The sequence below is a fragment of the Bacillus sp. DU-106 genome (assembly GCF_004799705.1).
In the GTDB taxonomy this organism is placed as follows: domain Bacteria; phylum Bacillota; class Bacilli; order Bacillales; family Bacillaceae_G; genus Bacillus_A; species Bacillus_A cereus.
Genome location: NZ_CP026607.1, coordinates 204,323 through 245,000 on the forward strand (window position 1 = coordinate 204,323; position 40,678 = coordinate 245,000).

Genomic DNA, 40,678 nt, shown 5'->3' on the forward strand with positions numbered 1-40,678 from the left:
TCATATTAATCCGCTCCTTTTCGAATAGTTGTTACCTTGTTTCTGACTTAATTGTATGAAATGTTGCGGAAAGTCACTATCGAATTAGCTTACAGAAAAATTACACTTTTGTAAGAGAAACGAATGAAGGTGTAATGATAAGAAGATTTGACATATGTTCATGAGATTCATTAAGTTAAAGGTAGAGGTGAGTGTATGGCTAATATTAAAGATATTGCAAAGATGGCGGGAGTTTCAGTTACGACTGTTTCGAGAGTGTTGAATGATCACCCATATGTAAGTGAAGAAAAAAGAAAAGCGGTTATAGAGATAGTTGAGAAATTGAATTACTCGCAAAACGCAAATGCTGTTCATTTATCAAAAGGAAAAACGAATATTGTTGGTGTGATTTTACCGTATATTAATCATCCGTGTTTTGATGCGATGGTGAGCGGAATGATGGAGACTGCGTTAGCGCATAATTACAGGGTGCTACTTTGCCAAACGAATTATAATAAAAAAGAAGAAATGAAAAGTTTACATATGTTAAAAACAAAACAATTGGATGGTCTTATTATTTGTTCACGTGCAAATGATTGGGAAACGATAGAACCGTATGCTTCTTACGGCGCAATAATTGCTTGTGAAGACAATGATATTTCAAACATCTCAAGTGTATATACGAATCATTCAGCGGCCTTTCAATTAGGAATGGATTATTTGATTGAGAAAGGTTATAAAAAAATTGGTTATTGTACGGGAAGAAAATTAGGGCCGAGTAGTCAAAAGCGTTTTGATGTTTATAAACAGCAATTGCAATCTATAGACGAAGAGGTTAATGAAGAATGGATTTTTACAGAATGTTTTACACTAGAAGATGGTGTAAAAGTGGCTCATAAGTTAAAAGAGATGCAGGATCTTCCTGAAGCATTAATAGTAGCAGGTGATGAAGTTGCGATTGGGGTTATGACAGAGGTTGAAAAATTAGGGATTCAAGTTCCTGAGGATTTAGCGATTATTGGCTTTGATAATCAACCTATCTCGCAAGTGTTACAATTGACAACTATTGATCAAAATTTAAAGGAGATAGGGAAAACTGCTTTTGAAATGTTGCATAGAAAAGTGAATGACGAGAGTTCTGAACAAGAAAAGCTGGAAATTCCATACGAACTTGTGGAACGCTCTACAGTTTAATCGTAATCCGTTATGTGTATAATCGCATAACGGATTATTTTTTTGAAATATCTTTGACAGGAAACGCGTTTCATACTTTATAAAGGAGTTAAACCGGTCTGTAATAATCCATGGATTCTTTTCAAGTGTTAATGCAGTGAATAGAATTTGGAGGAATATGCATGAATGAACTTTTATCGAGTATGAAAAAGTATGTAGATGATGATGAAAAGATTCTGGCTTTTGTGGTAGGGATATTTGAGAAGGATAATTTTATATTATCGTATCAACATGGGGTTTTTGTTGCCACTACTAGACGTCTCCTTTTTTACGGGAAATTTCCGTACTATTCTTCAACATTTAAAGAGTATTCATATTTGTATATAGATAGCATAGATTTTCATCCGTATTTTGAATTTACTTGTAGTCATGAAACCATTCGCGCTAAGTATATTCAGAAAGGGAATGTGGAGCGATTTGTCCGTGCAGTTAGAGCAAATATGAATAATTAATCAACCCTCTGTTTAAACATAATATTTCAATTTTTAAGAGGGAAAATGCGGAATAAAAACCACTTCTAAACCTCTAGGAGATAGTGATACAATGTCAAATGGGGGGAGGGTATGAACTATGGTTAATCAACGTATAAAGGAAATAACACTAATTACAATTGGTTCATTATTATTCGCAATTGGTATTAATTACTTTGCAATTCCAAACCGTTTATCGGAAGGTGGAATTATTGGTTTAACGGTTGTTACGTACTACTTATTTGATTGGTCACCAGGAATTGTGAACTTTGCTATAAATGCAATTTTACTAGCTGTTGGTTATAAATTTTTTGATAAGAAAACAATGATTTATACAATTTTAGGGATTGTAGAAACATCTTTGTTTTTATACGTTACAGAACATATTGAGTATCATGTAAATAGTGATACATTATTAGCAGCTTTATTTGCTGGTTTATTTGTGGGAATTGGATTAGGTTGTATGTTCAAAGCCGGAGGTACATCGGGAGGATCAGCAATCTTAGCTCAGTTAGCAAATCAATATTTAGGTTGGAGTGTAGGTAAAGGCGTACTAATTATTGATATTGTTGTAATTGCTGGTTCTGTATTTATAATAGGGCAAGAAAAGGCGATGTATACACTTGTGGCTGTGTTCATTGGAGCGAAGGTGATTGATTTCATTGTAGAAGGAATGGACACAAAAACGGCTGTTACGATTATTTCGAATCAACCAGATTTAATTCGTGAAGCTATTACGAAAAATATGACACGCGGTGTTACTGTATTAGAAGGGCGCGGCGGATATACTGGTAAAAATAAAGAAGTTTTATATGTTGTTATTAATAAACAAGAGCTTGTTAAGTTAAAACAAGTTATTAGCCGGGTAGATGAAGATGCTTTCGTTGTTATACATGATGTACGTGATGTACTTGGCGGTGGCTTTAAAGCAAGCTAAAAGGTGAACGAGCAAATTCGTTCACCTTTTTTAATTCTTACAAAAATGTAAGTGTAATGTAATGAGATTCAATAGTAGATTTTATTCCCCCTTTTTAAAATGGATGTATATATATCCTGCAGAGGAGGAATGTTTATTATGAAGAAAAAAATGATCACTACTATAATAGCGATGATAGTGATAATAGTAATGTTACTGCCTACGAAACTTGGACCAGTTATCGATAAATATAATCCATTTTATAAGACGAAAGAATACTATACGGTTGTGAATACAATTGGTCAGCATATTGGTGATGAGTGGTATGAATATGAATTTATTGCATTCGATGAACGTGGTAGAGAGCAGAAAATAAAGAAAACGGTTAAGCATATGTTAAAGAGAGATGAAGCATTAAAGGTTTTTGCAAAAGGACGTTACGGTGAATCGATTGAAGAGATTGAGGTTGCAAATATTCCTATAAATGCGAAGAGCAAACTTTTAACGATGAGATAGTGAAATATACCCCCGGCTATTTTTTGTCGAAAATAAAAATACTGGGTAAGGGTATTTTTGAGATTAACAAAAAAGCCTTAGTCCATATAGACTAAGGCTTTTTTATTATATAAAGGGGAAGGGGGTACATTGTAGTAGCATGGGTGAAAGGTATAAGAAGAGTAGCTACTAGCAATGTAATTTGGTTATGTGAGTGTTCTTCTTATTTGGCTTACTTTCTAACTTTATTGTACGAAATATAAGTAAGGGGAACTATCGAATTACATTACACATAACTTACAAACATGTAAGCCTTCTGTAATGTAATTCGATAGTTAAAAGATAGTAATTTTCATATAGTGTAACTAGAAAGTCTCAATGTATTACTTTCTGTTTGTAATGAAGAATGAAAAACCAACTAATTTTTAATAATCCTCATCTGAATAAAGATGGGGATCCTTTTTTAAACCTTACAACATTGTAAGGTTTACGTAAGTTAATTCGATAGTAAATTTGTCATATTTTTTGCATAATAGATACAGATAGAAAAATAATTAGGGATCTAGTAAGAAGGGAGAAAAATGGGATGCGTAAAGAAGAAGTAGTGAAGTTACCAATTAAAGATTTCTGTAGCTACTTTACTGTTGCCGTAGTGTGTATTGGATTATTTGATATCATAACAAACTTAATTGTTAAATAATATAGATGCTAAAACAAGAAAGGAACTCCTTTCTTGTTTTTTTATGGGGGCATAAAGTTGAAATGGATTGATAGTCATATACATGTTGATCAATATAAGGATGAAGAGAAGAGCAGATTACTAAAAGAGGTGGAAAATAGTAAGGAAATAAAGGGGCTTATTGCGGTATCTATGAATTATCAATCTTGTAAGGAAACGTTATCTTTAGCGAAGAAGTATCCCTTTATATATCCAGCGATAGGGTTTCATCCAGAGCAACAGATTCATAAAGAAGAGTGTGAACAGATTTATCAACTTATTGAACAGAACGCAGAGGAAATTGTTGCGATTGGTGAAGTAGGTTTGCCCTATTATTTGAGAAAAGAAGATGAAAGAATTGCTGCAGATCCATACATAGCTGTATTGAAAAAATTTATAGAACTAGCTAGTAAGTATAATTTGCCGATTGTATTACACGCAGTTTATGAAGATGCTGACATTGTATGTGATTTGCTAGAGAAATATAAAGTTTCACGTGCACACTTCCATTGGTTTAAAGGAAGCGATGAAACAATGAAACGGATGATGAAAAATGGTTATTATATTTCGATTACACCGGATGTTTTACATAAGGAGAAGATTAGAAAAATCGTTTCGTATTATCCGCTTGAATATATGATGGTAGAAACAGATGGTCCGTGGGAATTTCAAGAAGATGTTATAACGCACCCAAGAATGATTCGAGAGGTATTAAAGGAAATTAGTTCTATAAAAAACATATCCATTGATAAGGTCGCAGAAACAATATATGAAAATACAAGTCGATTTTATTTGAAAGGATAGGAGAATTATAGTTTTAATCATGTAACGGAAAAAGTAAAAGTTGAATTTATTTAATAAAATGCCATGGTTTGATATAGGACAAAAAACCACCAAGCGTTCCGCTCGGTGGTTTTGTATTAGGATTCTAATTTTTTCGCACGTTTTAATAATAAAAGAAAGACAATGATAACGAATCCTAGCATAAGGAAGAAGCCATATTGCTTTATATAATCAATTATGTCATTCGCACTGGTTGGTTTTTCAACGTGAATGCCGTCTTTATTCGTCGTAATATGAATATCTTTCATTTTTACTTCATTCTTTTCCTTTTGTAAATCAATCCATTCTATATTTGGAATACTTTCTAGATCCTTTAACACTTCTTTTAATGGTTTCGCACCTAAGTAAGGATGATAGAATGCACCAATAACTCCATCGGATAATTTAGAAACAGATAGAGCACGCTCTTTCATTTTAGCAGTAGTTTGTGGCGTATCTTCTTCAATAAATCCGACTGTTTCAGGCAATAGTTTCATTCCATGTAAAAATGATGGAGTACTTGTATAATATGGTGAGTGCATGGATTTCCAAGTTGTATCATTTAACTGTAGTTGTCCTACATAAGTTGAAAAGTACCTTGATAATATTTCATATCCTTTTTGAGACATCGTGTAATGAGGTGCTTCAAAGGCAACAGGATATAGTTTAGCATCTACAAGTTCTTGAATTCCTTTTTCGATATGATCTTTCGTATATTTTTCCTCGAATTCTTCCCCTTTTTTTACATATTGGTTATATGCCTCTATATTTGGAAAGTCATCTTTTGTCTTCGGTTTTTCATGCTTCGGTTGGCGAATTGGTTGATCTGTTTTTATATCCCAAAATTCAAAGCCTTCACCTGTTTCACTGTCATAAAATTGGTGAGTATAACCATGCATAATAATTGCTGCACCATCATCTTGCATAGAGCGTAAAAGATCAACTAGTTCTGGTTTATCTTTTAAATGTATTATCTTTCCTGTATCTGGATCTTTATATACTGGAATAACAGTAATCATGTAAGGCATCTTTTTCTCTTTTAGTAATTCAGCAATTTCTTTCAATTGATTTATATCTGCTGCGGGGTGAACATCCTCAAGGCGTAAATAAGCTTCAACTTTATTTTTCGTTGGTTTTTGGCTGAAATAAGAAAATAACATTTCACCGACGTAATGAGACATCCAGTCAAAGAGGTTAGGTGTTGCAACATAATAAGATGTTTCATGCTGAACGATTAGTGGGTTAGTGTTATTTGAGCTTAAGGCGTTAGCAAGCACAGTTCCATTCGTATCAAATGATTGAATTAATCGTTCCTCCTCTAAGGTATTTTTTAGCTTCTTGTCTGGATATTCAATTTTATTAACTCGTATATCATCACTATTCAAAGTAATGAAAGAAAAACGCTTAGATAATTGTTCAACATTTTGTCCTAATACTAATACAGGGCCGGAGAAGTTTTCTAGAAATTGTTTCGTTTCATCAGAAAACGCTTCTTTTGTTTCACCGATATAAACAATATGTGTATAGGAGGATACGTTATTAATTGAAGTTGCTTCTTTTAAGTTTTTTACGGTTATATCATTTGTAAAATGTCCTAATTGAGTATTAAGGATTTGGACATTATTTGAAAATTTATCGTCTTGTGTACTATACAAAACAAGTACTTTTGGTTTTGGTGATGTTTGTGCAGAGGTGTAGGTAGGGATGAGTAGTAAAATGCTGAACAAGAGTGTTAGGCATTTTTTCATTTTGTATGCTCCTATTCTATATATAGAGTTCAGTTTACAATTATATACAATAAATGCGTTATAGTCTATGAAAGTTACATTTTTGTACGTATTTACCAGCTGTTTTTTCACAAAATCGGTCTAAAGCATGATGATAATATGTATAGTTATTTGCTATGATAAAAGAGTAATAGAATGTAGGTAATTGTAAAGGGAAGGCTGAAAGGGGACAAATTTCAGCGGAGAAAGAGGTAGAGGTAGTGAAGAAATTCTTTGTAGGATTTTTAGTTGTTCTTGGAGTATATTTATATTTCCAAGGAAAGTCTGAAGGAATGGATAAGCTAGTGAATGGAACAAGCTATGTTGATTCAGAAGAAGCAAAACAGATGAAACAAATCATTATAGAGGAAGCGAAGAAAGTAAATCTTCCAGAATGGATACCTCTTGCAATTGCCGAGCATGAAAGTCGATTAAATCCAAGAAGTGTTGGAGATAATGGAACTTCATTCGGATTGTTTCAACTACACCGCGGCGGCGGGCTTGCACCAGAGCATTTAACTGATGATGAGCTGAAAGATCCACGTACAAATGCGCAAATTGCAATGCCGCATTTAATGAAAGGATATAAGCGTGGGGTGCAAAAAGGTTTGACTGATTTTGCATTACTGAAATATATAGCGAATACATCTGGATGGCCAGGGAATTTAGGGCCAGAGTGGACGGATAATAACATGAAGTATAACATCGGATTAGAAGATGTGTACTATCGAAATAAAGGTGTAATTAAAGAGTAGGTTTTCTATACCTACTCTGTTTTTTTATGAATAATTTCATCCTTTTCTTTCGTGAAATACTGCGTGAGTTGTATTTTCACCTCTTCTAGTTTTGTAGAAACTTGCGGTATTTTATATCCTACATACAATGGTGAAACGACAAATCTAGGTACAACTTTACAAATGATTTTTCCATTTAAGTAATAGAAGAATAAGTTATAACTACTGCATCCTTTATGGAAATCTGTCAGTATGTAACGTACAGTTTGCTGAATGTAATTTGCCATTTCATCTATATATGAAATGTTATCAATGATTATATTGAATTCAGTGAAGCCAATAATGGGACGCTCTGAAATATTAAGCTCAATGCATTCATTTTTTTGAACAATTAACCCTTGGAAATTTTCTTCTTCAATATTTTCAAGATAATCTACATATTTCATTCCGATAATTTGCATGTGTGCATGATGCAAACTTCCACCTGAAAATGGACCGTGATTTTTATATAAAATCACAGATGCGAACTCCTTGTTCTTCTGTAAGTGTAACCAATGTTGAATAGAAAATTGCATTAATTTTCTCATATGTTCTTCTGTATATGTTGCGATATGATCTTCGCAATTATCGGTTTCGATTAACACTGTTTGAAATGTATCTTGTAATGTAGGAAATTTATTTTTTAACCAAATAATAGAACCATCAGTTGCTAAAATATCCGTTAATTGTTCTTTATCGCAAAATGGACATGCAGCGCTTCTATTCCGAATACTTTCTGGTTTTTGTTTACCGATATCGTTTAAAAAATATAGTTGTTGTGTATCCATTTGTATATATGCCCCTTTAAAATATGTGTAAAAATCCCGCTTAATACATTCGGGAAAAGGAGAAGGAAATCCTCTAAAGGAATAGGGGAAAAATAAAAGACAAGATATCCTCATTACGATAGGGTACCTTGTCTTTTATTTTTTCTCTAATAGTGTGTATGGATAATATAGAACATTTTCATTATTTTTCTTTTTTCTCTTTTTTATTGTGTATAAGGTAATTGCTGTGCTTGCAATTATAATAATGGCTTTCTTCATATTCATATACCCCTTTTTATTGTTGGTTTAATTCTTGGCTAACTGCTTTTGCATCGACTAAAGCGTGTAAAATCATTTTCACCATGTTCATCATATTTCTTCACTCCTTTTTATAGTTCATTTAGTTCTTTTACAACTGCTTGTCCGTTCACTAATACCTCAAAGATTGCTTTTACGATTTCTTTCATCATGTTTGTTGCCTCCTTTTGTTTGTCTCGCTTGTTTACATCTTTATTGTATAGGGAGGCATCTTTTCGTACTATCGCTTTCCATTACGTGAACATAACAGTTTTGTAAGATTTGATGTCACTTATTGAAATGTTTAGTCTATCTTCATTATTTTCAGAAAAATGACTATTCAAACATGAAATTGGAAAGTATAATAAAGAAGTAAGTATTAAATTCCGTACGAAAGGGGTGAATGAGATGAAACGTTCTTTAGCTGCGCGTGCCAAATTTTTAGATTTTATTTATTTTTGTCGTGCGATTTTTCATGATGTAGTTGTTAACGGGATACGTATGCCCTTTTTTAACAATTGCATAGTGACTATTGAACGATAGAAATCTCTTCACCCATTTTTAATAAACGTGTGAAAAGGGAGCTATTTGGCTTCCTTTTTCTATGCCGAAAACCATGGGGAATGTTTCTTTCTCATGGTTTTTTATATTGAAAGGAGTACGGAAAATGACTATTTGTAGTGTAAATAATGTAATGAAATCTTTTGGTGGAAACATCATATTTGAAAATATATCGCTTGAAATAAAGAATGGTGAACGTGTTGGGTTAGTTGGTCGTAACGGTAGTGGGAAGACAACAATCTTTGGACTTCTAACGGGAAAGGAGAGTTTGGATGCAGGAGCCATCCATATGAAGAAAGGTACACGTATTGGTCATGTCGCACAAATTCCGAAGTTTGATGAGGTTATGACTGTATATGATGTATTGAGTTCTGCTTTTAAAGTAGAAAAGGAATTAGAAAAAGAAATGCATGCTTTAGAAAAAAATATGGTGGTGGAACAGGAACAATCTGCTTTGGAAAAGCTAATGGAGAGGTACGGAGTCATTCAAGAAAAATTTGCATTTCTCGGTGGTTATGAAATCGAGGCAAATATAATGAAGGTAGCAAATGGCTTACAAGTGACAGACTTATTTTCAAGAGTATTTACGGAATTAAGTGGAGGAGAACAGACGAAAGTAAGCCTTGCATATATGCTATTGCAGAAACCAGATTTACTTCTATTAGATGAACCAACAAATCATTTAGATTTATTTGCAGTTGAATGGTTAGAGCAATTTTTAAAAGAATACACTGGAACAGTTATAGTTATTTCACATGATCGCTATTTCCTTGATGAAGTTGTAACGAAAATTTTTGATTTGGAAGATGGAGAGATTCACGTGTACCATACGAATTATTCTCAGTTCGTTGAGGAGAAGGAAGAAAGATTACTTCAAGAGTTTCAAGCTTATCAGGAGCAACAAAAGAAAATAAAGAAAATGAAAGAAGCAATTAAGCGTCTACGTGAATGGGCAAATCAAGCGAACCCTCCGAATGAAGGATTGCATAAAAGAGCGAGAAATATGGAACGTGCGTTAGAACGTATAGAGAAATTAAAGAGGCCAATTTTAGAACGAAAACAGATGGGTCTTCAGTTTGAAGGGCAAGAGAGAAGCGGGAAAGATGTTGTTGTAATGAAAGAAGTGAGTAAAGGTTTTGCTGGACGACCTTTATTTGAACAAGCGAATTTACATGTTCGTTTTCAAGAGCGTGCGGCTATCGTTGGTCGTAATGGTACAGGAAAGACTACATTATTAAAACTACTATTAGAAGAAATAAATCCAGACGTTGGTGAAATTCGAATTGGTAGTAGTGTCAAAATTGGTTATTTATCACAGCATACGTATGGAAATGTGAAGAGTAATGTATTGGAAGCGTTTAGAGAGTATGTAGCTGTAACAGAAGGAGAAGCAAGACATATATTGGCTAAGTTTTTATTTTATGGTCCAGCAGTATTTAAGAAAGTAACGCAACTGAGCGGTGGAGAAAAAATGAGGTTAAGACTTGCGCAACTTATGTATCAAGACATCAATTTTCTAATTTTAGATGAGCCGACAAACCATCTTGATATTGAATCAAGGGAAGTTTTAGAGGAAGCCCTTGAGCAATATAATGGAACAATCCTAGCTGTTTCACATGATCGTTATTTTTTAAATAAGTTATTTGAAAAGACGTACTGGATTTATGAATGTAAATTATTTGAGTTTGCAGGAAACTATGCATGGGCTCGTCAAAAATGGGAAGAAAAGCTTGAGAAGCAAGTAATAAAGCAAAAACGCCAAGGGAGAAAGAGTGTTGAAATGGTTCCAGTAAAAGAGAAAAAAGCTAGGAATCTTGAAGAGATTGAAAATGAGTTAATGCATGTAGAAGAAGATATATATGCAATAGAATGTGAAATGGAACATGTAGCTGATGTTGAAAGACTTGAGAAATTATATGAGGAAAAAACGATGAAAGAGTTGTTACGAGCGAAGTTATATAGTGAGTTAGAGAATATTGTGGAGTAAAGAGTAGAAAGCCACTTCCTTTCAGTTTTGTTGGAGGAAGTGGCTTTTTCATAATGATATTTTGCTTTAAAGATTAAATGAAACGATGTGTTTCACGTGAAACAGTAATTTAGATAAATCCGTGTTCCTCAATTTGCATAGCTTGTGAAGCGTATGAAATGATAAGGTGAAAAATAAATGTCATTAGTGGCTTTTCAATAGGAGTAATCACAAAAACAAAGGCTAATTATTTCCCGAGAGATAAAGTGAGGGCTTTTACGGGCAGCCCGACCCCGACCTAACTTCTTTTGCTTTCGCTGAATTTTGAGGTGGGGTTCTTACTGCCCGGCAAATAGCGGGATAAATATGTATAAAAGAGACTAGTGAATGAAAACGAAAAGAGAGCAAAGTTACAGCTTTACGCGCTGAACCCTGCTCTCTTTTTGCGTGGCATCTTCTCTCGTTGAAATTATAATAGCGATCCCGAGCATGATAAAAAAAGCTAAAAAGAGGACGAACTTTGGGAAGAACGGGAATAGTAATAGCGCTCCGACTATCATAATTGTTAATAATACGTAGTGCAGGACGTATTGGAATAGGTTGTCCATATTTTCGCCCCCTTTTTGGTAATTGGTTATTAGTATTCTATGTTTCATGTTGAAGGAATAGAAGTAGATTTTTAAGTTTTTTAATACGAATTATAGCTGAGTTTTCTTAAAGTATAAATGTAGAGTGATAATTTTGGAAAAATTCTCAAAATATTTATTTAGAAAGAATTGACAAAACATAATGAACGATATAAGCTAATAACCATAAAGTCTACCGGAAAGGTCGGAATAAGATTGTTACCCCTCAAAAACGTCTATTTTTTTACGATTAAAACCGACTTTTCCGATTGGCTATAAATGTTGCTGTGGGAGGCATACATAAGGTAATTCGTTCAGAGGGTATAATCATAAAAAGTTAGGGTGGGGACAATGAAGAAAAAGACAAAAAAATGGGCTGGTGTATTTTCGGTATTAATGAGTAGTTCGCTTGTGTTGTCTGCTTGTGGGGGACAGGAGGACGCGGCTTCTACAGAGCCGGTTAAACAGCAGGATTTAAAAAATGTGAAAATTGAAAAGATCGCTGCGACAGATAAAACGAAAGTGCCAGACAAAGCGAAGAATAGAAAAGATACGTTAGTAGTTGGTATTAGTAAGCCAGGCGGCGTATTTTTGCCATACTTCCAACAAAATGGTTGGGATGGAAACGTAACTTCAGTTATTTTTGCATCTCTCGTATCAACCGATAAACAAGGGAAACCAATTCCAGAATTAGCTGAGAAGTGGGACGTTTCTTCTGATCAGTTAACATATACATTCCATTTACGTAAAGATTTGAAATTTAGTGATGGATCGCCATTAACGGCGGATGATGTAGCTTTCACATTGACGCTTTTACATGATAAGGCATATGAAGGTGAAGTAGATATCTCTCAATATGCGGTTAAAGGTGGTAAAGAATATAAGGAAGGAAAAGCAACTTCAATTGAAGGTATTCAAGTTGTTGATCCACAAACAATTAAAATTACAACTGAAAAAGTGAATTCACAAGCTATATTTGTTTTAGGAGGTACAGTACTATCAAAAGCTTATTATGGAAAAGATTATAAGCAAAATACAAGCTTAGATTACTTAAAAGATTTATATGGAAAGCCATTAGCTGCGGGTCCATATAAATTTGAAAAGTATATTCCAGGTCAAGAAGTTCGTTTTGTAGCAAACGAAAATTATTATGCGGGTAAACCAAAAATTCAAAACTTCATTTATAAAATTACTTCTGGTGATACGAAGCTTCAGTTATTCCAAACAGGAGAAGTTGACCATACTGGCTTAGGTACTGGTGATGAGGTTCTTGAACAGGCTAAGGCTTTAGAATTCGCCAATATCCAAATCGAAACAGCACCGTCATTTAGTTATATTTATATGAATAATAATAAGCCTTACTTAAAGGATAAAAAGGTTCGCCAAGCACTTATTTACGGATTAGACCGCAAAAAATATGTTGATACAGCGTTAAAAGGATACGGTACAGTAGCCAATGTACCAATTCATCCAACTTCTTGGGCTTATACGGAAGAAGGAGTTAATAAATACGAATACGATAAAGAAAAAGCGAAAAAATTATTAGATGAAGCAGGGTGGAAAGTTGGTTCGGATGGAATTCGTGAAAAAGATGGTCAAAAATTAAAACTTTCTTATTTCGGTCCAAGTTCGGCTAAAGATAGTGATTTATTAATTCCGATTGCGAAAGAGAATTATAAAGAAATAGGTGTAGAGTTTAATCCTGAATTTATGGACTTTAATACGATGCTTTCTAAGGTAAACAAAGGGGATTATGATTTAGCTTCTGTTTCGACACCGATTACAAGTGATCCGAGTGAAACAGCTGGTGAATATTTGTCTACTGCAAATGAAACTAGTCTTGGTTATAAGAATGCAAAAGTAGATGAGCTAATTCAAAAAGGTATTGAAACTGTAGATATCGAAAAGCGTAAACCTATTTATAAAGAATTGTATAAAGAATTAAGTGATGATCCACCAGTAATTCTATTAAACTACCGTAGAACAATTACTGGTTATAACGGGAATATAAAAGGAATTGATCCTGAAAAGTACAACAGTATTAGTGCAAACTTACCAGTATTATCATTTGAAAAATAACGATAAGAATGTATAAGTAGAAGACATTTTTTCATTCGGTTAGTAATGTGCCGCTTTGAAAAAATGTTCTTCTATTTTAAGCATAAGATTGGAGAGAAAAAGGGTGAAAACATATATTGTTCGTAGGTTGTTACAAATGATTCCTACACTGCTTGGTACATCAATTATTATCTTCGTCCTGTTCGCACTTCTTCCTGGGGATTATATTGATTCAAACCCGAAAATTACACCGGAAAGAGCAGCTGAACTGAGGGAGTTATATGGGTTGAACAAACCAATTGTTGAGCGTTATTTTCATTGGTTAGGTAATGCATTGCAAGGGGACTTTGGCTTCTCACTTCAATATCAAGAGCCTGTAACGTCATTATTAAATAAATTTATTTGGAATTCCTTTAGTGTAGCAATTATTGCATTGTTTTTTATTTGGCTAATTGCACTTATTATCGGTGTATTCTCGGCGACGAAGCAACATTCTTTATTCGATAAACTTGTAACAATCGGTGTTTTTGCAGCAATGTCATTCCCTTCATTCTTTATCGGTTTGTTTTTAATTAAGGTGTTTGCGGTTGACTTTAAGTTATTACCGATAGGTGGAATGATTGATGTTGGCAGTAATTCAACAGGATTTGCTTACGTGATAGAAGTTGCAAAACATATGATTTTACCAGTATTTATTTTGACACTTCTTGGGGTCGGCTCGCTAACTCGTTATTTTAGAACAAGTATGTTAGAGGTTGTAAGACAAGATTACATACGAACAGCAAGAGCGAAAGGTTTGAAGGAGAAGACGGTTATTTATAAGCATGCATTAAAAAATGCAATTTTACCGGCAATTACGTTATTAGCATTTGAATTACCTGGATTGTTTTCTGGGGCAATTATTATTGAACAAATTTTTAACTGGCCAGGGATTGGTAATATTCAATTAGAAGCATTAAATTTCCGTGACTATACAGTATTGATGGCATTTACGATGTTTCTTTCTTGTTTAACAATCGTTTCAAACTTTTTAGCAGATATCGTATATGCAGTTGTTGATCCAAGAATTCGGTTGAAGTAAGGGGGGAAAGAAATGGAGACTGTTACAGTAATTACAGAAAAAAAAGAAAAAAAGAGAAGAAATGAATCATCACCATGGCGACAAGCTTTTAAAAAGATAAAGAAAAATAAGATGGCACTTGTAGGGTTTTATGCATTAATTTTTATGTTTTTATTTTGTTTTATCGGTCCGTTCTTTTCTCCATATGCATCAGGAAAAATACAAGTTGCGCTCATTAACAAACCACCTAGTTTTTCTCATTGGCTTGGTACAGATCAATTAGGAAGAGATATTTTAACAAGGCTTATGCAAGCGGGACGTATTTCATTAACCATTGGTTTAGCTTCAATGGTTTTATCGGTTATACTTGGAGCTTTATTAGGAGCGATTGCAGGTTTTTATCGTGGTATTGTGGACAATATTATTATGCGACTTGCAGATATTTTAATGTCGATGCCAGGATTACCGTTACTTATTATAATGGGTGCGATTTTATCAGAGTGGAAAGTACCGTCTGATTATCGTTTGTATGTCATTATGATTATTTTAAGTTTAGTAGGTTGGCCAGGGCTTGCACGCCTTGTAAGAGGGCAAATTTTATCACTTAGGGAGCAAGCATTTATGCAAGCTGCGGATGTGTTAGGAATAAAAGATTACCGGAAAATTATATATCACTTAATACCTAATGTTTTACCCATTTTAATTGTCGTATCTACATTAGGTGTTGCAGGTTCTATTTTGGGAGAATCCGCACTAAGTTACTTAGGTCTCGGAGTCGTTCCACCTACACCATCATGGGGGAACATGATTAGCGCAGCTAACTCATTAATCGATTTCCAAAAGCGTCCATGGTTATGGATTCCGCCTGGTTTTGCAATCTTTATAACAGTTGTATCAATTAATTTACTTGGTGATGCACTTCGTGATGCATTAGATCCAAAGATGAGACGGTAGGTGAGGAGATATGAGTAAAGCGGTAATAGAGCTGAAAGATTTACAAACACACTTTCAGACAGAAGAAGGGACAGTAAAAGCTGTGAATCATGTTAGTTTTTCTGTTCGAGAAGGTGAAACTGTTTGTGTTGTAGGTGAATCTGGTTGCGGAAAAAGTGTAACGGCGTTATCTGTTATGGGACTTATTGCTGAATCAGGCAGTGTAGTAGGTGGAGATATTTTATATGAAGGAAAAAGTCTTTTAAGAATGAAAGAGAAAGAGCTTCGTAGTTTACGAGGGAATGATATTGCGATGATTTTCCAAGAACCGATGACATCGCTAAACCCCGTCTTCACTGTAGGAGAGCAAATTGTAGAAACGTTAAGGGAGCATGAATTACTTAGTAAAAATGAAGCATATAAGAAGGCAATTGAGTTAATTCGTAAAGTTGGCATAGCCCGCGCTGATGAAATCGTCCATTCTTATCCGCATGAACTGAGTGGCGGGATGTTACAACGTATTATGATTGCTGTTGCACTTAGTTGTAATCCTAAGTTATTAATTGCGGATGAACCAACAACAGCTCTTGATGTTACTATTCAGGCTCAAATATTGGATCTACTAAGACAAGTGAAAGAAGAATTTAAAACGTCGATTTTATTAATTACACATGACTTAGGTGTCGTAGCGGAAATGGCTGATTATGTTGTCGTTATGTATGGCGGGAAAGTTATTGAAGAAGCCCCAGTACTAGAGATATTCCAAAATCCAAAACATCCTTATACGAAAGGATTATTGAAATCAAAACCAGTAATGGGAAAACGAATAGATAAACTATATTCTATTCCAGGGCAAGTTCCGAATTTAGTTGGTTTAGGTGAGTTTTGCTACTTTAGTGGGCGTTGTGAGCATTGTATGGAAATATGTGGAAAAGAAGCCCCAAATCTAAATGTAAATGATGAAAATCATAAAGTAGCTTGCTGGCTATATGAGGAGCGTGCGGAACAATGATTGAACCATTATTAGAGGTGAAAAATCTAAAGACATATTTTCCAATTAAGGGTGGCGTATTTAGTAGAACAATTGGGCATGTAAAAGCGGTTGATGGAGTAAGTTTTACTATTAATAAAGGTGAAGTGTTTGGTCTCGTTGGCGAATCAGGGAGCGGAAAAACAACAATAGGAAAAACAATTTTACGCCTCGTTCAAAAAACGGAGGGAGAAGTGAAGTTTAAAGGGAAAGATGTTCATTCTTTATCCAAGGATGAATTAAGAAAACATCGCCCTAATATGCAGCTCGTTTTCCAAGATCCATTTAGCTCATTAAATCCGAGAATGAGAATTGGAGAAGCGCTTGGAGAGCCAATGTTGGCCCACGGATTAGCGACGAAAGAAAATGTTCGTGAAAAGGTAATTGAAGTATTGGAGTTATGTGGGTTAGCTCCTTATCATATTGACCGGTATCCCCATGAGTTTTCTGGTGGACAACGTCAGCGTATCGTAATCGCAAGAGCTATGGTATTAAATCCGGAATTTATTGTAGCTGATGAACCTGTGGCGGCACTAGATGTATCTATCCAAGCACAAATTATTAATTTATTTAGTGAGTTACAAGAGAAAAAGGGATTATCTTATTTATTCATTTCGCATGATTTAAGTGTAGTAGAACATTTATGTACGAAAATCGGAATTATGTATTTAGGTACGATTGTGGAGACAGCACCGCGTGATGAGTTATTTACCAATCCGCTACATCCTTATACGAAAGCATTGTTATCAGCTGTTCCAATACCAGATCCAACAGTGAAGCGAGAGCGAATTATACTAGAAGGGGATATTCCAAGTCCAGCAAATCCACCTTCGGGCTGTCGTTTTCATACACGTTGCCCATTTGCGACGGATGTTTGTAAAAAAATAGTACCAGAATTCCATAATGTTGGTGCAGAGCATTTTGTTGCTTGTCATCACGTATAAAAAAGGACTCTTTCAAATTGAAAGAGTCCTTTTTTTATTTAATAGATGAAGTTTGTTTCAATACAAATTGCTCGATTGCGTGAGCAACACCATGTTCATTGTTTGTTAGTGTTACAACATCACATAGCTTTTTTACATCTTCTTCAGCGTTGCCCATTGCAACAGATAAGCCTGCTACTTCTAACATCGGTACATCATTAAAATTATCACCAATAGCAACTGTATCTTCAATAGGGATATTAAAATGAGCTGCCATCTGCTGTATCCCGTTTCCTTTATGTCCATTCTTATCCATAATTTCTAAGTTAGTAGGAGCCGATGCTGTAACCATAATATCAGCATCTTCTTGTAATATACTTAATAGTTGTGCGCGATGCGCTGCATTAAACGTTAAAATGAAGAATTTAGATATTTCTAGTTCTTGGTTATTTACAACATCTTCTATTTTTTTGAAATCAGTAATTAGGTTCGATTTCTTTTGCTTTTCTGTAATTCGTTCAAGTTCCTCTAATGTAACATCAAGCGCATGCTTATTTTCTTCGAATGCTTGCATCACTTGATCTTGCCATGTATATGGAGAATAAACTCCTTTATTCGTATATAGCTTATATGGGAAACCTTCAGATTCTAGTAATTTTGCAAGTTTGTACACTTTGTCGTTTTGTATACAACGCGAGTTAATTACTTTTCCATCCACATAAACAATAGCCCCATTGCTTGCTCCGACTGGAAGAGATAATTTATATTCTTCCAATAGCTTTAAAGCATCCTCTTTCGCACGACCAGAACAGATCATTACAATATGACCAGCTTCTTGTGCAGTTTGGATTGCTTGTAGGTTTTCTTTGGAGATTTCAAGATTAGATGATAGTAGTGTACCATCCATATCTAATGCGATTAATTTCAAAATGACCACCTCTTTGTTTTTATTATACATAGTTATATAGAGGAAACATATAAACTTATCTTGGAAAGACGGTATTTTATCTCATATTAAAAGTAAGTAAAGATTAGATAGGTTTAGTGTCACTAAATAAACGATTTGTAACAAAAATAGAGAGGAATATGACTACATTTCACTTTATGACTGTAATGTTACACGAATGTTACAAACGTGAACTTAGTGAAAAACGCATTAAATAAAGGCTTTTGAGGATTATTATAAAAAAACGTAAAAAAAGTGTAATAAATTTTACGTAATTATATTGCAACGTAATAATAGTTATGTTACATTAATGTTACAAAAGTTACGTTATCAAATTTAATGTAACGTTAACATAAAAACTATGAAATAAACATTTCTTAGAAATTACATATAGATAACTTATAAAAAGGGAGGATAAATGATATGAAAGAGCAAGTATTACAAGTAACAAAAGGTGATTTCGTAGGATCAGCAAGTGGAGCGGTAGTATTAACAGCATTAATCGTATTTCTATCAAGCGTATTAGTATAATAGAAGCTTTGTAACAAAAGAAAAGGAAGGGAGAATGAAAGGTATGAAAGAGCAAGTATTACAAGTAACAAAAGGTGATTTCGTAGGATCAGCAAGTGGAGCGGTAGTATTAACAGCATTAATCGTATTTCTATCAAGCGTATTAGTATAATAGAAGCTTTGTAACAAAAGAAAAGGAAGGGAGAATGAAAGATATGAAAGAGCAAGTATTACAAGTAACAAAAGGTGACTTCGTAGGATCAGCAAGTGGAGCAGTAGTATTAACAGCGTTAATCGTATTTCTATCAAGTGTATTAGTATAATAGAAGCTTTGTAACAAAAGAAAAGGAAGGGAGAATGAAAGATATGAAAGAGCAAGTATTACAAGTAACAAAAGGTGACTTCGTAGGATCAGCAAGTGGAGCGGTAGTATTAACAGCATTAATCGTATTTTTATCAAGTGTATTAGTATAATAGAAGTTTTAAATCAAACAAAAAAGGAAGGAGAATGAGGGATATGAACAGTGAACAAGTGTTTCAAGTAACAAAAACAGATTTATTAGGATCCTTAGGTGGAGCGGTAATATTAACATCATTTATTCTATTCCTTGCAAATGTATTAGTATGAGATATATAAATACAATCATTCAAAAAAAATAAAGACTCTAACGTATTAGTAAGTAGTTAATATGTTGGAGTCTTTTTTATATTCTTCTTATATCCCCTCAAGTATTAAAGTTACCTCATTATCCAGCATGCATGGCTAATTAAATGTTGCGGTTGAAACTTGATTCAACGAATAATCAAAAATCCACTGAATAAAATCCCGCTTTATTTCAAAGAGAAAAAAGTCGAATTTTATATGTAAGAAAAAAAGAGGAATTTGACAGAAAAGATAGAAAATTTTAAAGGTCAGAATTTGTTAGCTTGCTAACTAATTTCTATTAATTAACGTTGGAAGCGTTTTCGGTTGGTTTTAAGTATGGACCATTTAATCTATTTACAGGGGGATGAAGATATTATGAAACAAAAATCTATGGATACGCTAGCTGCACAAATGGAGGACTTTTTTCCAGTACGTGATGTAGATCATTTGGAATTTTACGTAGGGAATGCAAAGCAATCGAGTTATTATCTTGCGAGAGCGTTCGGATTCAAAATTGTGGCTTACTCTGGATTAGAAACTGGAAACCGTGAAAAGGTATCTTATGTTCTTGTGCAAAAAAATATGCGTTTCGTTGTGTCTGGAGCTTTAAGTAGTGAAAATCGTATTGCAGAGTTTGTAAAGACTCATGGTGATGGCGTGAAGGATGTGGCACTACTTGTTGATGATGTTGATAAAGCATACTCAGAAGCAGTGAAACGTGGTGCCGTCGCAATTGCTCCACCGCAGGAATTAACAGATGAGGACGGTACATTGAAAAAAGCAGTTATTGGTACGTATGGTGATACAATTCATACGCTTGTAGAGCGTAAAAATTATAAAGGGGCATTTATGCCAGGATTCCAAAAGGTAGAATTTAATATTCCATTTGAAGAGTCTGGTTTAATTGCTGTTGATCATGTAGTTGGTAATGTTGAAAAAATGGAAGAGTGGGTTAGTTATTACGAGAATGTTATGGGCTTTAAACAAATGATTCATTTTGATGATGACGATATTAGTACAGAGTATTCGGCGTTAATGTCGAAAGTTATGACGAATGGAAGTCGTATTAAGTTTCCTATTAACGAACCAGCAGATGGAAAGAGAAAGTCACAAATTCAAGAGTATCTAGAATTCTATAATGGAGCTGGTGTACAACATCTTGCTTTATTAACAAGTGATATTGTTAAAACAGTTGAAGCGCTTCGTGCAAATGGGGTGGAGTTTTTAGATACACCTGATACTTATTATGATGAGTTAACTGCACGAGTTGGAAAAATCGATGAAGAAATTGATAAGTTAAAAGAATTAAAGATTTTAGTAGATCGTGATGATGAAGGTTACTTACTACAAATCTTTACGAAACCAATTGTAGATCGCCCGACTTTATTTATTGAAATCATTCAACGTAAAGGTTCTCGTGGATTTGGTGAAGGAAACTTTAAAGCGTTATTCGAATCAATTGAAAGAGAACAAGAGCGTCGCGGAAACTTATAAGATTTGTATCCACCAGCAAAAGTCCCTTTGCTGGTGGAAATTTCATTTTTATAAGGAGGAATCAGGATGAAATTTGTTACATTTCGTCTTCCTTCAAAAGAACTACGGGCTGGATGGCTTGAAGGTGACAAAGTAATAGATATGAATCTTGCTAGTGAAGGGAAAATCCCTTCTTCTATGATTGCTTTTTTAGAGAAAGCGGATGAGTATGTAGAAGTAGTGCGGAATATTAAGAATCCAAATAAGGGTATATATGCTTTAGAAGAAGTACAATTGACAGCTGCTCTTCCTAATCCGAGTAGTATTCGAGATTTTTACGCATTTGAACAACATGTAAAAACAGCTCGCGGACGAAGAGGATTAGATGTTGTGCCTGAATGGTATGATATTCCGGTTTTTTATTTTACTAATCATCGTGCTGTAATTGGTTCCAGTGATTTTGTAATTGGTCCGAAAAAGTCTAAAAAGCTTGATTATGAGTTGGAGATTGCTTGCGTAATAGGAAGAGAAGGGCGAAATATTTCTCGTGAGCAAGCAGAGGAATATATTTTTGGTTATTGTATTATGAACGACTGGAGTGCGAGAGACTTACAAGCAACAGAAATGAAAGTAGGTCTCGGTCCAGCGAAAGGAAAAGACTTTGCAACTTCTTTAGGAGCACATCTTGTTACGAAAGAGGAATTAGACGTTTATCGTAATGGTGATCGATATAATTTAGAAATGACTGCTCATGTAAATGGAAAACTATTATCAAAAGGAAACTTCCAAGATATTTACTATACATTTGCTGAAATGATTGAACGTGCTTCAGAGGACGTTACGTTATATCCAGGAGATGTGATTGGTTCTGGGACAGTAGGAACAGGATGTATTTTAGAACTGGGTACAGAAGAGTGGCTACAAGATGGAGATGTTGTAGAACTGTCGATTACTGGTTTAGGTACACTACGTAATACGATCAAAAAAGAAAAGGAAGCGGGTGATGGGCATGTTTTATCGTCACATGGGAGAACTACCTCATAAACGACATGTACAATTTCGTAAAAAAGATGGATCGCTTTATCGTGAACAGGTAATGGGAACAAAAGGTTTTTCTGGTACGCAGTCTATTTTGTATCATCATTATATGCCGACAGAAGTAGGTCATTCTGCATTATCGCATTCTTGTCAGTTGCAGTATGAAGAGGATGTTGCTCTTTCTCATCGCCACTTTCGAACGAAAGAAAGTAAAAAAAGTGGTGATGCAATAAGTGGACGGAATTTCATACTTGGAAATGAAGATTTATTAATTGGAGTAGTGAGTCCAACAGAAAAAATGGATTATTTCTATCGTAATGGTGATGGCGACGAAATGTTATTTGTTCATTATGGAACAGGGAAAATTGAAACGATGTTTGGAACGATTCACTATAGAAAAGGCGACTATGTAACGATTCCAATTGGAACGATTTATCGTGTTATTCCAGATGAAGGAGAGACTAAGTTTCTTGTTGTAGAGGCGAATAGCCAAATTACAACGCCGCGTCGTTATCGAAATGAATACGGACAATTGTTAGAGCATAGTCCGTTTTGTGAAAGAGATCTTCGTGGTCCAGAAAAATTAGAGACATATGATGAAAAAGGCGAGTTTGTCGTAATGACAAAATCAAGAGGCTATATGCATAAACATGTTTTAGGACACCACCCGTTAGATGTTGTGGGATGGGATGGCTATTTATATCCGTGGGTATTTAATGTAGAGGATTTTGAACCAATTACAGGGCGCATTCATCAGCCACCGCCAGTACATCAAACATTTGAAGGACATAATTTTGTTATTTGCTCTTTCGTACCACGTTTATACGATTATCATCCAGAGTCAATTCCGGCACCATATTATCATAGTAATGTTAATAGTGATGAAGTTCTTTACTATGTAGAAGGAAACTTTATGAGTCGCAAAGGTGTGGAAGAAGGTTCTATTACACTTCATCCGAGCGGGATCCCCCATGGACCGCATCCGGGGAAAACAGAGGCAAGTATAGGGAAGAAAGAGACGCTTGAATTAGCTGTTATGATAGACACATTCCGTCCGCTTCGTATTGTAAAACAAGCACATGAAACAGAAGATGAAAAGTATATGTATAGCTGGATTGAACAAGGTTCATATACTGTGAAATAAGTAAAAAAGGCATGCTCTCAATAAGGGGGCATGCCTTTTTCACGGAATCGACATGTATAATAATACCAAAAAAATAATGGGAAGATATATAGAAAGAATAATAAGGATTGTGCATATTCAGAAGAATTTCTACTTGTTTCGACAAAAGTATTGACTAGGAAAAGCGTAATGAGTAAAATAAAAAAGCGAATTAAAAATTTTCAGAAAATTTAAAACTTGGAGGAGTGAAAAATGAAGCAAATTTTTCAAAAGAAGCCAATTGCAAAGTTAATGCAAGAAAGTAAGCAAAAAACGTTAGCAAGAACATTGGGCGCGCTAGATTTAACTATGCTTGGAATCGGAGCAATTGTTGGAACTGGTATTTTTGTTCTAACGGGTGTTGTGGCAGCGAAACATTCTGGGCCAGCTATTATATTATCATTTGCGATTGCCGCTCTAGCTTGTGCCTTTGCTGCATTTTGTTATGCTGAATTTGCTTCTTCAGTTCCTGTCTCGGGCAGTGTGTATACGTATACATACGCGACGATGGGGGAAGTATTCGCATTTTTAATTGGCTGGGACTTAATGCTGGAATATTTACTTGCTACATCTGCTGTAGCGAACGGTTGGTCTGCATATTTTCAATCTTTATTAAAGGGGTTTGGAATTCATATTCCGACTATTCTCTCCTCGGCTCCTGGTACAGGTAAGGGTGGAATAATTGATCTACCTGCAGTTCTAATTATTTTAGTGATGACAGTTCTTTTATCTAGGGGTGTTCGTGAAAGTGCACGAGTAAATAACATTATGGTATTTATTAAAATAGCAGTTGTTCTTATTTTTATCTTTGCTGGTTTTAATTATGTGAAACCTGAAAACTGGACGCCTTTTATGCCATTTGGTTTAGATGGTGTAATGGCTGGAGCGGCTACAGTATTCTTCGCATTTATAGGATTTGATGCAGTTTCAACAGCGGCAGAAGAAGTGAAACGTCCGCAACGTGATTTACCAATTGGTATTATTGCATCGTTATTAATTTGTACAGTTCTTTATATCGTTGTTTCGCTTATTTTGACAGGAATTGTTCCATACGGACAGCTAAATATATCAGATCCAGTTGCTTTTGCACTTCAATTTATTGGACAAGATGGTTTAGCGGGGGTAATTTCAGTAGGAGCAATTACAGGAATTACAACAGTAATGCTAGTTATGATGTATGGGCAAGTTCGTGTTTCTTATGCGATGAGCCGAGATGGTTTACTGCCGAAGCGTCTTGCTAAAGTTCATCCGAAATTTAAAACGCCATTTTTAAATACATGGACAACGGGAATTATTGCGGCACTGATTTCAGGATTAATAGATTTAAATGTTTTAGCACATCTTGTAAATATGGGGACATTGTCAGCATTTGCACTCGTAGCTGTTGCGGTAATCGTAATGAGAAGAACACATCCAGACTTACCAAGGGCATTTAAGGCTCCGCTTGTACCATTTTTACCAGCATTAACAGTGATCTTCTGTTTATACTTAATGCTTCAATTATCGGGGACAGCATGGATTAGTTTTGGGATATGGATGGTTATTGGTATAGCGGTTTACTTCTTATATAGCCGAAAACATAGTGCTTTAAATAATAGTAAAAAAGAAGAAGATGTTGCAAATTTATAAGCGAAAAAATCCATTCTAATTCTGTTAGAATGGATTTTTTTATTTGAAAATTTACATTTTTCTGAACTTATTATAAGATAATTGTTGGCTAACTAAAGGGGTGAAATGATGAAAAATACGTGGCGTGAGTTAAGGGAGATGGACCGTAACGTATGGATTCGATTTATTGGAGAGACGTTAAATGGAATTGCAATGATGATGTTAATGCCTTTTTTTGCATTATATTTAAAAGATAAGGTAGATTCGTTGTTGGAAGTTGGGGTTATTATGGCGCTTTCTCCAATTGCTGCAAGTTTTGGATCACTTATAGGAGGGAGAATTGCTGACATATATGGAAGAAAGCCTATTATGATATTTTCTATGGCAAGTAATGCATTATTAATGCTCGGTTTTCTATTTATAGAAGGGTTTATTCCATATGCAATTTTATCTATTTTTTTAGGGTTGAGTAATTCTTTATTTCACCCAGCTGCATCAGCTATGGTCGCGGATGTAACGGCACCAGAAAAAAGAACAGAGGCATATGGTTTATTACGAATGGGACACAATATAGGTGCTGCGATTGGTCCGATAATGGGAGCATCAGTAGTTGTGTTGTCAAAGAACCTTGTGTTTATTATTGCCTCTTCTACAATGCTATTTTATGCGTTACTTGTATTACTTCTTATTCAAGAGACGATGCCAAAGAGGACAGATAAGGAAGAACATAAAGAAAAGGAATCTGGGGCAGTTTGGAAAATTGTAATGCGAGATAAGGCATTAATGATTTACTTATTAGCAGGTATTATCATTTCGATGGGGTTTTCTCAAACGGAAGGCATGTTGCCACTACATTTTGATAATGAAATGAAGCGTATTTTTGGAACGAACAATCCATATCCATATTTAATGGCGTTAAACGGACTATTAGTTGTTTTATTCCAGTTTCAAATTTCAAAATGGGCTACGGATAAACCGGTCGGGAAGACGATGTTATATGGTGCATGTTTATTCGGGATTGGATTATTTTTTATAGGGTGGTTACCGAAGTGGTTTGGAGAATTTAATACAAATGCTACAATTATTTTAATAACACTACTGTTCGTTTATGCTTTATATACGTTAGGTGAAATGATTATGTCGCCTGTACAGATGACATTTGTAGCAAATTTGGCCCCTGAGCATTTGAGAGGGACTTATATGGGAGCTGCAAGTTTGCAGTGGATTACAGGAAGCGCATTTGGTCCACTTTTGGGCGGTTTTTTATTAGATCGATTACTTGGTCACTTTCTATTTACAATTTTAGCTGTAGGATGTGTAGTTGCAGGTATTGTATATGTTTCTTTAGATCGCCTTGTTGAGCAAAGGCAAAAAGACACACTAACCAAACAATCTTCTTAGTGAATAGATGACATACACAAAAAAGGGGATTTCTACATATTTTAGGTACATAACTAGATTAGATTGCCATTTTATTTTGTGTAGCTATATAGAAAATGAAATGAAAAACCAATAAGTGATGTTATTTAATTATTTATGGAAGTTACATTTTATTTCAAATAGGAACTACCTATTTTTATAAAAAGTGCTAAAATAGAAAAATGAAAACAATTGGTTAGGGTGATTTCATTGACGAAAATTAAATTAGGTTTATTATATGGTGGAAAATCAGCTGAGCATCAAGTTTCGCTACAGACGGCTCTTGCTGCTATTAAAGCGTTAAATCAAGATAAATTCGAGATTCATCCAATTTATATTACAGAACAAGGTCAATGGGTACGTGGTGAGCGTATTGAAGGCGAAGTAACAGATGTTGAAGCTTTAAAAATGAGCGGTGCAGAAAATGCGATTTCTCCGTTATCATTAAGTACAGAAATTATCCCATCTGCAGCTTCTGAGGAGAACGCTATTGACGTTATTTTCCCATTACTACATGGACCAAACGGTGAAGATGGAACGGTTCAAGGACTATTAGAATTAATGAATATCCCTTATGTAGGAAATGGTGTTCTAGCATCATCTGCTGGTATGGATAAAGTTGTTATGAAAAACATCTTTGCAGAGGCTGGTTTAAAACAAGCAAAATATGCATCCTTCATTCGTAGTGCATGGGAAAAAAATCGTGAGGAAGCTTATTCTAAAGTAGAAGATAAGTTAGGATATCCTTGCTTCGTAAAACCAGCGAACCTTGGTTCAAGTGTTGGTATTAATAAGTGTAAAAATCGTGAAGAACTTGAGGATGCATTTGTAGAGGCATTCCAATTTGATCGCAAAATTATTGTAGAAGAAAATATTGTAGGTCGTGAAGTAGAAGTTGGGGTACTAGGTAATGATGAGCCGAAATGTTCAGTTGTAGGTGAAATCGTTCCGAAAAAGGACTTCTATGATTATAAGTCGAAATATATCGATGGTGATACGGCGCTAATTATTCCAGCTGAAATGACAGAAGAAGAATCTAATGTAATTAAGCGTGATGCGATTATTGCATTCCAATCATTAGACGGTGCAGGTTTAACGCGAGCTGATTTCTTCTTAACGAAAGATGGAGAAGTGTATATTAACGAAGTAAACACAATGCCAGGATTTACACCGTTCAGTATGTTCCCTCTATTATGGCAACATACTGGGTTACCGTATCCAGAATTAATCGAAGAGCTAATTCGTTTAGCGATTGAACGTCACGAAGAAAAACAAAAAATTAAATATACAATCTAACAAAAAAGGAGGAAGCACTATTCATAGGAATAGTGCTTCCTCTATGTAAGGAGCGTTTATATATGATAAAGCGAATGTTAAAGCAAGTGGAACAGATGGTAAATGGTACTGAATTAGCAGAGCAATATGAGGGAATTACTATTCAAGGCGTGTCTATTGATACGAGAAAAATTGAAAAAGGAAACTTGTATGTTCCGATTCAAGGGGAGCGCTTCGATGGACATGCTTTTGTAGATAAAGCTGTTGAAAATGGAGCTGTGGCTACATTATGGATGAAAGATGTAGCGAATCCACCTGAGAATCTTCCGGTTATTTTTGTAGAAGACACGCTATCGGCATTGCAAATGTTAGCGAAAAACTATCGCGATCAATTGGATGTTAAAGTTGTAGGTGTAACGGGTAGTAACGGTAAAACATCTACGAAAGATATTGTAACAAGTCTTCTTGCGACTAAATTCAAAGTGCAAAAAACAGAAGGGAACTTCAATAACCATATCGGATTACCTCTTACCATTTTAAACTTAGAAGAAAATACAGAAGTAGCAGTATTAGAGATGGGTATGTCAAGCCGAGGCGAAATTGAATTCTTATCTAAGTTAGCTCGTCCTAATGCAGCTATCATTACAAATATTGGTGAGGCACATTTAATGGATTTAGGATCTCGTGAGGCAATTGCTGAAGCGAAATTAGAAATTGTTACAGGATTACAAGAAGGTGGCGTGTTCGTATATAACGGAGATGAGCCTTTATTAACGAATCGTGTTCCTGGAATGAATTTAGCAGCAGAAACGGTTACGTTTGGTGATGCAAGAGCAAACGATTATTATCCAACGACTGTAACATTACAAGCAACTGGGACACATTTCAAAATGAATAGAGATGAAAATATTTCATTCTACTTACCGGTGTTAGGAAAACATAATGTGTATAATACACTTGCTTCAATGGCAATTGCGAAACATTTTGGTGTAACGTGGGAAGAGATGAAAGAAGGTTTAGTAACACTTCAAATGACGGGCATGCGTATGGAAATTGTGAAAACAAATAGTGGTTTAACAATTATCAACGATGCTTATAATGCAAGCCCGACGGCTATGGAAGCAGCATTCCATTTAATGAATGGTTTAGATGGTTTTGCTAAAAAAATCGTTGTGCTCGGTGATATGTTAGAACTTGGAGATCAAGAAGTACAGTTCCATTATGAGGTAGGAAAATTAATCGATCCAGCAAAAATCTCACATGTATTCACATACGGTAGATTAGGGGCTCAAATTGCTGAAGGAGCAAAAATTAATTTCCCTAATGAACGTGTAAAGGCGTATGATAATAAAGAAGAGTTAGTAAAAGATTTACAAGCAGTATTCGATGTGAAAGATGTTGTATTAATAAAAGCATCTCGCGGTATGAAATTAGAAGAAGTAATTACGATGTTGAAATAATTGGTGTATATAAATAGGGATGATAGTTACGAAAATAGAAGAAACTTATAATAAGCGCTTACAGTAAATATAAAAAAATAAAAGTGAAGAAAAAAACTCTGAATATGAAAATAAGGTAACAGTTGGGTTTGCTTTTTACACATACAAAACTTATAATTGATAAAGTGTAATAACGTTTAGAAGTATTTTCGTGAAGAATATACGCCCGTTTATATACGTGAGCATTCAGGAAAAGGGCTTTTCCGCAAATTCGGAAAACGCCTTTTTTTAAATGATAAGTATAGGATAGAAAAGGAGAAGTAACATTGACAACATTTCGAGAATTAGGATTAAGTGATTCTTTACTGCAATCTGTTGAAAGTATGGGCTTTGAAGAGGCTACACCAATTCAAGCTGAAACAATTCCACATGCATTGCAAGGTAAAGATATTATTGGGCAAGCGCAAACAGGTACAGGGAAAACAGCAGCATTCGGATTACCACTATTAGATAAAGTGGATACACATAAAGAATCGGTTCAAGGTATTGTTATCGCGCCAACGCGTGAATTAGCAATTCAAGTTGGAGAAGAATTATACAAAATTGGTAAGCATAAACGCGTTCGTATTTTACCGATTTATGGTGGTCAAGATATTAACCGCCAAATTCGTGCTCTAAAAAAACACCCACACATTATTGTTGGTACGCCGGGTCGTATTTTAGATCATATTAACCGTAAAACACTTCGTCTGCAAAACGTAGAGACAGTTGTTCTTGACGAAGCGGATGAAATGTTAAACATGGGCTTCATTGAAGACATTGAAGCAATTTTAACAGATGTGCCAGAAACACATCAAACATTACTATTCTCAGCGACAATGCCGGATCCAATCCGCCGTATTGCTGAGCGTTTCATGACTGAGCCTCAACACATTAAAGTAAAAGCAAAAGAAGTAACAATGCCAAACATTCAGCAGTTCTATTTAGAAGTGCAAGAAAAGAAAAAGTTTGACGTGTTAACACGCTTATTAGATATTCAATCTCCAGAGCTTGCAATCGTATTTGGTCGTACAAAGCGTCGTGTTGATGAATTATCAGAAGCATTAAACTTACGTGGTTATGCTGCAGAAGGTATTCACGGTGATTTAACTCAGGCGAAACGTATGTCTGTATTACGTAAATTTAAAGAAGGTTCTATTGAAGTTCTTGTTGCAACAGACGTTGCTGCGCGTGGTCTTGATATTTCAGGCGTAACGCACGTATATAACTTCGATATTCCACAAGATCCAGAATCATACGTTCACCGTATCGGTCGTACTGGTCGTGCAGGTAAAAAAGGTATTGCAATGCTATTTGTAACACCACGTGAATCAGGACAATTAAAAAATATCGAGCGTACAACAAAACGTAAAATGGACCGTATGGATGCACCGACACTTGACGAGGCATTAGAAGGTCAACAACGTTTAATCGCTGAAAAGCTTCAAAGCACAATTGAAAATGAAAACTTAGCATACTACAAGCGTATTGCAGAAGAAATGTTAGAAGAAAATGACTCTGTAACAGTAGTAGCTGCTGCTTTAAAAATGATGACTAAAGAGCCGGATACAACTCCGATCGCTTTAACATCAGAACCACCTGTTGTTTCAAGAGGCGGCGGTTCTAAAAAACGCGGCGGTAACGGAGGCGGATACCGTGATGGTAACCGTAATCGTAGTCGTGATGGACGCGGCGGTGGCGATGGACGTAATCGTGACCGTAACCGTGATGGACGTAATCGTGACGGAAACCGTGATCGCAATCGTGATGGTAACCGCGATCGTAATCGTGATGGTGGTAGTCGTGGTCGTAGAGGTGAAGGCCAAGGTCGCCCTGGTTCTTCAAATGGACGCGGCGAAAGAAAACATCATAGCCGTCCACAAGCTTAATAAAAAAAAGAGAATGCCCTTTGTGGGCATTCTCTTTTTTTTATTTCTATAATTGTGCATACTACATAATAGTTATGATAGAAAAGGGGCTGTTATATGCTTGTAAGGCTTGGTTACGTTGCGATGAGTGTGCATTTGAAGAATGCATCTCCATCTCAAACGATGACGTATGCACAGTTTCAGAAATTAGATGATCGTGATGCTGCAATTCGTAAGCTTGAAAGAATTGCTAATTCCAATTTAGAAAATTGTTTACGTTTATTAAAGCATAATAAAGGGCATGACATATCTTTCTTTCGGCTCAGTTCAAAGCTCATTCCTTTAGCGAATCATGAGGAATTGCTAGAGTGGAACTATATTCGTCCGTTAAAAGAAAATTTAAAAAAACTAGGTGAATATGCAGTTCATATGAATATGAGAATTGATTTCCATCCAGATCATTTTGTTGTACTAAATTCACCTGAAGAGAGTGTTTTTAAACAATCTGTAAAAACATTGCAGATGCACAAAAAATTATTAAAAGGCATGGGGATTGAACATAAGCAACGATGTGTACTGCATGTTGGAGGAGGATATAAAGATAAAGAACTTGCATTAGAGCGCTTTATAGAGAATTGGTCGAATGTCCCAAGGGGTATTCAAGAAATGATTATATTAGAAAATGATGATACAACCTTTACGTTAGAGGAAACATTATATTTAGGAGAAAAATTAGATATTCCCGTCGTATTTGACTTGCATCACCATATGATGAATAATGAGCAAGAAGATTGGTATGAAGATTGGGCACGTGTTGTTCATACGTGGGAAACGTCTTTGTTGCCGATTAAAATGCATATCTCTAGCCCTAGAGAGGGAAAAGATCCAAGAGCTCATGCAGATTATATTAATGTAGACGCATTTTTATCTTTTTTAAGAAGGATAAAGGGAAGTGTTCCGCAAATTGATTGTATGATTGAGGCGAAGATGAAGGATGAGTCTTTATTTCAATTAATGAGAGATTTAAGTGAACAAGTAGATGTAGAAATTATCGATGGTGCAAGCTTTTATATTAAATAAGCTTTGCACCATCGTTTTTTTTTGTTAAAAAAGGGGTTAAAATGCCACCGGTTATTAAACCTGTTAAATGACTGATCGGATTGGCAGAAGGGTTAAAGAAAGTAAATAGCAGTAATAGAAGTATCATAATTGAGAAAATGGCAATTTCTTTTGGTTTTGAAGAGCGGTATCGATTGTACAATAAAAATAACTGTGCACCTAATAGTCCGAAAATACCACCTGATGCACCTGCGTGAATATATTCAAGCGGCATAATAATATAAGAAGAAATATTTCCAGAAATTCCAGAGAGAAAAAATAGAATAAAAAAAGAAAAGTGTCCGAGTTGCTTTTCGATAGAAGAACCAAGAGCAAACAAAAAAATACTATTAGAAAGAAAATGTTGTAAGTCTACGTGTACGAGAAGAGAAGTTATGACACGCCACCATTCTCCTTTCGCGATATATTCATTAGAGGCTGCCAGTGGTAAGAGAAAAAAGTCGCCTAATATCATCATGACTAAATGAATAAGCAGTAAGGTAAGAATAGTCGGTTGTAAAGAAATATGAGTGGATCTTATTAGCATACGGTTACTATCACCCCTTTTGCATCAGAAAGATTCTCTGTTATTCTTATCAATATGAAAGAAGAAAGTTAAATAGAAGAAGGGGATTTTGAAATGATTATAGGGATTGGTATCGATATTATTGAATTAAATCGTATTGAAAAAATGCTAGATGGAAAGCTTAAATTTATGGAACGTATTTTAACGGAAAATGAACGTAATGTTGCTATGGAGCTGAAAGGAAGTCGCCTTACAGAGTTTGTAGCTGGAAGGTTTGCAGCGAAAGAGGCGTATTCAAAAGCTGTAGGTACTGGTATCGGAAAAGAAGTGAGTTTTTTAGATATTGAAGTGAAAAATGATGAAAGAGGTAAGCCAATTCTGATTACAAGTACAGAGTATATTGTTCATTTATCAATTAGTCATAGTAAGGAATTTGCTGTTGCTCAAGTTGTTTTAGAAAGCTTGTCACGCTAGTCTGCATATTTTATATCTTTGTCTCATATATTTGAGGTAGCGATAAGGAAGGTACATCTTCCATTCATTTATAGGGGCAAAGGGGCTGAATTGATGAAAAGGCGTCTGTTTTTAGTTCTTGTCGGTTTGTTGACCGTTTTTGTGTTGGCGGGTTGTATGGAAAAGAAGCAAGATGATGTCGTGAGAGATTTAGAATCAAAAGTAAAAGGGATGAAAAGTTATCAAGCTGAGGCAAAATTATCTATTAAAACAGGCAATGAGCCTCAAGAGTATAACGTAGAGATTTGGCATAAGGAACCGTCTTTTTATCGTGTGAATTTAAAAAATGCAAAAAAAGATCAGAGCCAAATTATTTTGAGAAATGAAGAAGGTGTATTTGTATTAACGCCAGCACTTAATAAGAGCTTCCGTTTTCAAAGTGATTGGCCGCAAAATAGTAGCCAGGCTTATTTATATGAATCACTTGTAAGAGATATTTTGCAGGACAAGAAAAACCTTACTTTTGAGAAAACAGATAAGTATTATATTTTTAAAACAAAAACAAACTATCAACATCAAAATATGTTGCCGAGACAAGAGATTACATTGAATAAGAGCGACTTGACTCCAGTTTCAGTGAAGTTAATGGATAATGATCAAAATGTTCTTGTGAAAGTAGATTTCTCTAAAGTGAAATTCGATGCGAAATTTGATAAAGGTGCATTTGATACGAAACAAAATATGTCTAGAGCGCAGGTAGATGTTCAAACAACAGCAAAAGAAGACAAACCGTTTGCTATTTTGTATCCACTTGATACACCACAAGGTATGACTCTGCAAGATGAAAAAGAGTTGAAGACAGACAGTGGCAAGCGTGCGATACTCACATACACTGGAAATAAGAAATCCTTTACTTTAATACAAGAAAAGGCAAAAGTTGCAGAGGCATCATCAGCGGTAAGTGTAAGTGGAGAACCAGTTGATCTTGGATTTACGATTGGTGCATTAACGAAAGACTCTGTAACGTGGTCGCATAACGGAGTAGAATATATGCTCGTGTCTAAAGGTTTAGAGCCGAAGGAGCTGTTAATGGTTGCTCGTTCAGTTACAGCGAAGCAGGTGAAGTAAACTTCTTAGACGTGGTGATATATGTGCACCACGTCTTTTCTTAGTTTGAAGGTGGATTTCATAAAAGAAGCATATAAAAGAATAAGCTTCGCATATCGTGTATAAGGAAGTGTATTTATGGAAGAAGCACCATTTTACCGTGACACTTGGGTGGAAGTGGATTTAGATGCCATTTATAACAACGTTACACATATTAAAGAGTTCATCCCAAGTAATGTAGAGATTTTTGCTGTAGTTAAAGCAAACGCATATGGGCACGATTATGTACCGGTGGCTAAAACGGCATTAGAAGCAGGTGCAACAAGGTTAGCTGTTGCTTTTTTAGATGAAGCTTTAGTGCTTCGGAGGGCTGGTATTACTGAGCCGATTTTAGTGTTAGGTCCCTCGCCGCCGCGTGATGTAAATGTAGCTGCTGAAAATGATGTAGCGCTAACTGTTTTTCAAAAAGAATGGGTGGACGAAGCAATTAAACTTTGGGATGGTTCATCTGTAATGAAATTCCATATTAACTTTGATAGTGGTATGGGGAGAATTGGAATACGTGAAAGAAAAGAGCTAAAAGAATTTTTAAAGAGTTTAGAGGGTGCACCGTTTTTAGAGTTAGAAGGAGTATACACGCATTTTGCAACGGCAGATGAGGTTGAGACTTCGTATTTTGATAAGCAATATAACACGTTCTTAGAGCAGTTAAGTTGGTTGAAAGAATTCGGAGTGGATCCTAAGTTTGTTCATACAGCTAATAGTGCTGCGACGTTACGTTTTCAAGGGATTACATTTAATGCAGTGCGAATTGGGATTGCAATGTATGGATTATCTCCTTCTGTAGAAATACGTCCTTTTTTACCATTTGAATTAGAACCGGCGCTATCACTTCATACGAAAGTCGCTCATATTAAACAGGTAATTAAAGGTGATGGAATTAGTTATAACGTCACCTACCGAACGAAAACTGAAGAATGGATTGCGACTGTAGCGATTGGCTATGCAGATGGGTGGCTTAGGAGGTTACAAGGATTTGAAGTGCTTATAAATGGTAAAAGGGTACCGATTGTAGGGCGAGTAACAATGGATCAGTTCATGATTCATCTTCCTTGTGAAGTGCCACTTGGTACGAAAGTTACGCTTATTGGAAGGCAAGGAGATGAGTATATTAGCGCTACAGAGGTTGCGGAATACTCAGGGACTATTAATTATGAAATTATTGCAACGATCAGTTTCCGTGTGCCAAGAATATTTATACGGAATGGTAAGGTTGTAGAGATAATTAATTACTTGAACAATATATAGAAGGTAGTATGATTGCTTCTTGTCATTGGAGTGACTGTTCATTGCTGGATAATAAGCTCTTTTTGATGAGAAGCTTTTTACTTATAATCATTTTTTATATAAGTTGCACGTAAGTTTTGAAGAGGAGTTCTATTGTTTTTAGTTAGTTATGAGATAAAAAATTTAAGAAGATGAATGTTTTGTTTGTGAATTGGAAAACATAAGCAAGGAATAAGGAAGTCTTTGCAACAGGCTCCATACAATGGTATTATTACAATAGGTGTCATATATATATTTGGGTGTGTAGTTGACGGTGGAGGTGTATTTTTGTGTCCGAATCAAGTGTAACTACTGAAATCGTGGTTCGGTTGCCAAAGCAAATGGTAACGGAATTGGACGGAATTGGAAAACAAGAGAATAAGAATCGCCATGAACTAATTTGCCAGGCAACACAATTGTTATTGCGTCAACATAAGACGAAGAAACGCTACCAACATGAATCAATGCGACGTGGGTACATTGAAATGGGAAAAATTAATCTTGGTATTGCATCTGAAGCTTTCTTAGCAGAGTATGAAGCAGCTCATACAGTAGAACGCTTAGTTAGCGGGGGGTAATATTTTGATTGTAAAACGCGGCGACGTGTATTTTGCAGACCTTTCCCCAGTTGTTGGTTCTGAGCAAGGAGGCGTTCGTCCGGTTCTTGTCATTCAAAATGACATCGGAAATCGTTTTAGTCCAACGGTGATTGTAGCGGCTATTACTGCACAGATTCAAAAAGCGAAATTACCCACTCATGTGGAAATTGATGCGAAAAAGTACGGTTTTGAGAGAGATTCTGTTATTTTACTTGAGCAGATTCGAACAATCGATAAGCAGCGCTTAACGGACAAAATCACTCACTTAGATGAAGTGATGATGATTCGTGTAGATGAAGCGCTACAAATTAGTTTAGGACTAATAGATTTTTAAATCGGCAGTTTAAGTTGCTCTCTTTGAAGGGCAACTTTTTTTATTATAGAGGAGGTTACGGTTGTATATGGAAATGGTAGATAATCGACAAGCGTTAATGAAAATGTTAGTGAAAGAATTAGGCTTTACCGAAAAGCAAGTTCGTCATGTTATTCAATTAACAGAAGAAGGTAACACAGTTCCATTTATTGCTCGTTACCGAAAAGAATGGACAGGCTCTTTAGATGAGGTGCAAATTCGTACGATTTTAGAGAGATGGCAATATATGATGCAACTTGAAGATAGGAAGGAAGAAGTTCTTCGTCTTATTGATGAGAAGGGGAAACTGACAGAAGAGCTACGACAGCAAATTGTTAAAGCTACAAAGTTGCAAGAAGTAGAAGATCTATATCGTCCATATAAAGAGAAAAGAAGAACGAAAGCGACAGTTGCTAAAGAAAAAGGATTAGAACCATTAGCTGAATGGTTATTGTTATATAAGAAAGAAGATCCGGCTAAAAAGGCGGTGGAATTTATTAATGTAGAGAAAGAAGTGCAATCTGCAGAAGAAGCTTTACAAGGTGCACAAGACATTATTGCAGAAATGGTTTCAGATGAAGCTGCGTATCGTAGTTGGATTCGAAATGTTACTTTTAGAAAAGGTGTTATGTCTTCTTCCGTGAAAGATGAAGAAAAAGATGAAAAGAATATATATGAAATGTATTACAGTTATGAAGAACCGTTGCAAAAAGTAGTACCACATCGTGTATTAGCAATGAATCGTGGCGAGAAAGAAGATATATTGAGAGTTGCTGTTGTTCCGCCAGTAGATGAGATAGTAACCTTCTTAAATAAGAAAGTAATTCGTGATAACGATTCGAAAAGTGCACATTATGTACAATTAGCGATTGAAGATGGTTATAAACGATTAATTCAATCTTCAATCGAAAGAGAGATTCGTAAAGAATTAACAGAAACAGCTGAAGAACAAGCAATACATATTTTCTCTGAGAACTTACGTAACTTATTATTACAACCTCCGATGAAAGGGAAAGTCGTGCTAGCGGTAGATCCGGCATATAGAACTGGTTGTAAATTGTCTGTAGTAGATGATACGGGGAAAGTACTACATATCGATGTTATTTATCCGCATCCACCTGTTCGTAAATATGAGGATGCAAAAACGAAAGTTCTTTCTATTATAGATAAATATCAAGTTGAAATGATTGCAATTGGTAATGGGACAGCATCTAGAGAAACAGAAGAGTTTATAGTAGATGTATTACAAAGTGTGAACCGAGATGTCTTTTATATTATTGTAAATGAAGCGGGTGCTAGTGTATATTCAGCTTCTGATTTAGCCCGTGAGGAATTCCCAAATTTACAAGTTGAAGAGAGAAGTGCCGTTTCTATTGGGAGACGTCTGCAAGATCCACTTGCTGAACTTGTGAAAATTGATCCTAAATCAGTTGGGGTTGGACAATACCAACATGATGTATCTCAAAAGAGACTGAATGAGTCATTAACATTTGTAGTAGAAACAGCTGTTAACCAAGTTGGGGTTAATGTAAATACGGCTTCGGTTGCATTGTTACAATATGTTTCAGGTTTATCGAAAACTGTTGCGAAAAATATTGTAGCAAAGAGAGAAGAAGATGGGAAATTCACGAAGCGCACGGAATTAAAGAAAATCCCACGTTTAGGTGCAAAGACTTATGAACAATGTATAGGTTTCTTGCGTATACTAGAAGGAGCAAATCCATTAGATCGAACAGGTATTCATCCAGAGCAATATAAAAATGTTGAATTGTTATTGAAGAGTCTAGGGTTATCGATAGATGACGTAGGACAACCGCAATTACAAAAGAGATTGGAAGAAGTAGAGATTTCTAAGTTATCTCAAGAAACAGGAGTTGGGGAGCCGACGTTAGTTGATATTATAGATGCGCTTATTAGTCCTGAACGAGATATGAGGGATGAGTTGCCTAAACCACTTTTGAAAAAAGGGATTTTGAAATTAGAAGATTTAAAACGTGGTATGGAACTAGAAGGAACAGTTCGTAACGTTGTTGATTTTGGTGCTTTTGTTGATGTTGGTGTAAAGCAAGATGGTTTAGTACATATTTCTAAACTTAGCAAACAGTTTGTAAAGCATCCGTTAGATGTTGTATCAGTAGGGCAAATTGTAAAAGTATGGGTAGATGATATTGATACAAAAAAAGGACGCGTTGCACTATCTATGTTGCCGATTGAATAGTAAGAGAAGAGAGCAGATGAAACTGCTCTTTTTTTATGAAATAAAAAGTGTAATGGATTATGAGCTTTGATGTATTTTGCTATAATAAAACCAGCATTCATTTAATAACTTAATTTGATACCGGTTTTTTTCAAAATATGCACGTTGCATTTGTTTTTTTAGCCACGTAGGCATAGGAATCCCTCCTTGTTTAATCCTGCTCTCAAAAATCTAAAATGCTATTGATGAGAGGTTGGTGAGTGGATTTCTATTCATGTTTTATTTTTAGAAACCACGCTTCTTACATGAGGATGGGTATATGTACTATTTAATATATGTATAAGAAGGGAGAAAAGTGTAAAAATATTTTTTTGTTTAGGAGGAATGAGAGTGGATGAGCAAGAAATTCAGCGACTAGTGGAAGAAGTGTCACTACAATACTTTGAGATGCCGTTCTTACATAAAGCGGTGTTTAATAATAGATTACGTACAACTGGTGGGCGTTATTTATTGAAGAGTCATAATATCGAACTGAATTATCGATATTACGAATTGTATGGTGAAGAAGAGTTAGTCGGGATTATTAAACATGAGCTTTGTCATTATCACTTACATATTGCAGGAAGAGGGTATAAGCACAGGGACAGGGATTTTCGTGAGTTGTTAAAGAAAGTTGATGCACCACGTTTTTGTAAACGAATGATTAATGAAGAGAAGGAAAAAAAGATTTATAAGTATGAATGTATGGAGTGTTCACTTCAATATGTAAGAAGGCGTCAAATAAATATAAAAAGATATGTCTGTGGAAAGTGTAAAGGGAAACTCAAACCGATATCGAAAACATCTTGACAGTAAAAACGCAATCCAGTATATTATAAACATGTCACGTTTGAACAAGATGTTGTTAAAAACTTCTTGACTTACAGAGAGAATTTTTATAAGATACAAATTGTCTTCATTATTCCGCAGTAGCTCAGTGGTAGAGCTATCGGCTGTTAACCGATCGGTCGTAGGTTCGAGTCCTACCTGCGGAGCCATACAGAGAAGTACCCAAGTGGCTCAAGGGGCTCCCCTGCTAAGGGAGTAGATCGCTAACGCGGTGCGAGGGTTCGAATCCCTTCTTCTCTGCCATACATATTGGCCCGTTGGTCAAGTGGTTAAGACACCGCCCTTTCACGGCGGTAACACGGGTTCGAATCCCGTACGGGTCACCACTTCGGAGGATTAGCTCAGCTGGGAGAGCACCTGCCTTACAAGCAGGGGGTCGGCGGTTCGATCCCGTCATCCTCCACCATATAATTTTATATGAATAGTATTGTCGCGGGGTGGAGCAGCACGGTAGCTCGTCGGGCTCATAACCCGAAGGTCGCAGGTTCAAATCCTGTCCCCGCAACCAAATGGTCCCGTGGTGTAGTGGTTAACATGCCTGCCTGTCACGCAGGAGATCGCCGGTTCGACCCCGGTCGGGACCGCCATTTTAACTTCTGCTATATAGCAGTTGTTTTTTATTAGACATTATGTTACAATAACATTTGTCTTTGAAAATAAGATAATTATTTCGATGGGCTATAGCCAAGCGGTAAGGCAACGGACTTTGACTCCGTCATGCGCTGGTTCGAATCCAGCTAGCCCAGCCATTTACGAGCCATTAGCTCAGTTGGTAGAGCATCTGACTTTTAATCAGAGGGTCGAAGGTTCGAGTCCTTCATGGCTCACTTTTGTTTTTTCCGCGCGGTCGTGGCGGAACGGCAGACGCGCTAGGTTGAGGGCCTAGTGGGGGGAACCCCGTGGAGGTTCAAGTCCTCTCGGCCGCATCAAAAAAATCTTAAAAAGTGCTTGCATTTGAAAATGTAGTATGATAAGATAATTGAGTCGCCAAATTACAACGACGAAAAAACATCATGAATAAGCGCCCGTAGCTCAATTGGATAGAGCGTTTGACTACGGATCAAGAGGTTAGGGGTTCGACTCCTCTCGGGCGCGCCAATTACGGGAAGTGGCTCAGCTTGGTAGAGCACCTGGTTTGGGACCAGGGGGTCGCAGGTTCAAATCCTGTCTTCCCGACCACGCGGGTGTAGTTTAGTGGTAAAACAAGAGCCTTCCAAGCTCTGGTCGAGAGTTCGATTCTCTTCACCCGCTTTTAGTTCTTTGAAAACTGAACGAAACAAACAACGTGAAACGTCAATTTTTATTTTAGATGCTAG

At 35.7% G+C, this 40,678-nt stretch carries 41 protein-coding genes and 12 tRNA genes; 46 read left to right on the forward strand and 7 right to left on the reverse strand.

Annotated elements, in window-relative coordinates; translation table 11 throughout:
* Positions 1–195 precede the first annotated feature (195 nt).
* From C3Y97_RS01190 to C3Y97_RS01210, 5 genes are all read left to right on the forward strand, one after another.
* Positions 196–1,173, forward strand: a complete 978-nt coding sequence (locus C3Y97_RS01190; RefSeq protein ID WP_001273903.1) for a LacI family DNA-binding transcriptional regulator — start codon at positions 196–198, stop codon at positions 1,171–1,173.
* 161 nt (positions 1,174–1,334) lie between these two features.
* Positions 1,335–1,664 carry a PH domain-containing protein gene (locus C3Y97_RS01195; protein ID WP_001004246.1) on the forward strand — a complete coding sequence of 110 codons (330 nt, stop codon included), beginning with the start codon at positions 1,335–1,337 and terminating at the stop codon, positions 1,662–1,664.
* Between the two features lie 118 nt (positions 1,665–1,782).
* Positions 1,783–2,619: a YitT family protein gene (locus tag C3Y97_RS01200; protein ID WP_000248045.1), complete on the forward strand. Its 837-nt coding sequence runs from the start codon at positions 1,783–1,785 to the stop codon at positions 2,617–2,619.
* 138 nt (positions 2,620–2,757) lie between these two features.
* The gene (locus C3Y97_RS01205; protein ID WP_000728416.1) at positions 2,758–3,114 is read left to right on the forward strand and encodes a YxeA family protein; all 357 of its coding nucleotides are present in this window, start codon (positions 2,758–2,760) and stop codon (positions 3,112–3,114) included.
* A gap of 736 nt (positions 3,115–3,850) precedes the next feature.
* The gene (locus tag C3Y97_RS01210) at positions 3,851–4,615 is read left to right on the forward strand and encodes a TatD family hydrolase (RefSeq protein WP_000871100.1); all 765 of its coding nucleotides are present in this window, start codon (positions 3,851–3,853) and stop codon (positions 4,613–4,615) included.
* 116 nt (positions 4,616–4,731) lie between these two features.
* Here C3Y97_RS01210 and C3Y97_RS01215 read toward each other — a convergent pair whose 3' ends face one another.
* A complete protein-coding gene (locus tag C3Y97_RS01215; RefSeq protein ID WP_000710595.1) occupies positions 4,732–6,381 on the reverse strand; it encodes a DUF2334 domain-containing protein in 1,650 nt (549 codons plus the stop codon).
* A 239-nt stretch (positions 6,382–6,620) separates the two neighbouring features.
* Here C3Y97_RS01215 and C3Y97_RS01220 point away from each other — a divergent pair, with 239 nt between their 5' ends.
* Complete coding sequence (locus C3Y97_RS01220) at positions 6,621–7,154, forward strand: transglycosylase SLT domain-containing protein (protein WP_000713249.1); 534 nt, start codon at positions 6,621–6,623, stop codon at positions 7,152–7,154.
* 11 nt (positions 7,155–7,165) lie between these two features.
* Here the strand turns inward: C3Y97_RS01220 and C3Y97_RS01225 are convergent, their stop codons facing one another.
* Entirely contained in the window at positions 7,166–7,960 is a 795-nt protein-coding gene (locus tag C3Y97_RS01225; protein ID WP_000381026.1) for a DUF4931 domain-containing protein, read from the reverse strand.
* Between the two features lie 135 nt (positions 7,961–8,095).
* Entirely contained in the window at positions 8,096–8,224 is a 129-nt protein-coding gene (locus C3Y97_RS01230) for a hypothetical protein (RefSeq protein ID WP_002023099.1), read from the reverse strand.
* A gap of 420 nt (positions 8,225–8,644) precedes the next feature.
* On the opposite strand from C3Y97_RS01230, the gene C3Y97_RS27985 reads away from it, so the two are divergent.
* Both C3Y97_RS27985 and abc-f read left to right on the forward strand, forming a co-directional pair.
* Complete coding sequence (locus C3Y97_RS27985) at positions 8,645–8,779, forward strand: RAxF-45 family protein (protein WP_000830643.1); 135 nt, start codon at positions 8,645–8,647, stop codon at positions 8,777–8,779.
* A gap of 73 nt (positions 8,780–8,852) precedes the next feature.
* Positions 8,853–10,784, forward strand: coding sequence for a ribosomal protection-like ABC-F family protein (abc-f, locus tag C3Y97_RS01235; RefSeq protein ID WP_136363728.1), 1,932 nt, complete (start codon positions 8,853–8,855; stop codon positions 10,782–10,784).
* Positions 10,785–11,173: 389 nt separating this feature from the next.
* Here abc-f and C3Y97_RS01245 read toward each other — a convergent pair whose 3' ends face one another.
* The gene (locus C3Y97_RS01245) at positions 11,174–11,371 is read right to left on the reverse strand and encodes a hypothetical protein (RefSeq protein ID WP_000369254.1); all 198 of its coding nucleotides are present in this window, start codon (positions 11,369–11,371) and stop codon (positions 11,174–11,176) included.
* A gap of 369 nt (positions 11,372–11,740) precedes the next feature.
* Here C3Y97_RS01245 and C3Y97_RS01250 point away from each other — a divergent pair, with 369 nt between their 5' ends.
* From C3Y97_RS01250 to C3Y97_RS01270, 5 genes are all read left to right on the forward strand, one after another.
* A complete protein-coding gene (locus C3Y97_RS01250; protein ID WP_000730692.1) occupies positions 11,741–13,468 on the forward strand; it encodes an ABC transporter substrate-binding protein in 1,728 nt (575 codons plus the stop codon).
* 103 nt (positions 13,469–13,571) lie between these two features.
* Positions 13,572–14,528 carry an ABC transporter permease gene (locus C3Y97_RS01255; RefSeq protein WP_000860748.1) on the forward strand — a complete coding sequence of 319 codons (957 nt, stop codon included), beginning with the start codon at positions 13,572–13,574 and terminating at the stop codon, positions 14,526–14,528.
* Between the two features lie 12 nt (positions 14,529–14,540).
* On the forward strand, positions 14,541–15,461 hold the full coding sequence (gene opp4C / locus C3Y97_RS01260) for an oligopeptide ABC transporter permease (protein WP_000451077.1): 921 nt from the start codon (positions 14,541–14,543) through the stop codon (positions 15,459–15,461).
* Positions 15,462–15,471: 10 nt separating this feature from the next.
* Positions 15,472–16,452, forward strand: a complete 981-nt coding sequence (locus C3Y97_RS01265) for an ABC transporter ATP-binding protein (RefSeq protein ID WP_000030739.1) — start codon at positions 15,472–15,474, stop codon at positions 16,450–16,452.
* The gene (locus C3Y97_RS01270; RefSeq protein WP_000572377.1) at positions 16,449–17,414 is read left to right on the forward strand and encodes an ABC transporter ATP-binding protein; all 966 of its coding nucleotides are present in this window, start codon (positions 16,449–16,451) and stop codon (positions 17,412–17,414) included. The genes C3Y97_RS01265 and C3Y97_RS01270 overlap by 4 nt, the downstream gene beginning before the upstream one ends.
* Positions 17,415–17,448: 34 nt before the next feature.
* On the opposite strand, the gene C3Y97_RS01275 is transcribed toward C3Y97_RS01270, so the two are convergent.
* Positions 17,449–18,321, reverse strand: a complete 873-nt coding sequence (locus tag C3Y97_RS01275; protein ID WP_000766420.1) for a Cof-type HAD-IIB family hydrolase — start codon at positions 18,319–18,321, stop codon at positions 17,449–17,451.
* Positions 18,322–18,762: 441 nt separating this feature from the next.
* On the opposite strand from C3Y97_RS01275, the gene C3Y97_RS01280 reads away from it, so the two are divergent.
* The 14 genes from C3Y97_RS01280 (at position 18,763) to uvsE (ending at position 31,896) form a co-directional block, all read left to right on the forward strand.
* Positions 18,763–18,870: a DUF3948 family protein gene (locus C3Y97_RS01280; protein ID WP_000664237.1), complete on the forward strand. Its 108-nt coding sequence runs from the start codon at positions 18,763–18,765 to the stop codon at positions 18,868–18,870.
* A gap of 43 nt (positions 18,871–18,913) precedes the next feature.
* Positions 18,914–19,021, forward strand: a complete 108-nt coding sequence (locus tag C3Y97_RS01285) for a DUF3948 family protein (protein WP_000664237.1) — start codon at positions 18,914–18,916, stop codon at positions 19,019–19,021.
* Positions 19,022–19,055: 34 nt separating this feature from the next.
* Positions 19,056–19,172, forward strand: coding sequence for a DUF3948 family protein (locus tag C3Y97_RS01290; RefSeq protein ID WP_000654250.1), 117 nt, complete (start codon positions 19,056–19,058; stop codon positions 19,170–19,172).
* A gap of 34 nt (positions 19,173–19,206) precedes the next feature.
* Entirely contained in the window at positions 19,207–19,323 is a 117-nt protein-coding gene (locus C3Y97_RS01295) for a DUF3948 family protein (RefSeq protein WP_000654250.1), read from the forward strand.
* A 43-nt stretch (positions 19,324–19,366) separates the two neighbouring features.
* Positions 19,367–19,477 (forward strand): DUF3948 family protein, encoded by a 111-nt coding sequence (locus C3Y97_RS01300; protein WP_001083690.1) that lies wholly within the window; start codon positions 19,367–19,369, stop codon positions 19,475–19,477.
* A gap of 393 nt (positions 19,478–19,870) precedes the next feature.
* Positions 19,871–20,989 (forward strand): 4-hydroxyphenylpyruvate dioxygenase, encoded by a 1,119-nt coding sequence (gene hppD, locus C3Y97_RS01305; RefSeq protein WP_000810922.1) that lies wholly within the window; start codon positions 19,871–19,873, stop codon positions 20,987–20,989.
* Positions 20,990–21,055: 66 nt separating this feature from the next.
* Positions 21,056–22,012 carry a fumarylacetoacetate hydrolase family protein gene (locus C3Y97_RS01310; protein ID WP_000674004.1) on the forward strand — a complete coding sequence of 319 codons (957 nt, stop codon included), beginning with the start codon at positions 21,056–21,058 and terminating at the stop codon, positions 22,010–22,012.
* Positions 21,978–23,150 (forward strand): homogentisate 1,2-dioxygenase, encoded by a 1,173-nt coding sequence (locus C3Y97_RS01315; protein WP_013141710.1) that lies wholly within the window; start codon positions 21,978–21,980, stop codon positions 23,148–23,150. Before C3Y97_RS01310 ends, C3Y97_RS01315 begins: the two co-directional genes overlap by 35 nt.
* Positions 23,151–23,381: 231 nt before the next feature.
* Positions 23,382–24,797, forward strand: a complete 1,416-nt coding sequence (gene bcaP, locus C3Y97_RS01320) for a branched-chain amino acid transporter BcaP (RefSeq protein WP_000809361.1) — start codon at positions 23,382–23,384, stop codon at positions 24,795–24,797.
* A 108-nt stretch (positions 24,798–24,905) separates the two neighbouring features.
* Positions 24,906–26,177 (forward strand): MDR family MFS transporter, encoded by a 1,272-nt coding sequence (locus tag C3Y97_RS01325; protein ID WP_000799721.1) that lies wholly within the window; start codon positions 24,906–24,908, stop codon positions 26,175–26,177.
* Between the two features lie 228 nt (positions 26,178–26,405).
* Positions 26,406–27,491: a D-alanine--D-alanine ligase gene (locus C3Y97_RS01330; protein ID WP_000161427.1), complete on the forward strand. Its 1,086-nt coding sequence runs from the start codon at positions 26,406–26,408 to the stop codon at positions 27,489–27,491.
* A gap of 62 nt (positions 27,492–27,553) precedes the next feature.
* Positions 27,554–28,930 carry a UDP-N-acetylmuramoyl-tripeptide--D-alanyl-D-alanine ligase gene (murF, locus tag C3Y97_RS01335; protein ID WP_136362969.1) on the forward strand — a complete coding sequence of 459 codons (1,377 nt, stop codon included), beginning with the start codon at positions 27,554–27,556 and terminating at the stop codon, positions 28,928–28,930.
* 305 nt (positions 28,931–29,235) lie between these two features.
* Positions 29,236–30,837, forward strand: coding sequence for a degradosome RNA helicase CshA (gene cshA / locus C3Y97_RS01340; RefSeq protein WP_000206592.1), 1,602 nt, complete (start codon positions 29,236–29,238; stop codon positions 30,835–30,837).
* 96 nt (positions 30,838–30,933) lie between these two features.
* The gene (gene uvsE, locus C3Y97_RS01345) at positions 30,934–31,896 is read left to right on the forward strand and encodes a UV DNA damage repair endonuclease UvsE (protein ID WP_000961166.1); all 963 of its coding nucleotides are present in this window, start codon (positions 30,934–30,936) and stop codon (positions 31,894–31,896) included.
* On the opposite strand, the gene C3Y97_RS01350 is transcribed toward uvsE, so the two are convergent.
* Positions 31,889–32,461 (reverse strand): rhomboid family intramembrane serine protease, encoded by a 573-nt coding sequence (locus C3Y97_RS01350; RefSeq protein ID WP_000908523.1) that lies wholly within the window; start codon positions 32,459–32,461, stop codon positions 31,889–31,891. The two genes, uvsE and C3Y97_RS01350, sit on opposite strands and share 8 nt — an antisense overlap.
* Positions 32,462–32,554: 93 nt before the next feature.
* On the opposite strand from C3Y97_RS01350, the gene acpS reads away from it, so the two are divergent.
* The 6 genes from acpS (at position 32,555) to C3Y97_RS01380 (ending at position 38,495) form a co-directional block, all read left to right on the forward strand.
* Entirely contained in the window at positions 32,555–32,914 is a 360-nt protein-coding gene (gene acpS, locus C3Y97_RS01355) for a holo-ACP synthase (protein ID WP_000583416.1), read from the forward strand.
* A gap of 156 nt (positions 32,915–33,070) precedes the next feature.
* Positions 33,071–34,021 (forward strand): LolA family protein, encoded by a 951-nt coding sequence (locus C3Y97_RS01360; protein WP_002004297.1) that lies wholly within the window; start codon positions 33,071–33,073, stop codon positions 34,019–34,021.
* Positions 34,022–34,138: 117 nt separating this feature from the next.
* Entirely contained in the window at positions 34,139–35,308 is a 1,170-nt protein-coding gene (alr, locus tag C3Y97_RS01365; protein ID WP_000390615.1) for an alanine racemase, read from the forward strand.
* Positions 35,309–35,616: 308 nt separating this feature from the next.
* Positions 35,617–35,904 (forward strand): antitoxin EndoAI, encoded by a 288-nt coding sequence (locus C3Y97_RS01370; protein ID WP_000004570.1) that lies wholly within the window; start codon positions 35,617–35,619, stop codon positions 35,902–35,904.
* A gap of 4 nt (positions 35,905–35,908) precedes the next feature.
* Complete coding sequence (gene ndoA / locus C3Y97_RS01375) at positions 35,909–36,259, forward strand: type II toxin-antitoxin system endoribonuclease NdoA (protein WP_000635963.1); 351 nt, start codon at positions 35,909–35,911, stop codon at positions 36,257–36,259.
* A gap of 67 nt (positions 36,260–36,326) precedes the next feature.
* Positions 36,327–38,495, forward strand: coding sequence for a Tex family protein (locus tag C3Y97_RS01380; protein ID WP_000426246.1), 2,169 nt, complete (start codon positions 36,327–36,329; stop codon positions 38,493–38,495).
* Between the two features lie 57 nt (positions 38,496–38,552).
* Here the strand turns inward: C3Y97_RS01380 and cmpA are convergent, their stop codons facing one another.
* On the reverse strand, positions 38,553–38,669 hold the full coding sequence (cmpA, locus tag C3Y97_RS01385; RefSeq protein ID WP_001143642.1) for a cortex morphogenetic protein CmpA: 117 nt from the start codon (positions 38,667–38,669) through the stop codon (positions 38,553–38,555).
* Between the two features lie 195 nt (positions 38,670–38,864).
* Here cmpA and C3Y97_RS01390 point away from each other — a divergent pair, with 195 nt between their 5' ends.
* The 13 genes from C3Y97_RS01390 (at position 38,865) to C3Y97_RS01450 (ending at position 40,613) form a co-directional block, all read left to right on the forward strand.
* Positions 38,865–39,323, forward strand: a complete 459-nt coding sequence (locus C3Y97_RS01390) for a SprT family protein (protein WP_000344234.1) — start codon at positions 38,865–38,867, stop codon at positions 39,321–39,323.
* A 113-nt stretch (positions 39,324–39,436) separates the two neighbouring features.
* Positions 39,437–39,511 (forward strand) — tRNA-Asn (locus C3Y97_RS01395).
* Between the two features lie 3 nt (positions 39,512–39,514).
* Positions 39,515–39,605: transfer RNA gene (locus tag C3Y97_RS01400), tRNA-Ser, on the forward strand.
* An 8-nt stretch (positions 39,606–39,613) separates the two neighbouring features.
* A tRNA-Glu gene (locus C3Y97_RS01405) sits at positions 39,614–39,688 on the forward strand.
* Positions 39,689–39,692: 4 nt separating this feature from the next.
* Positions 39,693–39,768, forward strand: a tRNA-Val gene (locus tag C3Y97_RS01410).
* A gap of 25 nt (positions 39,769–39,793) precedes the next feature.
* Positions 39,794–39,870, forward strand: a tRNA-Met gene (locus C3Y97_RS01415).
* Between the two features lie 3 nt (positions 39,871–39,873).
* A tRNA-Asp gene (locus C3Y97_RS01420) sits at positions 39,874–39,949 on the forward strand.
* Positions 39,950–40,036: 87 nt separating this feature from the next.
* Positions 40,037–40,111 (forward strand) — tRNA-Gln (locus C3Y97_RS01425).
* A gap of 5 nt (positions 40,112–40,116) precedes the next feature.
* Positions 40,117–40,189: transfer RNA gene (locus C3Y97_RS01430), tRNA-Lys, on the forward strand.
* Between the two features lie 16 nt (positions 40,190–40,205).
* A tRNA-Leu gene (locus C3Y97_RS01435) sits at positions 40,206–40,288 on the forward strand.
* A gap of 95 nt (positions 40,289–40,383) precedes the next feature.
* Positions 40,384–40,460, forward strand: a tRNA-Arg gene (locus tag C3Y97_RS01440).
* 4 nt (positions 40,461–40,464) lie between these two features.
* Positions 40,465–40,541 (forward strand) — tRNA-Pro (locus C3Y97_RS01445).
* 1 nt (position 40,542) lies between these two features.
* Positions 40,543–40,613: transfer RNA gene (locus C3Y97_RS01450), tRNA-Gly, on the forward strand.
* Positions 40,614–40,678: the final 65 nt, after the last annotated feature.

Coding starts and splice junctions, on each gene's coding strand:
- C3Y97_RS01190 (WP_001273903.1), top strand. CDS start 196: ATGGCTAATATTAAAGATATTGCAAAGATGGCGGGAGTTTCAGTTACG.
- C3Y97_RS01195 (WP_001004246.1), top strand. CDS start 1,335: ATGAATGAACTTTTATCGAGTATGAAAAAGTATGTAGATGATGATGAA.
- C3Y97_RS01200 (WP_000248045.1), top strand. CDS start 1,783: ATGGTTAATCAACGTATAAAGGAAATAACACTAATTACAATTGGTTCA.
- C3Y97_RS01205 (WP_000728416.1), top strand. CDS start 2,758: ATGAAGAAAAAAATGATCACTACTATAATAGCGATGATAGTGATAATA.
- C3Y97_RS01215 (WP_000710595.1), bottom strand. CDS start 6,381: ATGAAAAAATGCCTAACACTCTTGTTCAGCATTTTACTACTCATCCCT.
- C3Y97_RS01225 (WP_000381026.1), bottom strand. CDS start 7,960: ATGGATACACAACAACTATATTTTTTAAACGATATCGGTAAACAAAAA.
- C3Y97_RS01230 (WP_002023099.1), bottom strand. CDS start 8,224: ATGAATATGAAGAAAGCCATTATTATAATTGCAAGCACAGCAATTACC.
- C3Y97_RS27985 (WP_000830643.1), top strand. CDS start 8,645: ATGAAACGTTCTTTAGCTGCGCGTGCCAAATTTTTAGATTTTATTTAT.
- abc-f (WP_136363728.1), top strand. CDS start 8,853: ATGGGGAATGTTTCTTTCTCATGGTTTTTTATATTGAAAGGAGTACGG.
- C3Y97_RS01245 (WP_000369254.1), bottom strand. CDS start 11,371: ATGGACAACCTATTCCAATACGTCCTGCACTACGTATTATTAACAATT.
- C3Y97_RS01250 (WP_000730692.1), top strand. CDS start 11,741: ATGAAGAAAAAGACAAAAAAATGGGCTGGTGTATTTTCGGTATTAATG.
- opp4C (WP_000451077.1), top strand. CDS start 14,541: ATGGAGACTGTTACAGTAATTACAGAAAAAAAAGAAAAAAAGAGAAGA.
- C3Y97_RS01265 (WP_000030739.1), top strand. CDS start 15,472: ATGAGTAAAGCGGTAATAGAGCTGAAAGATTTACAAACACACTTTCAG.
- C3Y97_RS01270 (WP_000572377.1), top strand. CDS start 16,449: ATGATTGAACCATTATTAGAGGTGAAAAATCTAAAGACATATTTTCCA.
- C3Y97_RS01280 (WP_000664237.1), top strand. CDS start 18,763: ATGAAAGAGCAAGTATTACAAGTAACAAAAGGTGATTTCGTAGGATCA.
- C3Y97_RS01285 (WP_000664237.1), top strand. CDS start 18,914: ATGAAAGAGCAAGTATTACAAGTAACAAAAGGTGATTTCGTAGGATCA.
- C3Y97_RS01290 (WP_000654250.1), top strand. CDS start 19,056: ATGAAAGATATGAAAGAGCAAGTATTACAAGTAACAAAAGGTGACTTC.
- C3Y97_RS01295 (WP_000654250.1), top strand. CDS start 19,207: ATGAAAGATATGAAAGAGCAAGTATTACAAGTAACAAAAGGTGACTTC.
- C3Y97_RS01300 (WP_001083690.1), top strand. CDS start 19,367: ATGAACAGTGAACAAGTGTTTCAAGTAACAAAAACAGATTTATTAGGA.
- hppD (WP_000810922.1), top strand. CDS start 19,871: ATGAAACAAAAATCTATGGATACGCTAGCTGCACAAATGGAGGACTTT.
- C3Y97_RS01310 (WP_000674004.1), top strand. CDS start 21,056: ATGAAATTTGTTACATTTCGTCTTCCTTCAAAAGAACTACGGGCTGGA.
- C3Y97_RS01315 (WP_013141710.1), top strand. CDS start 21,978: ATGTTTTATCGTCACATGGGAGAACTACCTCATAAACGACATGTACAA.
- bcaP (WP_000809361.1), top strand. CDS start 23,382: ATGAAGCAAATTTTTCAAAAGAAGCCAATTGCAAAGTTAATGCAAGAA.
- C3Y97_RS01325 (WP_000799721.1), top strand. CDS start 24,906: ATGAAAAATACGTGGCGTGAGTTAAGGGAGATGGACCGTAACGTATGG.
- murF (WP_136362969.1), top strand. CDS start 27,554: ATGATAAAGCGAATGTTAAAGCAAGTGGAACAGATGGTAAATGGTACT.
- uvsE (WP_000961166.1), top strand. CDS start 30,934: ATGCTTGTAAGGCTTGGTTACGTTGCGATGAGTGTGCATTTGAAGAAT.
- C3Y97_RS01350 (WP_000908523.1), bottom strand. CDS start 32,461: ATGCTAATAAGATCCACTCATATTTCTTTACAACCGACTATTCTTACC.
- acpS (WP_000583416.1), top strand. CDS start 32,555: ATGATTATAGGGATTGGTATCGATATTATTGAATTAAATCGTATTGAA.
- C3Y97_RS01360 (WP_002004297.1), top strand. CDS start 33,071: ATGGAAAAGAAGCAAGATGATGTCGTGAGAGATTTAGAATCAAAAGTA.
- alr (WP_000390615.1), top strand. CDS start 34,139: ATGGAAGAAGCACCATTTTACCGTGACACTTGGGTGGAAGTGGATTTA.
- C3Y97_RS01380 (WP_000426246.1), top strand. CDS start 36,327: ATGGAAATGGTAGATAATCGACAAGCGTTAATGAAAATGTTAGTGAAA.
- cmpA (WP_001143642.1), bottom strand. CDS start 38,669: ATGCCTACGTGGCTAAAAAAACAAATGCAACGTGCATATTTTGAAAAA.